Origin of the sequence: Streptomyces sp. NPDC014656 (assembly GCF_043084305.1) — a bacterium.
Lineage (GTDB): Bacteria > Actinomycetota > Actinomycetes > Streptomycetales > Streptomycetaceae > Streptomyces.
Map to the genome: position 1 here is coordinate 1 of NZ_JBIBZN010000018.1, position 53,957 is coordinate 53,957.

At 73.8% G+C, this 53,957-nt stretch carries 55 protein-coding genes and 1 tRNA gene (1 of these 56 running past the window's edge); 31 read left to right on the top strand and 25 right to left on the bottom strand.

Annotated elements, in window-relative coordinates:
• A partial coding sequence (locus tag ACF1ED_RS31405; protein ID WP_391766241.1) for a homocysteine S-methyltransferase family protein occupies positions 1-1,120 on the bottom strand: 1,120 nt, incomplete at its 3' end.
• 256 nt (positions 1,121-1,376) lie between these two features.
• On the opposite strand from ACF1ED_RS31405, the gene ACF1ED_RS31410 reads away from it, so the two are divergent.
• The 5 genes from ACF1ED_RS31410 to ACF1ED_RS31430 all read left to right on the top strand — a co-directional run bounded on the left by ACF1ED_RS31410 (position 1,377) and on the right by ACF1ED_RS31430 (position 7,617).
• Entirely contained in the window at positions 1,377-2,141 is a 765-nt protein-coding gene (locus ACF1ED_RS31410; protein ID WP_391766243.1) for an IclR family transcriptional regulator, read from the top strand.
• 278 nt (positions 2,142-2,419) lie between these two features.
• Positions 2,420-3,178 (top strand): MIP/aquaporin family protein, encoded by a 759-nt coding sequence (locus ACF1ED_RS31415; RefSeq protein ID WP_391766245.1) that lies wholly within the window; start codon positions 2,420-2,422, stop codon positions 3,176-3,178.
• 59 nt (positions 3,179-3,237) lie between these two features.
• Complete coding sequence (glpK, locus tag ACF1ED_RS31420; protein WP_391766247.1) at positions 3,238-4,764, top strand: glycerol kinase GlpK; 1,527 nt, start codon at positions 3,238-3,240, stop codon at positions 4,762-4,764.
• 16 nt (positions 4,765-4,780) lie between these two features.
• Positions 4,781-6,388 carry an FAD-dependent oxidoreductase gene (locus ACF1ED_RS31425; protein WP_391766248.1) on the top strand — a complete coding sequence of 536 codons (1,608 nt, stop codon included), beginning with the start codon at positions 4,781-4,783 and terminating at the stop codon, positions 6,386-6,388.
• A gap of 197 nt (positions 6,389-6,585) precedes the next feature.
• Positions 6,586-7,617 carry a PAC2 family protein gene (locus ACF1ED_RS31430; protein ID WP_391766250.1) on the top strand — a complete coding sequence of 344 codons (1,032 nt, stop codon included), beginning with the start codon at positions 6,586-6,588 and terminating at the stop codon, positions 7,615-7,617.
• 74 nt (positions 7,618-7,691) lie between these two features.
• Here ACF1ED_RS31430 and mshC read toward each other — a convergent pair whose 3' ends face one another.
• The 4 genes from mshC to ACF1ED_RS31450 form a co-directional block, all read right to left on the bottom strand.
• The gene (gene mshC / locus ACF1ED_RS31435; RefSeq protein WP_391766252.1) at positions 7,692-8,921 is read right to left on the bottom strand and encodes a cysteine--1-D-myo-inosityl 2-amino-2-deoxy-alpha-D-glucopyranoside ligase; all 1,230 of its coding nucleotides are present in this window, start codon (positions 8,919-8,921) and stop codon (positions 7,692-7,694) included.
• Between the two features lie 158 nt (positions 8,922-9,079).
• The gene (locus ACF1ED_RS31440; protein WP_391766254.1) at positions 9,080-9,886 is read right to left on the bottom strand and encodes an SCO1664 family protein; all 807 of its coding nucleotides are present in this window, start codon (positions 9,884-9,886) and stop codon (positions 9,080-9,082) included.
• Complete coding sequence (locus tag ACF1ED_RS31445; protein ID WP_391766256.1) at positions 9,883-10,473, bottom strand: DUF3090 domain-containing protein; 591 nt, start codon at positions 10,471-10,473, stop codon at positions 9,883-9,885. Before ACF1ED_RS31445 ends, ACF1ED_RS31440 begins: the two co-directional genes overlap by 4 nt.
• A gap of 67 nt (positions 10,474-10,540) precedes the next feature.
• Positions 10,541-11,230 (bottom strand): histidine phosphatase family protein, encoded by a 690-nt coding sequence (locus ACF1ED_RS31450; protein WP_391766258.1) that lies wholly within the window; start codon positions 11,228-11,230, stop codon positions 10,541-10,543.
• Between the two features lie 85 nt (positions 11,231-11,315).
• Between ACF1ED_RS31450 and corA the strand changes: the two genes are divergently transcribed.
• On the top strand, positions 11,316-12,308 hold the full coding sequence (gene corA, locus ACF1ED_RS31455; RefSeq protein WP_391766481.1) for a magnesium/cobalt transporter CorA: 993 nt from the start codon (positions 11,316-11,318) through the stop codon (positions 12,306-12,308).
• 21 nt (positions 12,309-12,329) lie between these two features.
• On the opposite strand, the gene ACF1ED_RS31460 is transcribed toward corA, so the two are convergent.
• On the bottom strand, positions 12,330-13,115 hold the full coding sequence (locus ACF1ED_RS31460) for a ferritin-like domain-containing protein (RefSeq protein WP_391766260.1): 786 nt from the start codon (positions 13,113-13,115) through the stop codon (positions 12,330-12,332).
• Between the two features lie 224 nt (positions 13,116-13,339).
• A complete protein-coding gene (locus ACF1ED_RS31465; RefSeq protein ID WP_391766262.1) occupies positions 13,340-14,389 on the bottom strand; it encodes an LLM class F420-dependent oxidoreductase in 1,050 nt (349 codons plus the stop codon).
• A gap of 154 nt (positions 14,390-14,543) precedes the next feature.
• On the opposite strand from ACF1ED_RS31465, the gene ACF1ED_RS31470 reads away from it, so the two are divergent.
• Together ACF1ED_RS31470 and ACF1ED_RS31475 are read left to right on the top strand one after the other, a co-directional pair.
• On the top strand, positions 14,544-15,521 hold the full coding sequence (locus tag ACF1ED_RS31470) for an aldo/keto reductase (protein WP_391766264.1): 978 nt from the start codon (positions 14,544-14,546) through the stop codon (positions 15,519-15,521).
• Complete coding sequence (locus ACF1ED_RS31475) at positions 15,518-17,725, top strand: helix-hairpin-helix domain-containing protein (protein WP_391766266.1); 2,208 nt, start codon at positions 15,518-15,520, stop codon at positions 17,723-17,725. Before ACF1ED_RS31470 ends, ACF1ED_RS31475 begins: the two co-directional genes overlap by 4 nt.
• Before the next feature lie 75 nt (positions 17,726-17,800).
• On the opposite strand, the gene ACF1ED_RS31480 is transcribed toward ACF1ED_RS31475, so the two are convergent.
• Positions 17,801-18,424 (bottom strand): hypothetical protein, encoded by a 624-nt coding sequence (locus ACF1ED_RS31480; RefSeq protein ID WP_391766268.1) that lies wholly within the window; start codon positions 18,422-18,424, stop codon positions 17,801-17,803.
• A gap of 47 nt (positions 18,425-18,471) precedes the next feature.
• Here ACF1ED_RS31480 and ACF1ED_RS31485 point away from each other — a divergent pair, with 47 nt between their 5' ends.
• The gene (locus tag ACF1ED_RS31485; protein ID WP_391766270.1) at positions 18,472-18,660 is read left to right on the top strand and encodes a DUF5703 family protein; all 189 of its coding nucleotides are present in this window, start codon (positions 18,472-18,474) and stop codon (positions 18,658-18,660) included.
• 58 nt (positions 18,661-18,718) lie between these two features.
• Here the strand turns inward: ACF1ED_RS31485 and ACF1ED_RS31490 are convergent, their stop codons facing one another.
• From ACF1ED_RS31490 to ACF1ED_RS31500, 3 genes are all read right to left on the bottom strand, one after another.
• Positions 18,719-19,639 (bottom strand): chaplin, encoded by a 921-nt coding sequence (locus tag ACF1ED_RS31490; protein ID WP_391766272.1) that lies wholly within the window; start codon positions 19,637-19,639, stop codon positions 18,719-18,721.
• 154 nt (positions 19,640-19,793) lie between these two features.
• Entirely contained in the window at positions 19,794-20,027 is a 234-nt protein-coding gene (chpH, locus tag ACF1ED_RS31495) for a chaplin ChpH (protein ID WP_015032475.1), read from the bottom strand.
• A 152-nt stretch (positions 20,028-20,179) separates the two neighbouring features.
• The gene (locus ACF1ED_RS31500) at positions 20,180-21,505 is read right to left on the bottom strand and encodes a M20/M25/M40 family metallo-hydrolase (protein ID WP_391766274.1); all 1,326 of its coding nucleotides are present in this window, start codon (positions 21,503-21,505) and stop codon (positions 20,180-20,182) included.
• A gap of 242 nt (positions 21,506-21,747) precedes the next feature.
• On the opposite strand from ACF1ED_RS31500, the gene ACF1ED_RS31505 reads away from it, so the two are divergent.
• Together ACF1ED_RS31505 and ACF1ED_RS31510 are read left to right on the top strand one after the other, a co-directional pair.
• Positions 21,748-21,835 (top strand) — tRNA-Leu (locus tag ACF1ED_RS31505).
• A gap of 66 nt (positions 21,836-21,901) precedes the next feature.
• Positions 21,902-22,837 (top strand): RluA family pseudouridine synthase, encoded by a 936-nt coding sequence (locus ACF1ED_RS31510; protein WP_391766276.1) that lies wholly within the window; start codon positions 21,902-21,904, stop codon positions 22,835-22,837.
• On the opposite strand, the gene ACF1ED_RS31515 is transcribed toward ACF1ED_RS31510, so the two are convergent.
• From ACF1ED_RS31515 to ACF1ED_RS31530, 4 genes are all read right to left on the bottom strand, one after another.
• Positions 22,821-23,450, bottom strand: coding sequence for an MBL fold metallo-hydrolase (locus tag ACF1ED_RS31515; protein WP_391766278.1), 630 nt, complete (start codon positions 23,448-23,450; stop codon positions 22,821-22,823). The two genes, ACF1ED_RS31510 and ACF1ED_RS31515, sit on opposite strands and share 17 nt — an antisense overlap.
• On the bottom strand, positions 23,450-24,535 hold the full coding sequence (locus tag ACF1ED_RS31520) for an S-(hydroxymethyl)mycothiol dehydrogenase (RefSeq protein ID WP_391766280.1): 1,086 nt from the start codon (positions 24,533-24,535) through the stop codon (positions 23,450-23,452). The genes ACF1ED_RS31515 and ACF1ED_RS31520 overlap by 1 nt, the downstream gene beginning before the upstream one ends.
• A 136-nt stretch (positions 24,536-24,671) precedes the next feature.
• On the bottom strand, positions 24,672-26,129 hold the full coding sequence (locus tag ACF1ED_RS31525; protein ID WP_391766282.1) for an amino acid permease: 1,458 nt from the start codon (positions 26,127-26,129) through the stop codon (positions 24,672-24,674).
• A gap of 206 nt (positions 26,130-26,335) precedes the next feature.
• Complete coding sequence (locus tag ACF1ED_RS31530; protein ID WP_391766284.1) at positions 26,336-27,037, bottom strand: FadR/GntR family transcriptional regulator; 702 nt, start codon at positions 27,035-27,037, stop codon at positions 26,336-26,338.
• Between the two features lie 218 nt (positions 27,038-27,255).
• Here ACF1ED_RS31530 and ACF1ED_RS31535 point away from each other — a divergent pair, with 218 nt between their 5' ends.
• Both ACF1ED_RS31535 and ACF1ED_RS31540 read left to right on the top strand, forming a co-directional pair.
• A complete protein-coding gene (locus ACF1ED_RS31535; RefSeq protein WP_391766286.1) occupies positions 27,256-27,798 on the top strand; it encodes a gluconokinase in 543 nt (180 codons plus the stop codon).
• A 78-nt stretch (positions 27,799-27,876) separates the two neighbouring features.
• A complete protein-coding gene (locus tag ACF1ED_RS31540) occupies positions 27,877-29,274 on the top strand; it encodes a gluconate:H+ symporter (protein ID WP_351852748.1) in 1,398 nt (465 codons plus the stop codon).
• 104 nt (positions 29,275-29,378) lie between these two features.
• Here ACF1ED_RS31540 and ACF1ED_RS31545 read toward each other — a convergent pair whose 3' ends face one another.
• Complete coding sequence (locus ACF1ED_RS31545) at positions 29,379-31,034, bottom strand: FAD-binding dehydrogenase (RefSeq protein ID WP_391766288.1); 1,656 nt, start codon at positions 31,032-31,034, stop codon at positions 29,379-29,381.
• Positions 31,035-31,128: 94 nt separating this feature from the next.
• Between ACF1ED_RS31545 and ACF1ED_RS31550 the strand changes: the two genes are divergently transcribed.
• The 5 genes from ACF1ED_RS31550 to ACF1ED_RS31570 all read left to right on the top strand — a co-directional run bounded on the left by ACF1ED_RS31550 (position 31,129) and on the right by ACF1ED_RS31570 (position 33,982).
• Entirely contained in the window at positions 31,129-31,758 is a 630-nt protein-coding gene (locus tag ACF1ED_RS31550; RefSeq protein ID WP_391766290.1) for a TetR/AcrR family transcriptional regulator, read from the top strand.
• 31 nt (positions 31,759-31,789) lie between these two features.
• On the top strand, positions 31,790-32,554 hold the full coding sequence (locus ACF1ED_RS31555; protein WP_391766292.1) for a glucose 1-dehydrogenase: 765 nt from the start codon (positions 31,790-31,792) through the stop codon (positions 32,552-32,554).
• A 31-nt stretch (positions 32,555-32,585) separates the two neighbouring features.
• Complete coding sequence (locus tag ACF1ED_RS31560; protein WP_391766294.1) at positions 32,586-33,113, top strand: NUDIX hydrolase; 528 nt, start codon at positions 32,586-32,588, stop codon at positions 33,111-33,113.
• Between the two features lie 117 nt (positions 33,114-33,230).
• Entirely contained in the window at positions 33,231-33,623 is a 393-nt protein-coding gene (locus ACF1ED_RS31565; protein WP_189955004.1) for a YidH family protein, read from the top strand.
• Entirely contained in the window at positions 33,623-33,982 is a 360-nt protein-coding gene (locus tag ACF1ED_RS31570; protein WP_391766296.1) for a DUF202 domain-containing protein, read from the top strand. The genes ACF1ED_RS31565 and ACF1ED_RS31570 overlap by 1 nt, the downstream gene beginning before the upstream one ends.
• A gap of 28 nt (positions 33,983-34,010) precedes the next feature.
• Here ACF1ED_RS31570 and ACF1ED_RS31575 read toward each other — a convergent pair whose 3' ends face one another.
• Positions 34,011-34,940, bottom strand: a complete 930-nt coding sequence (locus ACF1ED_RS31575) for an NADP-dependent oxidoreductase (protein WP_391766298.1) — start codon at positions 34,938-34,940, stop codon at positions 34,011-34,013.
• A gap of 286 nt (positions 34,941-35,226) precedes the next feature.
• Between ACF1ED_RS31575 and ACF1ED_RS31580 the strand changes: the two genes are divergently transcribed.
• The 3 genes from ACF1ED_RS31580 (at position 35,227) to ACF1ED_RS31590 (ending at position 38,506) form a co-directional block, all read left to right on the top strand.
• Positions 35,227-36,138: an MBL fold metallo-hydrolase gene (locus ACF1ED_RS31580; protein ID WP_391766300.1), complete on the top strand. Its 912-nt coding sequence runs from the start codon at positions 35,227-35,229 to the stop codon at positions 36,136-36,138.
• 121 nt (positions 36,139-36,259) lie between these two features.
• The gene (locus tag ACF1ED_RS31585; protein ID WP_391766302.1) at positions 36,260-37,285 is read left to right on the top strand and encodes a phosphotransferase family protein; all 1,026 of its coding nucleotides are present in this window, start codon (positions 36,260-36,262) and stop codon (positions 37,283-37,285) included.
• A 6-nt stretch (positions 37,286-37,291) separates the two neighbouring features.
• On the top strand, positions 37,292-38,506 hold the full coding sequence (locus tag ACF1ED_RS31590) for an acyl-CoA dehydrogenase family protein (protein ID WP_391766304.1): 1,215 nt from the start codon (positions 37,292-37,294) through the stop codon (positions 38,504-38,506).
• Positions 38,507-38,512: 6 nt separating this feature from the next.
• Here the strand turns inward: ACF1ED_RS31590 and ACF1ED_RS31595 are convergent, their stop codons facing one another.
• Positions 38,513-39,106, bottom strand: coding sequence for a TetR/AcrR family transcriptional regulator (locus ACF1ED_RS31595; RefSeq protein WP_391766306.1), 594 nt, complete (start codon positions 39,104-39,106; stop codon positions 38,513-38,515).
• A gap of 84 nt (positions 39,107-39,190) precedes the next feature.
• The gene (locus ACF1ED_RS31600) at positions 39,191-39,967 is read right to left on the bottom strand and encodes an SDR family oxidoreductase (protein ID WP_391766308.1); all 777 of its coding nucleotides are present in this window, start codon (positions 39,965-39,967) and stop codon (positions 39,191-39,193) included.
• A gap of 148 nt (positions 39,968-40,115) precedes the next feature.
• Between ACF1ED_RS31600 and ACF1ED_RS31605 the strand changes: the two genes are divergently transcribed.
• The 4 genes from ACF1ED_RS31605 to ACF1ED_RS31620 all read left to right on the top strand — a co-directional run bounded on the left by ACF1ED_RS31605 (position 40,116) and on the right by ACF1ED_RS31620 (position 44,320).
• Positions 40,116-41,393: an exo-beta-N-acetylmuramidase NamZ domain-containing protein gene (locus ACF1ED_RS31605; protein WP_391766310.1), complete on the top strand. Its 1,278-nt coding sequence runs from the start codon at positions 40,116-40,118 to the stop codon at positions 41,391-41,393.
• A gap of 152 nt (positions 41,394-41,545) precedes the next feature.
• Positions 41,546-42,754: a serine-threonine protein kinase gene (locus tag ACF1ED_RS31610; RefSeq protein WP_391766483.1), complete on the top strand. Its 1,209-nt coding sequence runs from the start codon at positions 41,546-41,548 to the stop codon at positions 42,752-42,754.
• A 129-nt stretch (positions 42,755-42,883) separates the two neighbouring features.
• Positions 42,884-43,495 carry a hypothetical protein gene (locus ACF1ED_RS31615; protein WP_391766312.1) on the top strand — a complete coding sequence of 204 codons (612 nt, stop codon included), beginning with the start codon at positions 42,884-42,886 and terminating at the stop codon, positions 43,493-43,495.
• A gap of 30 nt (positions 43,496-43,525) precedes the next feature.
• The gene (locus ACF1ED_RS31620) at positions 43,526-44,320 is read left to right on the top strand and encodes a 3-keto-5-aminohexanoate cleavage protein (protein ID WP_391766314.1); all 795 of its coding nucleotides are present in this window, start codon (positions 43,526-43,528) and stop codon (positions 44,318-44,320) included.
• Here the strand turns inward: ACF1ED_RS31620 and soxR are convergent.
• Positions 44,317-44,796 carry a redox-sensitive transcriptional activator SoxR gene (gene soxR, locus ACF1ED_RS31625; RefSeq protein WP_391766316.1) on the bottom strand — a complete coding sequence of 160 codons (480 nt, stop codon included), beginning with the start codon at positions 44,794-44,796 and terminating at the stop codon, positions 44,317-44,319. The two genes, ACF1ED_RS31620 and soxR, sit on opposite strands and share 4 nt — an antisense overlap.
• 106 nt (positions 44,797-44,902) lie before the next feature.
• Between soxR and ACF1ED_RS31630 the strand changes: the two genes are divergently transcribed.
• Positions 44,903-45,364 carry a MaoC family dehydratase gene (locus tag ACF1ED_RS31630; protein ID WP_391766318.1) on the top strand — a complete coding sequence of 154 codons (462 nt, stop codon included), beginning with the start codon at positions 44,903-44,905 and terminating at the stop codon, positions 45,362-45,364.
• Here the strand turns inward: ACF1ED_RS31630 and ACF1ED_RS31635 are convergent.
• From ACF1ED_RS31635 to ACF1ED_RS31645, 3 genes are all read right to left on the bottom strand, one after another.
• Complete coding sequence (locus tag ACF1ED_RS31635; protein ID WP_391766320.1) at positions 45,355-45,987, bottom strand: TetR/AcrR family transcriptional regulator; 633 nt, start codon at positions 45,985-45,987, stop codon at positions 45,355-45,357. The two genes, ACF1ED_RS31630 and ACF1ED_RS31635, sit on opposite strands and share 10 nt — an antisense overlap.
• 85 nt (positions 45,988-46,072) lie before the next feature.
• Positions 46,073-46,363 carry a YiaA/YiaB family inner membrane protein gene (locus tag ACF1ED_RS31640; protein ID WP_391766322.1) on the bottom strand — a complete coding sequence of 97 codons (291 nt, stop codon included), beginning with the start codon at positions 46,361-46,363 and terminating at the stop codon, positions 46,073-46,075.
• Positions 46,364-46,434: 71 nt separating this feature from the next.
• Positions 46,435-47,586 (bottom strand): acyl-CoA dehydrogenase family protein, encoded by a 1,152-nt coding sequence (locus tag ACF1ED_RS31645; protein WP_391766324.1) that lies wholly within the window; start codon positions 47,584-47,586, stop codon positions 46,435-46,437.
• Positions 47,587-47,657: 71 nt separating this feature from the next.
• On the opposite strand from ACF1ED_RS31645, the gene ACF1ED_RS31650 reads away from it, so the two are divergent.
• From ACF1ED_RS31650 to ACF1ED_RS31660, 3 genes are all read left to right on the top strand, one after another.
• Positions 47,658-48,320, top strand: a complete 663-nt coding sequence (locus ACF1ED_RS31650; protein ID WP_391766326.1) for a TetR/AcrR family transcriptional regulator — start codon at positions 47,658-47,660, stop codon at positions 48,318-48,320.
• Positions 48,321-48,338: 18 nt separating this feature from the next.
• On the top strand, positions 48,339-49,034 hold the full coding sequence (locus ACF1ED_RS31655; RefSeq protein ID WP_391766328.1) for an ArsR/SmtB family transcription factor: 696 nt from the start codon (positions 48,339-48,341) through the stop codon (positions 49,032-49,034).
• Between the two features lie 330 nt (positions 49,035-49,364).
• Entirely contained in the window at positions 49,365-50,312 is a 948-nt protein-coding gene (locus ACF1ED_RS31660) for a DMT family transporter (RefSeq protein WP_391766330.1), read from the top strand.
• Here the strand turns inward: ACF1ED_RS31660 and ACF1ED_RS31665 are convergent.
• Positions 50,262-51,029: a TetR/AcrR family transcriptional regulator gene (locus tag ACF1ED_RS31665; protein ID WP_391766332.1), complete on the bottom strand. Its 768-nt coding sequence runs from the start codon at positions 51,027-51,029 to the stop codon at positions 50,262-50,264. The two genes, ACF1ED_RS31660 and ACF1ED_RS31665, sit on opposite strands and share 51 nt — an antisense overlap.
• Positions 51,030-51,229: 200 nt before the next feature.
• Here ACF1ED_RS31665 and ACF1ED_RS31670 point away from each other — a divergent pair, with 200 nt between their 5' ends.
• Both ACF1ED_RS31670 and ACF1ED_RS31675 read left to right on the top strand, forming a co-directional pair.
• Positions 51,230-52,168 carry a DMT family transporter gene (locus tag ACF1ED_RS31670; RefSeq protein WP_391766334.1) on the top strand — a complete coding sequence of 313 codons (939 nt, stop codon included), beginning with the start codon at positions 51,230-51,232 and terminating at the stop codon, positions 52,166-52,168.
• Between the two features lie 40 nt (positions 52,169-52,208).
• Positions 52,209-52,916 (top strand): DsbA family protein, encoded by a 708-nt coding sequence (locus tag ACF1ED_RS31675; RefSeq protein ID WP_391766336.1) that lies wholly within the window; start codon positions 52,209-52,211, stop codon positions 52,914-52,916.
• 16 nt (positions 52,917-52,932) lie between these two features.
• On the opposite strand, the gene ACF1ED_RS31680 is transcribed toward ACF1ED_RS31675, so the two are convergent.
• Positions 52,933-53,957, bottom strand: partial view of a Zn-dependent alcohol dehydrogenase gene (locus tag ACF1ED_RS31680; RefSeq protein ID WP_391766338.1) — the 3' portion only. It continues 55 nt past the right edge of the window; 1,025 of the gene's 1,080 nt are visible here — the last part of the coding sequence; its start codon lies off the right edge, out of view — the gene reads right to left on this strand; its stop codon occupies positions 52,933-52,935.

A 53,957-nucleotide genomic window follows, 5' to 3' on the forward strand; every position in this document is an offset into this window, starting at 1 on the left:
GGCCCTCCAGCATGGCCTCGCGGAACTTCTTCGACCCGTTCGCGTTCGTCCGCTCGCCGATCGCCAGGTACGAGGTGTCCTGCCGGAACGGCACGGTCTGGTAGAGCGAGGCCGCGCCCGGCTCGGGGCGCGGGTCGCGCGGCGCGGGCGTGAGGTCGCGGACGCGCTCGACGACCTGGCGCAGGTGCTCCGGGGTCGTGCCGCAGCAGCCGCCGACGAGGGAGAGGCCGTACTCGCGGACGAAGCTCTCCTGGGCGTCGGCGAGCTCGGCCGGGGAGAGCGGGTAGTGGGCGCCGTCGGAGGTGAGGACGGGCAGGCCGGCGTTGGGCATCACCGACAGCGGGACGCGGGAGTGCCGGGCGAGGTAGCGGAGGTGCTCGCTCATCTCGGCGGGGCCGGTGGCGCAGTTGAGGCCGATCATGTCGATGCCGAGCGGCTCCAGGGCCGTCAGGGCGGCGCCGATCTCGGAGCCGAGGAGCATGGTGCCGGTGGTCTCGACGGTGACCGAGACGATGAGCGGCACGTCGGCGCCGAGGGCGTCGAGGGCCTTGCGGGCGCCGATGACGGACGCCTTGGTCTGGAGGAGGTCCTGGGTGGTCTCGACGATGAGCGCGTCGGCGCCGCCGGCGAGGAGGCCCTCGGCGTTCTGCTGGTAGGCGTCGCGCAGGACGGTGTACGGGGCGTGGCCGAGGGTCGGCAGCTTGGTGCCGGGGCCGATGGAGCCGAGGACCCAGCGGGGCCGGCCGTCGGCGGCGGTGAACTCGTCGGCGACCTCGCGGGCGACGCGGGCGCCGGCCTCGGACAGCTCCAGCACCCGGTGGGCGATGTCGTACTCGCCGAGGGCCGCGTGGTTGGCGCCGAAGGTGTTGGTCTCGACGCAGTCGACGCCGGCGGCGAAGTACTCGCGGTGGACCGAGGCGACGATGTCGGGCCGGGTGAGGCTGAGGATCTCGTTGCAGCCTTCGAGGTTCTGGAAGTCCTCCAGGCTGGGGTCCTGGGCCTGGAGCATGGTCCCCATGGCGCCGTCGGCGACGACGACGCGGCTGGCGAGTGCCTCGCGGAGGGCGGCGACGCGGCTCCGGCTGTCGGCGGGGACGGAAGGGGTCGGCAACGAGGCCATGAAGGGGCTCCCTGGGCTGCGACGGCTGTCGGCTTTGCACCCTGGGCACAGGGCGCACGGGCTCAGCGTAGCCGTGGTTCGGCCGGGGCGGACACGGTGTCCCACGTGGCGGACGGCATCCTGTGTGCGAGGACTCCCGGCGAGGCCCCTTCTTCGAGGACACTGTCAGGTGCGAGGCAAGGTCGGCATCGACCGATAGTGTTCAGCATTGTCGAACAGCGTGATCTGTACGGGACGTGAGGAGAAGGGCCGGGCGATGGCGAAGAACATCCAGTCGCTTGAACGGGCGGCGGCCATGCTGCGACTGCTCGCGGGCGGCGAGCGCCGGCTCGGCCTGTCCGACATCGCCTCCTCGCTGGGACTGGCCAAGGGCACCGCCCACGGCATCCTGCGCACCCTCCAGGCGGAGGGCTTCGTGGAGCAGGACGGGCCCTCGGGCCGCTACCAGCTGGGGGCGGAGCTGCTGCGGCTCGGCAACAGCTATCTGGACGTGCACGAGCTGCGCGCGCGGGCACTGGTGTGGACGGACGACCTGGCGCGGTCCAGCGGGGAGAGCGTGCACCTCGGGGTGCTGCACCAGCAGGGCGTGCTGATCGTGCACCACGTCTTCCGGCCGGACGACAGCCGCCAGGTGCTGGAGGTGGGGGCGATGCAGCCGTTGCACTCCACGGCGCTGGGCAAGGTCCTGTCGGCGTACGACCCGGTGGCGCACAGCGAGGTGCTGGAGGTGGAGCGGGAGCCCCTCACTCCGCGCACGGTCACCGGCCTGGCGGACTTCGAGTCGCTGCTCGACATGACCCGGGCGCGCGGCTGGGCGGCGGACGTGGAGGAGACCTGGGAGGGCGTGGCCTCGGTGGCGGCGCCCATCCACGACCGGCGCCGGATGCCGGTGGGCGCGGTGGCGGTCACCGGGGCGGTGGAGCGGCTCTGCCCGTCCGGCGAGCTGCGCCCGGAGCTGGTGGCGGCGGTGCGGGACTGCGCCCGGGCGGTCTCCCGGGACCTGGGGGCGGGCCGCTTCTGAGCCCGCGCCCGCGGAGCCGGTGAGCCGGTCCGTACGGAGAGCGAACCCGTCGGTAACGATCGCGTTATCGGCGGGTTTTTCGCTTCCCAGACCCTTGACGCGCTGTTAACCCCAGGGCAAAACTTCCGTTCATCGGTCGGCATTGTCGAACACCTACCGGCAATAAGCGCTAGAGTGTGGCAGTGCCAAGGGCCGTGGACGCCCTCACACGAGGGCGCGGACCACCGGGGCGAACCGGGGTTCGCCCATCCCCTGGACGAAGGACAAAGGAGTCGCGGGTGTCCAGCTCCGACATCTTCCTCGGCGAGACCATCGGTACCGCCGTACTCATTCTTCTCGGCGGCGGCGTCTGCGCCGCCGTGACGCTCAAGAGCTCCAAGGCCCGCGGCGCCGGCTGGCTCGCGATCACCTTCGGGTGGGGCTTCGCCGTCATGACGGCCGTCTACATGACCGCTTCCCTCTCCGGGGCGCATCTGAACCCCGCCGTCACGGTCGGCATCGCCGTCAAGGACGGCGCCTGGGGCGACGTGCCGGTCTACATCGCCGGCCAGCTGCTCGGCGCGATGATCGGCGCCGCCCTGGTCTGGGTCGCCTACTACGGCCAGTTCCGGGCCCACCTCACCGACCCGGAGACCGTCGGCGAGAAGCCGGTCGAGGGCCCCGGCCCCGTGCTCGGCATCTTCTCCACCGGCCCCGAGATCCGGAACACCTGGCAGAACCTCGCCACCGAGATCATCGGCACCGTCGTGCTCGTCCTCGCCGTGCTCACCCAGGGCCTCAACGACAGCGGCAAGGGCCTCGGCGTCCTCGGCGCCCTGATCACGGCCTTCGTCGTGGTCTCGATCGGCCTCTCGCTCGGCGGCCCGACCGGTTACGCGATCAACCCGGCGCGCGACCTCGGCCCCCGCATCGTGCACGCGCTGCTCCCCCTCCCCAACAAGGGCGGCTCCGACTGGGGCTACGCCTGGATCCCGGTCGCCGGTCCGCTGATCGGCGGAGCCCTCGCCGCGGGTATCTACAACCTCGCGTTCGCCTGAGACGTAGAACAGCACCAGAGCCCCGAGCCGTCCTTCCCAGACTTCCCCAGGAGCACACCGTGACCGACGCCCACACCGCCGGCCCCTTCATCGCCGCCATCGACCAGGGCACCACCTCCTCCCGCTGCATCGTCTTCGACAAGGACGGCCGGATCGTCTCGGTCGACCAGAAGGAGCACGAGCAGATCTTCCCGAAGCCGGGCTGGGTCGAGCACGACGCCACCGAGATCTGGACCAACGTCCAGGAGGTCGTGGCCGGGGCGATCGTCAAGGCCGGCATCACCGCCGCCGACGTCAAGGCCATCGGCATCACCAACCAGCGCGAGACCACGCTGATGTGGGACAAGAACACCGGCGAGCCCGTCCACAACGCGCTCGTCTGGCAGGACACCCGCACCGACGCCCTCTGCAAGGAGCTCGGCCGCAACGTCGGCCAGGACCGCTTCCGCCGCGAGACCGGCCTCCCGCTCGCCTCCTACTTCTCCGGCCCCAAGGTCCGCTGGCTGCTCGACAACGTCGAGGGCCTGCGCGAGCGCGCCGAGCGCGGCGACATCCTCTTCGGCACCATGGACTCCTGGGTCATCTGGAACCTCACCGGCGGCACCGAGGGCGGCGTCCACGTCACCGACGTCACCAACGCCTCCCGCACCCTCCTGATGAACCTGCACGAGATGGCCTGGGACGAGCGCATCCTCCAGTCCATCGACATCCCGGCCGCGGTCCTCCCCGAGATCCGCTCCTCCGCCGAGGTGTACGGCACCGTCAAGGGCGGCGTCCTCGACGGCGTCCCGGTCGCCTCCGCGCTCGGCGACCAGCAGGCCGCCCTGTTCGGCCAGACCTGTTTCGCCGAGGGCGAGGCCAAGTCGACGTACGGCACCGGCACCTTCATGCTGATGAACACCGGCGACAAGATCATCAACTCCTACAGCGGCCTGCTGACCACCGTCGGCTACCAGATCGGCGACGCCAAGCCGGTCTACGCCCTGGAGGGCTCCATCGCCGTCACCGGCTCGCTCGTCCAGTGGATGCGCGACCAGATGGGCCTGATCAAGTCCGCCGCCGAGATCGAGACCCTGGCCTCCTCCGTCGAGGACAACGGCGGCGCCTACTTCGTGCCCGCCTTCTCCGGCCTCTTCGCCCCGTACTGGCGCTCCGACGCCCGCGGTGTGATCGCCGGCCTCACCCGGTACGTCACCAAGGCGCACATCGCCCGTGCCGTCCTGGAGGCCACCGCCTGGCAGACCCGCGAGATCACCGACGCCATGACCAAGGACTCCGGCGTCGAGCTGACCGCGCTCAAGGTCGACGGCGGCATGACCTCCAACAACCTGCTGATGCAGACCCTCTCGGACTTCCTGGACGCCCCCGTGGTGCGCCCCATGGTCGCCGAGACCACCTGCCTCGGCGCCGCCTACGCCGCCGGTCTGGCCGTCGGCTTCTGGCCGGACACCGAGGCGCTGCGCGCCAACTGGCGCCGTGCCGCGGAGTGGACCCCGCGCATGGACGCCGACAAGCGCGACAGCGAGTACAAGAACTGGCTCAAGGCCGTGGAGCGCTCCATGGGCTGGCTCGAAGAAGAGAAGTGACGAGGAGTAGCACGAGATGACCACCCCGCAGACCGTTCCCGCCCTCGGAACGCACCCGGCCGCCGGCTCGCTTCCGACCCGTGCCGAGACCAGAGAGCAGCTTGCCAAGGCGACGTACGACCTCCTGGTGATCGGCGGCGGCATCCTGGGCATCTCCACCGCCTGGCACGCCGCGCAGTCCGGTCTGCGGGTGGCCCTGGTGGACGCCGGCGACTTCGCCGGCGCCACCTCCTCGGCCTCCTCCAAGCTCCTCCACGGCGGCCTGCGCTACCTGCAGACCGGCGCCGTGAAGCTCGTCGCCGAGAACCACTTCGAGCGGCGCGCCGTCTCCCGGCAGGTGGCCCCCCACCTGTCCAACCCGCTCACCTTCTACCTGCCCGTCTACAAGGGCGGCCCGCACGGCGCCGCCAAGCTGGGCGCCGGCGTCTTCGCGTACTCCGCGCTGTCCGCCTTCGGCGACGGCGTCGGCCACCTCCTCTCCCCCGCCAAGGCGGCGCAGGACGTGCCCGAGCTGCGCACCGACAACCTCAAGGCCGTCGCCGTCTACGGCGACGACCAGATGAACGACGCCCGCATGGCGCTCATGACGGTCCGCGCGGCCGTCGACGCCGGCGCCGTCGTCCTCAACCACGCCGAGGTCACCGGTCTCCGCTTCACCCGGGGCCGGGTCACCGGCGCCGAGCTCAGGGACCGCGTGTCCGGCGAGGAGTTCGGCGTCACCGCGCGGCTCGTCCTCAACGCCACCGGCCCCTGGGTCGACCACCTGCGCCGGATGGAGGACCCCAACGCGGCCCCCTCCATCCGCCTCTCCAAGGGCGCTCACCTGGTCCTCAAGCGGACCGCCCCGTGGAAGGCCGCGCTCGCCACCCCGATCGACAAGTACCGGATCACCTTCGCCCTCCCCTGGGAGGACATGCTCCTGCTCGGCACCACCGACGAGGAGTACGAGGGCGACCCGGGCGAGGTCGCGGTCACCGAGAAGGACACCGCCCAGATCCTGGACGAGGCCGCCTTCTCCATCCGCGACCAGCAGCTCGACCGCTCCCTCATCACCTACGCCTTCGCCGGCCTGCGGGTGCTCCCGGGCGGTCCCGGCGACACCTCCAAGGCCAAGCGCGAGACGGTCGTCACCGAGGGCCGCGGCGGGATGCTGTCGGTCGCCGGCGGCAAGTGGACCACCTTCCGCCACATCGGCCGCACCATCATGAAGAAGCTGGAGGCGCTGCCGGGCCACCCGCTGGGCGAGGACTACGAGTCGGTCTCCACGCTCCCCAAGCGGCTGCCGCTCCCGGGCATCGCCAACCCGAACGCGGTCGCCCACCGACTGCTCGTCGACGGCCCGGCCCCCGGCCCGCGGATGGCCGCCGACACCGCCAAGCACCTGGCCACGCACTACGGTTCGCTCTCCTTCGACATCGCCCGCATGGCGAACGAGAACCCCGAGCTGGCCCGCCGGATCCACCCGGACGCCCCGGAGATCTGGGCGCAGGTCGCCTACGCCCGCGACCACGAGTGGGCCGAGACGGCCGACGACGTGCTGCGCCGCCGCACCACCCTGACCATCCGCGGTCTCGCCACCGACGAGGTCCGCGCCGGGGTCGACGCGATGCTGCGCGCGAAGTAGGTCCCGCGAGCCGAGGGGCGGTCCACTCCGGGGAGGGTGTGGACCGCCCCTCTCGCGTGCCCGTGTGCGGGGCCCCGATCCTGGGTAGTCGATCAAGGCCGCACGGGTTTTCGGGCGCGCCCGAGGGCTGCGGACGGACGACCCGAAAGCCGTAAGGTTGGTCCGTACGACACGAACTTCGAAGAAGGAGGCGCTGGGTGATCGAGCTCGAGGGGGTACCCGAGCTGATCGACCCGGTCATGGTGGCCGCGTTCGAGGGCTGGAACGACGCCGGCGACGCCGCCTCCACCGCGGTCGCTCATCTGGACCGGGAATGGAAGGGCGAGGTCTTCGCGGCGCTCGACGCCGAGGACTACTACGACTTCCAGGTCAACCGTCCGACGGTGTTCCTGGAGAACGGCGTCCGGAAGATCACCTGGCCGACGACCCGGCTCTCCGTGGTCCGGATCGGCGGCGACAAGCCGCGCGACCTGGTCCTGGTCCGGGGCATCGAGCCGTCGATGCGCTGGCGCTCCTTCTGCAACGAGCTGCTGGGCTTCGCGCACGAACTGGGCGTGGAGATGGTGGTGATCCTCGGCGCGCTGCTCGGCGACACCCCGCACACCCGCCCGGTGCCGGTCAGCGGCGTCACCTCCGACCCGGACCTGGCGCGGACGATGGACCTGGAGGAGACCCGCTACGAGGGCCCGACGGGCATCGTCGGCATCCTCCAGGAGGCGTGCACCCACGCGGGCGTGCCGGCGGTGAGCCTGTGGGCGGCGGTGCCGCACTACGTGTCGCAGCCGCCGAACCCGAAGGCGACGCTGGCCCTGCTGAACCGGCTGGAGGACCTGATCGGGCTGCGGATCCCGCTGGGCGAGCTGCCCGAGGACGCCCGCGCCTGGCAGCTGGGGGTGGACCAGCTGGCGGCGGAGGACAGCGAGGTCGCCGAGTACGTGCAGACGCTGGAGGAGGCGCGGGACACCGCGGAGCTGCCGGAGGCCTCGGGCGAGGCGATCGCCCGCGAGTTCGAGCGGTATCTGCGGCGGCGCGACCCCGGCCAGGGGCCCGGCCCCGGCGGTCCGGGAGTGGCGACGGAGAGCGGGGACACCTCGTACCTGCGCGATCCGGGCAGCGGCCGGACCCGGCCGCCGAAGCCGGATCCGGAGCGGCAGGCGGACCCCGAGCCGCAGGCGGACCCGGAGCCGCCGGAGGCGGCCGGGGAGCCCGGAACGGACGACGAGGAGTAGGACTCCCTCGGGACGCATGGAAGGGAGGGGTGGCTCGGCCACCCCTCCCCTTCCGCGTGCGGTGCGGTCCGGCGCTAGAGGGCGACGCCGAGGAGCGCGTCGACCGTGCGGGAGACGAGGCCGGGGGCGGCCTCGTCGGTGCCGCCGTCCGCCTCCTGGCGGGCGGCCCAGCGGTCGACCGCGGCGAGCGCGGCCGGGGCGTCGAGGTCGTCGGCGAGCGCCTCGCGGACCTCCTCGACCAGGGCGTCGGCGGACGGGCCGTCGGGCCGGGAGACCGCGGCGCGCCAGCGGCCGAGGCGGGCGACGGCGTCGGCGAGGACCTGATCGGTCCACTCCCAGTCGGCGCGGTAGTGGTGGGCGAGGAGGGCGAGCCGGACGGCGGCCGGGTCGACGCCCTCGCGGCGGAGCGCGGAGACGAAGACCAGGTTGCCCTTGGACTTCGACATCTTCTCGCCGTGCAGGGCGACCATGCCGGCGTGCACGTACGCCTTGGCCATGGGGAACTCGCCGGTGAGCGCCTGCGCGTGCGAGGCGCCCATCTCGTGGTGCGGGAAGATCAGGTCGGAGCCGCCGCCCTGCACGTCGAAGCCCATGCCGAGGTGGTCGAGGGCGATGGCGACGCACTCGATGTGCCAGCCGGGGCGGCCGGGGCCGAGGCTGCCGCCGTCCCAGCTGGGCTCGCCCTCGCGGGCGGCCATCCACAGCATCGGGTCGAGCGGGTTCTTCTTGCCGGGGCGCTCGGGGTCCCCGCCGCGCTCGGCGGAGAGGTGCCGCATGAGTTCGGTGTCGTAGTGCGAGACCTCGCCGAAGTGCGGGTCGGCCTCGACGGAGAAGTAGACGTCGCCGTCGAGCTCGTAGGCGGCGCCGGAGTCCCGGAGCCGTTCGACCAGCGGGATGATGGAGGGTATCGACTCGACCGCGCCGACGTAGTGGCGCGGCGGCAGCATCCGCAGGGCGGTCATGTCCTCGCGGAAGAGGGAGGTCTCGCGCTCGGCGAGTTCGGTCCAGTCGATGTCGTCGCGGAGGGCGCGCTCCAGGAGCGGGTCGTCCACGTCCGTCACGTTCTGGACGTAGTGCACCTGCCGCTTGGTGTCGAGCCACACGCGCTGCACGAGGTCGAACGCGTTGTAGGTCGCCGCGTGACCCATGTGGGTCGCGTCGTAGGGCGTGATGCCGCAGACGTAGATACGGGCGACGGGGCCGGGGGCGAGGGTCACTCGTCCGCCGGTCGCGGTGTCGTGGATCCGGAGGTCGCGGCCCTTGCCGGGAAGGGCGGGGACCTCGGAAGCGGGCCAGGCATGCATGACCCGAGCGTAACCGGACAGCTCTTTCGGATACGAACCGGATCCGGAATCTTGTCCGATCGTGCGCTCTTGCGGGTGAGCGAGGTCTGTGTATACCCCCCAGGGGTCCGGCGGACTCCCCGGCCGGGCCGGCCGGTATGGCCGAAACCCTACGGTTCCTAGACCGGCGGCCAGGGGATCGCGGGCCACTGCCCGGACGGCTCCGGGTGGCGTCCGGACGCCAGCAGCGCCGCGACCCGCTCCCGTACGGCGGACACCTCGGCGGCCGTGAGCAGTTCCCCCAACCGGGTGGCGAGGGGCCCTCCGGGGGCCAGGGCGGGGGCGAGCCCTTCGAGGACCCCGGTGGCCTCGGCGGGCAGCTCCTGGCCCGCCCAGCCCCACAGCAGGGTGCGCAGCTTGTCCTCGACGTGGAAGGAGACGCCGTGGTCGATGCCGTAGAGCCGGCCGCCGGGGGCGGGGAGCAGGTGGCCGCCCTTGCGGTCGCCGTTGTTCATCACCGCGTCGAGGACGGCGAGCCGGCGCAGCCCGGGGGTGTCGGCGTGGACGAGGAGCGCGGTGCGCCCCTCCCCCACCTCGGCGGGACCGACGGCCCTCCAGCCCTCGGCCGCCTCCTCGTCCTCGGTGAGGGCGAGCAGCCGGGCCTCCGGGTCGGCCTCGATCCAGAGCTGGACCATGCCCTCGCCGTACGGGCCGTCCCGCAGCACCGTGGGCGGGACCAGGCCCCAGCCGGTGGCCTCGGAGAGCTCGTACGCGGCGACCTCGCGCTCGGCGAGGGTGCCGTCGGGGAAGTCCCACAGGGGGCGCTCCCCCGCGACCGGCTTGTAGACGCAGGCGGCCTCGCGGCCCTCGTGGGCGACCGTGCAGTAGAGCACCGCGTTGGACGCCTCACGGACCTGCCCCCGCACGGTCAGCTCACCGCGGGCGAGCAGCTCGGTGTCCGGCGGGAAGTCGGGGCTGCTGCTCATGCTCCGCGGCGGTATCCGTTCTGGCGGGGGCAGACGTGGCCTTCCGGGTCCAGCGGCAGGCTGCACAGCGGGCACGGCGGGCGGCCGGCGTTGACCACGTCCAGCGCCCGCTTGGCGAAGGCGCGGGCCTGGGCGCCGCTGAGGCGGACGCGGAGCATCGGCGGGCCGTTCTCCTCGTCCTGGAGCAGCCGCTCCTCGGCCGCGGCGAGGTCCTCCTCGGAGTCCGCGTCCAGTTCGACGAGGGCCTGGGCCTCGACGATCATGCGCTGTTCCTCGCCGTCCCAGGCGAGCGCCATGGTCCCGACCCGGAACTCCTCCTCGACGGGGGTGTCGAGGGGGGCGGTGTCGGCGATGTCGGCGGGGGCCACGGCCGGCACCGGGGCGTTGCCCCCGGTGCGGCGCAGCACCTCGTCGAGGAGCTCGTCGATCCGCTCGGCGAGTGCGGCGACCTGGGTCTTCTCCAGGGCGACGCTGGTGACCCGGCCGGCCGCGGACGCCTGGAGGAAGAACGTCCGGCGGCCAGGCAGCCCGACCGTGCCGGCCACGAAACGCTCCGGTGGGTCGTAGAGGAACACCTGACGGGACACTCTCCCGGCTCCCTTGACTGTCGACTGTCGTACGGCAACGGCGAGTCCACCCTACTGCGCGGAAGGATCACGGTGCGCCCGCGCCGCCCCCCACCTCGGCCGTCCCACTGCTGTCGGGGGTCTCACGGGGGGCCAGCGCGGCGAGGTCGCCGGTGTCGCCGAGGCGGACCAGGAAGGGGCGCAGCCGGGTGTAGCGGATCACGGTGAGCGAGCAGGGGTCGACGTGGACGCGCTGGAAGAGGTCGAGGTGGAGGCCGAGGGCGTCGGCGACCAGGGACTTGATGATGTCGCCGTGGGAGCACAGGGCGTAGACGGCGTCCTCGCCGTGCTCGGCGTCGACCCGGGCGTTCCAGTCGCGGACCGCCTCGACGGCCCGCGCCTGCATGGCGCGCATGGACTCGCCGCCGGGGAAGACGGCGGCGGAGGCGTGCGCCTGGACGACCTCCATCAGCGGTTCGTCGTTCAGTTCGCTGAGCTTGCGGCCCGACCAGTCGCCGTAGTCGCATTCGTTGACCCGGTCCTCGACGTGGAGCGGGAGGTCCGGGCGGGCGTCCAGGAGCGGCTGGAGGGTCTCGCGGCAGCGCTGGAGGGGGCTGGAGACGGCGGCGGCGAGCGGGATCCCGGCGAGCCGGGAGGGCAGGGCGGCGGCCTGGGCGGCCCCGCGCTCGTCGAGCGCCACCCCCGGCGTGCGCCCGGCGAGCAGTCCGGAGGTGTTGGCGGTGGAGCGTCCGTGCCGGACGAGGATCAGCGTGGCCATGTCGGCCAGCCTACGGCGCGGGCGCGGGTGTGGGACGGTCCGCGGCGGGTAGGCGGGCGTGCGGAACCGGTACCGGGAAGGGAGAATACGGCGCGTGATCGTCGACTCCGCCCTCTACCGCGACGGCCGCAGGACCGACTGCGGCGGCGACCTCTCGCGCGCCCTGGCCGAGGCACGGGCCTCCGGTCACGCCTTCCTCTGGGTGGGGCTCCACGAGCCGACGGAGGCCGAGTTCGACCACGTGGCCTCGGAGTTCGCGCTGCACCCGCTGGCGGTCGAGGACGCCCTGAAGGCCCACCAGCGGCCCAAGCTGGAGATCTACGACGACTCCCTCTTCGTGGTGCTGAAACCGGTGGACTACGAACCGGAGAGCGACCGGGTCTCCTCCGGCGAGCTGATGCTGTTCCTGGGCGACTCCTTCGTGGTGACCGTCCGGCACGGCGAGGGGGCGCCCCTGGCGGCCGTGCGCAAGCGGCTGGAGACGCAGCCGGAGGTGCTGCGGCACGGGCCGACGTCGGTGCTCTACGCGGTGAGCGACGCGGTGGTCGACCACTACCTGGACGTGGCGGGCGAGCTCCAGGTGGACCTGGAGGAGCTGGAGGCCGACGTCTTCGCGCCGGGCGGGACCGGGACGGCGAACACGGCGGAGCGGATCTACACGGCGAAGCGGCAGGTGCTGGAGTTCCGGCGGGCGACGGGTCCCCTCGCGGCGCCGATGGCCCGGCTGACGGCGGGCACGGTGCCGTTCGTGAACACGGAGTCGCAGCCCTTCTTCCGCGACGTCAACGACCACCTGCTGCGCGCCAACGAGCAGGTGGAGGGGCTGGACCGGCTGCTGTCGGACGTGCTGTCGGCGCACCTGGCGCAGATGGGGGTGCGGCAGAACGACGACATGCGGAAGATCTCGGCCTGGGCGGCGATGGCCGCGGTGCCCACGATGGTGGCGGGGATCTACGGCATGAACTTCGACCACATGCCGGAGCTGCACTGGGTGTGGTCGTACCCGGCGGTGATCCTGCTGATGGCGGGGGCCGTGACGGGCCTGCACCGCCTGTTCAAGCGGCGCGGCTGGCTCTGAACCGGCCGCGCCGGGGCCCGGTCAGAAGGCCGGGGCGGGGACGGCCGGGCCGCCGAGCGCGTCGAGCCGGTCGGGCATCCGCAGGCTGATCATCTTGTGCCAGCCGGCGGCCCGCTCGTAGGCGTACATGCCGTGGATGCCCGCGGCGAGCACCGCTCCCTTGGCCTTCGGCCACTTCAGGATGCGGCCCATGTGGCCCATGACGGCGAGGCTGACGTCCCGGTAGACCTGGATCTCGGTGAGCGCCGACTCGCGCAGGGTGGTCTGGATGAGGCGGCCGTGGCCGGCCCGGGCGAGCCGGAGCAGTTCCTCGTGGCAGTACGCGAGGTGGTTGGCCTCGTCGTTGTCGATCATGTGGATGGCCTTGCCCAGCTCCGGGTGGTCGCCGAAGTTCGTGACGAGCATGTCCATCTGGTCGGCCGCGCGCTGCTCGGTGACCCGGCTGTGCGCGAGGTAGACGACGACGTCCCGCTCGGTCAGCGGTTCCTCGCCGCGGAGCTTCTCGTGGGCGAGGCCGATGCCGCGCCGTTCGAGGAGCATCGTGTAGTCGGTCTCGGGCGGGACGGGGACGGGTTCGAGGCCGCGCTTGCGCAGCAGCGCGTTGAAGATGCGCCCGTGCTTGTCCTCGTCGGCGCCGTGACGGGTGATCTTGGGGGCGAGCTCCCGCATGCCGGGGGCGACGAGGGCGGCGATCCGGGCGTTCTCCCAGCCGCCCTGCGACTCGCCGCTGGCGGCGATCGAGCAGAAGAGCCGGAAGGCCTCGTCGTCGTCGATGATTTCCTGGAACAGGCTCTTGGCCGTGAGCATCGCTGCCACCTCCATGCGGACGTCCGCACTCCGCGCGTCCGGGGAGACCGAGTCAAACGCCGTCCGGGACGGCGGGCAACAGGAGGGCTCGGCGGCATCGGCCGAAAGAGTGAGGGGCGGGGCCGTAACCGGGAGGCGCGGTGTCGCGTTGAAGGGCATGACGGCCGTGGCGGGGAAGACCCCCGAGCCCCCACCACGGCCGCAGGCTTTCCCCGCCGCTCCCGTTACGCCAGGCCGGCCCGCTCCATGGCCTCGACGCCCGCGCGCAGGGCGGCGAGACGCTCGTCGAGGGTGAAGCCGGCGGGGGCCAGGGTCAGCGTGGTGACACCGGCCTCCGCGTACGCGGTCATGCGGTCGGCGATCCGGTCGACGGTGCCGAGCAGGGCGGTCCGGTCGATCAGGGAGTGGGGCACGGCGGCCGCGGCGCCCGTCTTGTCGCCGGCCAGGTACTTGTCCTGGATCTCGGCGGCCTCCTTCTCGTAGCCCATGCGCCGGGCGAGCTGGTTGTAGAAGTTCTGCTTGCGGCTGCCCATGCCGCCCACGTAGAGGGCGGTGTACGGACGGAAGACGTCGGCGAGCGCGTCGACGTCCTCGCCGAGGGCGAGCGGCAGCGTCGGACAGACGTCGAAGCCCTCCATGGTCAGACCGGCCTTCTCGCGGCCCGCCCGCAGGGGACGCAGGGCGGTCTCCTCCAGGTGCTCGGCCGAGGGGAAGATCAGCAGGGCGCCGTCGGCGATCTCGCCGGTCTGCTCCAGGTTCTTCGGGCCGATCGCGGCGATGTACAGCGGGATGTGCTCGCGCTGCGGGTGGACGGTCAGCTTGATCGGCTTGCCGGGCCCGCCGGGCAGCGGCAGCGTCCAGTGCTCGCCCTCGTGGGTCAGGCGCTCGCGGGACATCGCCTTGCGGACGATCTCCACGTACTCGCGGGTGCGGGCGAGGGGTTTGTCGAACTTCACGCCGTACCAGCCCTCGGAGACCTGCGGGCCGGAGACGCCGAGGCCGAGGCGGAACCGGCCGCCGGAGAGGGAGTCCAGGGTGGCGGCGGTCATCGCCGTCATGGCGGGCTGACGGGCCGGGATCTGCATGATCGCCGAGCCGACGTCGATCCGCTCCGTCTTCGCGGCGACCCAGGAGAGCACGGTCGGGGCGTCCGAGCCGTACGCCTCCGCCGCCCAGCAGACGTCGTAGCCGAGCCGGTCGGCCTCCTGGGCGACGGCCAGGTTGTCGCCGTCCATGCCGGCGCCCCAGTAGCCGAGGTTGATGCCGAGCCGCATTTACACGCACCCCTTACCCATCGGTAACGTCTCTCGGTCCGGACTCTAGCGCGCCCTCCCCGAATCCGTCAGGAGCCGGACGCCACGCCCGTCGTCCACAGGTTCTGTCCACAGGGTCTCTCCGCGTGCTGCCCCGGCCAGTAATGTCGCGGCCATGGAGCAGAGGCATCTCGGACGTACCGGCCTGCGCGTCTCGCGCATCGGGCTCGGCACGCTCACCTGGGGGCGGGACACCGACGAGCACGACGCCGCGGAGCAGCTGAAGGCGTTCTGGGAGGCGGGCGGCACCCTCGTGGACACCGCGGACGTGTACGGCGGCGGCGAGGCGGAGTACCTGCTCGGGCGGCTCATGGAGCGGCTGGTGCCCCGGCGCGACCTGATCCTGTCCACCAAGGCGGGCAGCGTCCCCGACCCGGACCGGCGCACCGACGGCTCCCGGGGCCACCTGCTCGCCGCCCTCGACGCCTCCCTGGCCCGGCTCGGCACCGACCACGTGGACCTGTGGCAGCTGCACGCCTACGACCCGTACACCCCGCTGGAGGAGTCCCTCCAGGCCCTGGACATCGCGGTGCGCAGCGGCCGGGCGCGGTACGCGGGCGTGGCGAACTTCTGCGGCTGGCAGCTCGCCAAGGCGGGCACCTGGCAGCTGGCCGGCGACCGCACCCGGCTCGCCGGGGCACAGCTGGAGTACTCGCTGCTCCAGCGGGGCGTCGAGCGGGAGGTGCTGCCCGCCGCGGTCGACCTCGGCATAGGTCTGCTGCCGTCCTCCCCGCTGGGCCGCGGGGTGCTCACCGGCAAGTACCGGAGCGGCACCCCCACCGACTCCCGGGGCGCCTCGGAGGCGCTGGCGCCGTTCGTGGAGCCCTACCTGGACGAGGCCGCGAGCCGGATCGTGGAGGCGGTCAGCACCGCCGCCGACGGGCTCGCCACCAGTCCGCTGCACGTGGCGCTCGCCTGGGTCAGGGACCGGCCGGGCGTCGCCGCCCCGATCGTCGGCGCGCGGACGGCCCGCCAGCTCACGGCCGCCCTGTCGGTGGAGGGCCTTAGTCTTCCTGACGAGATCTGCCGGGCTTTGGACGATGTGTCCGCGCCCGTGCACCGCTATCCGGATCACGACTGGAGCACCTTGTGACCGAGCCTTCCGGGGAGACCGCGCCCGAGGCACCCGAGGACGTGGACCAGGCCGACGTGGAACAGGACGACGCGGACCGCGAGGACGCGGCACCGTCCGCCGAAGCCGCCGAGGCCACCGGGTCCGTCGAGACCTCGGAGCCCGACGAGTCCTCCGAAGCCGCCGCGCCCTCCGAGTCTCCCGAGGCCGCCGAAGCAGCCGAAGCAGCCGACTCGTCGAAGGAGGCGGCGCCGGAGCTGAGCGAGGCGCAGGCGGAGCTGGCGGCGCAGCGGGAGCTGCGGGCCAGGATCGAGGCGCGGAAGGCCGAGAAGTCCGGGCCCGTGGCGAGCGGGAGCAAGCTGAGCGGCACCGCGGCCGACCTGCTCGCCGCCGTGCGCGCCGTCGAGGGCGGCTCCGCCTCCGGCGGCTCCTTCTACGCCCCGGCGCCCGAGCCGCCGCGCGCCCCCCGGCCGCCCGAGGCCCCCGTCCGTCCGGCCGCCCCCGCGGCGCCACCCGCGCCCACGGCCGGCGCGCTGGCCGGGGTCCGCGAGGTGCTGGCCCGGGGCGGCGCGCCCGAGGCGCTGGCCGGGCAGGTCGCCGCCGCGCTCGGCGAGCAGGCCGCCGAGGCCCTGACCGGGGACCCGTGGCAGCTGCTGGCCGTCGCCGGGGTGCGGCCGGAGCAGGCCGACGGCTTCGCACGGGCGCTGCTCGGCGGCGCCTGCGGGCCGGACGACCCGCGCCGTACCGTCGCCCTGACCGTGTGGCTGCTGGACCGGGCCGCCCTCCAGGGCCACACCGCGCTCACGCTCGACGAGGTGGCCGCCGGGCTCGCCCGGCACGGGGTCCCCGACCCGGAGAAGGCCGTGGAGACGGCCGTCTCCGAGGGCGCCGTCCTGCTCTTCCAGGAGGAGGCCGAGGAGACCGAGCCGGAGGACGCCGAGGAGGGCGAGCCGTCCGGGACCCTCGCCGGGAGCGACGAGGGCCCGGCGGAGCCCCCGCTCCTCGGGCTCGACCGGTACGCGCTGGCCGAGGAGAGCCTCGCGGACGGGCTGGCCCGGCTGGTGCGCACCGTCACCGTCGAGGAGTGGGACGGCGGCGAGCTGGAGCGGGCCGTCGGCGGTCACGGCCTGGTGCTGCACACCGGCGGCGAGGCCGCCCGCGCCGAGCCGCTGGCGCTGGCCGCCGCCGCGCGGGAGCGCGGCCTGCGCGTCCTGGTCACCGTGCACGACACCGGGCGGGTGGGCGACGAGGAGCGGGCCGCCGGTACGACGGTGCCGCTCGCCGCGCTGCTCTCCGGGGCGGCCGGACCCGGCCGGGACGAGGAAGGCGGTCTCGCCCTGGACCTGCTGGTGGTGCTCGACGCGCCGCAGCTGGACGTGGAGACGGGCGCGATGCTCGTCGAGGCGCTCCCGGACGGCTGCCGGCTGGTCCTCAGCGGCGACCCGGAGGTCCTCGGGTCGGCCGGTCCCGGCGCGGTGTTCGCCGACGCGCTCGCGGCCCGCGTCTGCCCCCGGGTGGCCTCCCGCCGCCCGGACCCGGGCCCGCTGGGCGAGCTGGTCTCCGGCATCGGCGTCGGTGAGCTGAACCAGGTCGAGGCCCCCGGCAAGGAGGTCGTGATCGTCCCCGTGCGGGACGCCGGCGAGGCCGTGCACCGCACGGTCCAGCTGGTCGCCGACTCGGTGCCGCGCGCCTTCGGCCTCTCCCCCGAGCAGACCCGGGTGATCACGGTCGGCCACGGCGGCTCGGCCGGGACCCGCGCGCTCAACACCGCCCTGAAGCAGCGGCTGAACCCGGGCCCGGGCCGCTTCGGCGGCTACGACCCGGGCGACCGGGTGGCGTACGCGCCGGCGCCCGGCCGGACGGTGACGGGCACGGTCCTCGGGGCCGACGCCGAGGGCCTGCGGCTGGACACCGGGGACGGCGAGCTCGTCGTGCCGAAGGAGCGGGTGGAGTCGGCGCTGCGGCACGGCTGGGCGCTGACCGCGCACCAGGCGGCCGGCGGCCGGTGGCCCGCGGTGGTCGTGGTGCTGCCGGGCGACGCGGCGCCGGGGCTGAGCAGGCCCTGGGTCTACACGGCCTTCGGCCGGGCCGAGCGCCACCTGTCGGTCGTCCACGGCGTGGACCAGGCGCTGCCCCGGTCGGTCGCCGAGGTCCTCGCCCCGGCGCGCACGACCCGCCTCCGGCCGCTCCTGATCGGCCTCCTCGCCGCTCCCGACGAGGAGTGACGGCGGGCTCCGGCACGCCGGAGGGCCGGGACGTCAGCGTGATGTCCCGGCCCTCCGGCGTCCTCCCCGGACGTGTCAGCGGTCGGCGGCCATCTCACCGGCCTCCTCGTCGTCGAAGACGGAGCTGATGTCGAAGCGGCAGAGGATCCGCTCCGGGTCGGCCTGCTCGAAGGGCGCGGCCAGCCACTCCCCCGGCTCCGGAAGCTCTCCCGCGGCGGTGACCCAGAGCGTGGAGTCGCCCTCCTCCAGACCGAACTCCTTGTGCCGGGAGGCGATCTCGTCGGGCTCGTACTCCCCGAAGAGGACCCCGAGCGCGGCGGCGGTGGAGCGGGGGCCGTCCTCGTCGTGGTCCAGGTCGGCGACGCGCCGGGCCTGGGCCGCCAGCCGGCGCGGCTCGGCCACGGCGTAGTCGCGGCGGATCAGCACGCTGAGGGCGTGCGGTTCGTCAGGTCCGGCGTAGGGGGGCAGGCCGTCGTCGGCCCCGGGGATCTCGAAGGGGGTCACCTCGTCGTAGCGGTCGTAGAGGAGTTCGTCATAGGTCTCGGCGGCGGCCGCGAGGGCGTTGAACGCCTCGTACACCGCGGTGTCGTCGTCCCCCGTGCGGCGTTCGACCGCCGCGAGGTGACGGTCCAGTGCGGTCTTGACCGCCTCGGCGGCGGCACGTACCTCGGCAGCGGTCGGCTGCGCAGCATCAGACATGGGACAGACGCTATCCGTACCAGGCCGGTGCCCGCACAATAGATGCGATGCCGGAATACGAATTTGTCGACGTGTACGTGCCGCGTGGGCTCTCCCGCAAGGAGACCGCGCGGCTTCTGACCGACCATGCCGAGTACGGACACTGGGAGTTGGACCGACTCACCCTGCGCCTCGACGGGAGCCGCAGAGTACGCCTGAAGCGGCGGATCATCCGCCAGGTCCGCGCGACCTGGTGACGGACGCGGAAGGGGCCCCGCACGGCGCGGGGCCCCTTCGCGTTCCGGCCGGCGCGGCTCAGGCGCCGCGGCGCGAGCGGCGGTAGACCAGCGAGCCGGCGAGGAGCATCCCCGCGGCGGCCGGCACGATCACGCCGAGCGGCGCGGACGACCCGGTCTCGGCGAGCTCGTCCGGGGAGGCCGGCGGCGGCGTGAGCTGCGGGCCGGGGTGGTTCGAGCCACCGTCCGAGCCGGGCGGCACACCGGGAGTGCCGGGCGTGCCCGGGGTCCCGGGAGTGCCGGGCGTGCCCGGGGTCCCGGGAGTGCCGGGCGTGCCCGGGGTCCCGGGAGTGCCGGGCGTACCCGGCGTCCCGGGGGTTCCCGGCGTGCCAGGGGTCCCGGGCGTTCCAGGGGTCCCGGGCGTTCCAGGGGTCCCCGGAGTTCCGGGAGTCCCCGGCGTCCCAGGCGTTCCGGGGGTGCCCGGCGGGGTCTCCTCGCCGTAGCCGCCCGGCTCCTCGCCGTAGCCGCCCGGCTCCTCGCCGTAACCGCCGGGCTCCTCCTCGCCGTAGCCGCCGTCGGAGGGTTGGCCGTTGGCGCAGTCGTTGCCCGTCGCGGGGTTGCCGAGGCCGATGCCCGTGACGCTGTTGCCGCAGACGTTCACCGGGACGTCGACCGGCACCACCACGGTGTTGCCGGAGGCCACGCCCGGGGAGTCGCTCGCGTGCGCGCCGCCGGCCGCGCCGGGGCGGGACTGCGCGGGGATGTTGGCGCAGGAGTTGCCCATCGCCGGGTTGAGCACCCCGACGACGTCGACCGTGTTGCCGCAGGCGTTGACCGGGGCGTGGACGGGGACCTGCACGGTGTTCCCGGAGGCGACCCCGGGCGAGTTCGTGGCCGAGCCGCTCGCACCGGAATTCGCCTGCGCGATGCCGCCGCCGAGCGCGAGGACGCCTCCGGCCGCCGCGACGGTGATGATGCTCTTGCGCGTGACCTGTCGCATAGCTTGCTTACCTGCCTTCTCGGCAATTCGCCTGATCGGCGTGGGATGAGGGCCACCGGGCCCGTGCCCGGGGCGGAATCGCCACCGGCCCCGGAGTGCATGGCACGCACTCCGGGGCCGGACGGCTCACGCCCTCAAGGGGCGGGGCACAACGTCAGGCGTTGACGCAGGTGTTGCCGAAGGCGGGGTTCAGCAGGCCGATCACGGAGACCGTGTTGCCGCAGACGTTCACGGGAACGTGAACCGGGACCTGCACGACGTTGCCCGAGAGGACACCGGGGGAACCGATGGCCGCACCCTGGGCACCCGCGTCGGCGACGGCCATGCCCGCGCCCGCGAGAACGAGACCGCCAGTGGCAGCCGCAGCAGCGACGACCTTCTTGATCATTATTCCTCCTAGTTGACAAGTGCGGCCCCAGCCGCGGACCGCAACACCTGTAACGAGGGGGAAGGGAGGGGGCTACGAGCCCCCGGGGTCATTCACTCTTTCCGGTCACGACCAAACGCCCTGCCGAATTCCGGGCCCGGGCGCCCCCTCGGTCAGCAGGCGTCGAGGAAGCGGTCCAGGACGCGCACGCCGAACTTCAGGCCGTCGACCGGGACGCGCTCGTCGACGCCGTGGAACATGCCGGCGAAGTCCAGCTCCGGCGGCAGCTGGAGCGGGGCGAAGCCGAAGCAGCGGATGCCGAGGTCGTCGAAGGACTTGGCGTCGGTGCCGCCGGAGAGCATGTACGGGACCGCGCGGGCGATCGGGTCCTCGGCGCGCAGGGCGAGCTGCATGGCGTCCACCAGGGCGCCGTCGAAGCTGGTCTCCAGGGCCTTGTCGCCGTGCACGTCCTCGCGCTTGACCTTGGGGCCGAGGATCCGGTCGAGGTCGGCGAGGAACTCCTGCTCGTAGCCGGGCAGGAAGCGGCCGTCGACGTGGGCGGTGGCCTGGCCGGGGATGACGTTCACCTTGTAGCCGGCGCCGAGCATGGTGGGGGCGGCGGAGTTGCGCAGGGTGGCGCCGACCATCTTGGCGATGCCCCCCAGCTTGGCCAGGGTGCCGTCCATGTCCTCGGGGTCGAGCGGGGTGCCGAGCGCGTCGGACAGCTCGTCGAGGAAGCTGCGGACGGTCTTGGTGACGCGGACCGGCCACTGGTGGCGGCCGAGCCGGCCGACGGCCTCGCACAGCTCGGTGATGGCGTTGTCGTCGTTGGTCATGGAGCCGTGTCCGGCCGTGCCCTCGACGGTGAGCCGCATCCAGTGCATGCCCTTCTGGGCCGTCTCGACCAGGTAGAGGCGCAGGTTCTCGTTCACGGTGAAGGAGAAGCCGCCGACCTCGCCGATCGCCTCGGTGACGCCGTCGAAGAGGTCCCGGTGCCTGTCGACCAGGTGGCGGGCGCCGTAGGTGCCGCCGGCCTCCTCGTCGGCGAGGAAGGCGAGGACGACGTCGCGCGGGGGCTTGCGGCCGCTGCGCAGCCGGTCGCGGACGACCGCGAGGGTCATCGCGTCCATGTCCTTCATGTCGACGGCGCCGCGGCCCCAGACGCAGCCGTCGGCGACCTCGCCGGAGAAGGGGTGGTGGGTCCAGTCGGCGGCGTCGGCCGGGACCACGTCGGTGTGGCCGTGGATGAGCAGCGCCGGGCGGGAGGGGTCCTCGCCCTCGATGCGGGCCACCGTGGAGGCCCGCCCCCGGTGGGACTCGATGATCTTCGGTTCGAGGCCGACCTCGGCGAGCTTCTCGGCGACGTACTCGGCCGCGGCGCGCTCCCCGGGGCCGGAGTGGTCGCCGTAGTTGCTGGTGTCGATGCGGATGAGGTCCCGGCAGAGGTCGACGACCTCGTCCTCGCCCGAGACGGTCCGGCCGGTGTTCGACTCGCTCACGCTGCTTCCTCCCACGACGTGCCCCACGTGCTTGCTTGTGATCGCACCCATCCTCCCGCGCCCCCGCCCCGGCGGCGCAAGGGCGTCCACCGGCCGACACGCCGCCGACACATGCCGAGACGGGACGCTCCGGGGGACCGAGGGGCCAGGTGGGGCGGGCGGGGAGGTGGTGATCGGCCACTCCGAATGTTTGCTATGGTTTTCCTCGTCGGAACGGCCCAGGGCCGCGAGACACACACCCTGTCCGGGTGGCGGAATGGCAGACGCGCTAGCTTGAGGTGCTAGTGCCCTTTATCGGGCGTGGGGGTTCAAGTCCCCCCTCGGACACCAGTGGAAGTCCCGGTCGAGTCCTCTCGGCCGGGACTTCGGCGTATGCGGACGAAGTGAGGCGGAGCCGTGCGGAGGAAGAGGGTGCCGGCCGCGCCGCTGCCGCAGCGGGACGGGATCGACGCCGTACGGATCCGGCTGCCGGAGAACCCGGAGGGTGCCTGGCCGACCGTGGGGGCGTATCTGCTCGGGCGGTACGGGGCGGCGGTCGGGGCCGAGCGGATCGGCGCGATGCTGGAGGCGGGGCGCTTCGTGGGGGCCGACGGGCGGGCGGCGGCGGGACCGGAGCCGTACGAGCCGGGGCGGTGGCTGTGGTTCCACCGGGACCTGCCGGCCGAGGAGCGGGTTCCGTTCGAGATCGGCGTGGTGTACCGGGACGAGCGGATCCTGGTGGCGGACAAGCCGCACTTCCTCGCGACGACCCCGCGCGGACGGCACGTGACGCAGACGGCGGTGGCGCGGCTGCGGGCGGAGCTGGGACTGCCGGCGCTCCAGCCGGCGCACCGGCTGGACCGGCTGACGGCGGGCCTGGTGCTGTTCGTGGTACGGCCGGAGGACCGGGGGGCGTACCAGCTGCTGTTCAAGGAGCGGCGGGTGCGCAAGGAGTACGAGGCGGTGGCGGCGTACGACCCCGGGGTGGCGCTGCCGGTGACGGTGCGGAGCCGGATCGAGAAGGAGCGGGGGGTGCTGGCCGCCCGGGAGGTGCCGGGCGAGCCCAACGCGGTGAGCCGGATCGAGCTGGTGGAGCGGCTGGGCGGGTACGGGCGGTACCGGCTGCTGCCGGAGACCGGGAGGACGCACCAGCTGCGGGTGCACATGAACGCGCTGGGGCTGCCGATCCTGGACGATCCGCTCTATCCGGTGGTGCGTGAGGACGGGCCGGAGGACCACCGGCGGCCACTGCGGCTGCTGGCGCGGTCGCTGGAGTTCACCGACCCGTTCACGGGCGGCGAGAGGCGGTTCGTCAGCCGCCTCTCGCTCGGTCCGCTCAGTGGCCCCGGTTGATCCACTCCTCCAGGTGCGGGGCCTCCGCGCCGATGGTGGTGGAGTCGCCGTGGCCGGTGCGGACCACCGTCTCCGGCGGGAGGGTCAGGAGCTTCTCCCGGATCGAGTCGACGATCGTGGGGAAGTCCGAGAAGGACCGGCCGGTGGCTCCGGGGCCGCCCTGGAAGAGGGTGTCGCCGGTGAAGACGGTGCCCAGGTCGGGGGCGTACAGACAGACCGCTCCGGGGGCGTGACCGGGGGTGTGGAGGACCCTCAGGTCGGTGCCGGCGATGGTGAGGACCTGTCCGTCGGCGAGTTCGCCGTCGGGGGTGTGGTCGGGGTGGGTGAGCTTCCACAGCGGCTGGTCGGCGGGGTGGAGCAGGACGCGGGCGCCGGTGGCGGCGGCGAGCGCGGGGGCGGCGCCGACGTGGTCGTCGTGGGCGTGGGTGCAGACGATGGCGCGCAGGGCGCGGCCGTCGAGGGCTTCGAGGACGGCGTCGGCGTCGTGGGCGGCGTCGATGACGATCGCCTCGGTGTCGTCGCCGACGATCCAGACGTTGTTGTCGACGTCCCAGGTGCCGCCGTCGAGGCTGAAGGTGCCGGAGGTGACCAGGTGGTCCACGCGGGCGGTCATCACAGCACCACCACCGAGCGCAGCACGTCGCCCCCGTGCATGCGGGCGAAGGCCTTCTCGACCTCGTCGAGGCCGATGGTCTCGGTGACGAAGGCGCCGAGGTCGATGCGGCCCTGGAGGTGCAGGTCGATGAGCATCGGGAAGTCGCGGGACGGCAGGCAGTCGCCGTACCAGGAGGACTTCAGGGAGCCGCCGCGGCCGAAGACGTCGAGGAGGGGGAGTTCGAGCTTCATCTCGGGGGTGGGGACGCCGACGAGGACGACGGTGCCGGCGAGGTCGCGGGCGTAGAAGGCCTGCCGGTACGTCTCGGGGCGGCCGACGGCCTCGATGACGACGTCGGCGCCGAAGCCGCCGGTGAGCTCCCGGATCGCCTCGACGGGGTCGGTGGCGCGGGAGTCGACGGTGTCGGTGGCTCCCATCTCCTTGGCCTTGGCCAGTTTCCGCTCGTCGACGTCGACGGCGATGATCTTCGAGGCTCCGGCGAGGCGGGAGCCGACGATCGCGGCGTCGCCGACGCCTCCGCAGCCGATGACGGCGACGGTGTCGCCCCGGGAGACGTTCCCGGTGTTGATCGCGGCGCCGATGCCGGCCATCACGCCGCAGCCGAGGAGGCCGGCGATCTCGGGGGCGACGGCCGGGTCGACCTTGGTGCACTGCCCGGCGGCGACCAGGGTCTTCTCGGCGAAGGCGCCGATGCCGAGGGCCGGGGACAGCTCCGTGCCGTCGAGCAGGGTCATCCGCTGCTTCGCGTTGTGGGTGTCGAAGCAGTACCAGGGGCGGCCCCGGCGGCAGGCGCGGCACTGGCCGCAGACGGCCCGCCAGTTGAGGATCACGTAGTCTCCGGGGGCGACGTCGGTGACGCCCTCGCCGACCGACTCGACGGTGCCGGCGGCCTCGTGGCCGAGCAGGAAGGGGAAGTCGTCGTTGATCCCGCCCTGCTTGTAGTGCAGGTCGGTGTGGCAGACGCCGCACGCCTGGATCCGTACGACGGCCTCGCCGGGGCCCGGATCGGGGACGACGATGGTCTCGATCCGCACCGGCTCGTCCCGGCCGGGGGCGATGACCCCCCGCACGTGCTGTGGCATCGCTGACTTCCCTTCGGCCTGGAGGATCTTGTGAAACTCCTGGGTACCACTATCTCCTGATAAAAGGCGAGACCCCCGCAGGCCGTGCCCGCGGGGGTCCGCCGCTCCCGTGGGGGGAGTCGGGGGGAAGGGGGGCTCAGTCCGGCTTCGCGGCGGTCCGGCGGACCCGGCCGCGGACCAGGAACCAGCCGCCCACGAGGGCCGCGGCGATCAGCGGCAGGCAGTTGACCGTGGTGCGGCTGATGCCGCCGTCCATCCACATGAGGACGAGGACGGAGCCGAGGAAGACCAGGGTCACGATCTGGGTGTACGGGGCCCAGGGCAGCCGGTAGGCGGGTCGGGCGAGCACGCCCCGCTCGGCGCGGCGGACGAAGAGCAGCGAGCAGACCATGATCATGGCCCAGGTGCCGATGATGCCGATGGAGGCGAAGTTGAGGACCAGTTCGAAGGCGTCCTCGGGCATCTTGGCGTTGAGGACGACGCCGACGACGCCGAAGCCCGCGGTGAGCAGGATGCCGCCGTAGGGCACGCCGCCCTTGTTCATGACGCCGGTGAACTTCGGCGCGGAGCCGGCCAGCGACATGGAGCGCAGGATGCGGCCGGTGGAGTACAGGCCGGAGTTGAGGCTGGAGAGGGCGGCGGTGAGGACGACGAGGTTCATCACGCCGGCGGCGCCGGGGACGCCCAGCTTGTCGAAGACGGTGACGAAGGGGCTCTGGTCGCCGGAGTAGGCGGTGTACGGGAGGATCAGCGCGAGCAGGACGACCGAGCCGACGTAGAAGAGGCCGACGCGCCACATGATCGAGTTGATCGCCTTCGGCATGATCTTCTCGGGGTTCTCGGTCTCGCCGGCGGCGACGCCGCAGAGCTCGACCGAGGCGTAGGCGAAGACGACGCCCTGGATGAGCAGGAGCATCGGCATCATGCCGTTGGGGAAGACGCCGCCGTTGTCGGTGATGTTGGCCAGGCCCGGGGTGGAGCCGCCGACGTCGTGGGAGGTCACGATGAGGAAGATGCCGACGAGCATGAAGGCGACGAGCGCGGCCACCTTGATGATCGCGAACCAGAACTCCATCTCGCCGAAGTACTTCACCGAGATGAGGTTGGCGGCGAGGACGACCGCGAGGGCGACCAGGGCGAGGATCCACTGCGGGACGTCGCTGAACATCGACCAGAAGTGGGCGTAGGTGGCCGCGGCGGTGATGTCGGCGACGGCGGTGGTCGACCAGTTGAGGAAGTAGAGCCAGCCGGCCGTGTAGGCGCCCTTCTCGCCCATGAACTCACGGGCGTAGGAGACGAAGGCGCCGGAGGACGGGCGGTAGAGCACCAGCTCGCCGAGGGCCCTGACCACGAAGAAGGCGAAGACGCCGCAGACCGCGTACGCGATGAAGAGCGAGGGGCCGGCGCTGGCCATCCGGCCGCCGGCGCCGAGGAAGAGCCCGGTGCCGATCGCGCCGCCGATGGCGATCATGTTGATGTGCCGGGACTTGAGGTCCTTGCGGTATCCGGCGTCGCCGGCGTCGACGTGGGGGGAGGCGGCCGGGTCCGCCGGGACGGCGGACAGCGGCTCGGCCGCGATGACGCGGTCACTCATGGAGTTGTCGCCTTCGTGAGGGGGTGGGGGCTGTGCGGTACCCGGCCGCGCCCCGGGGTCCCTTCGTGGGGGTCGCCCCTGCACGGCCAGCCGACATCCTCACGGCAAGGCACGCTCACTGACTGTGAGCGAATTCACTGAACGCCCGGATTTGAGCTAGTTCAGAGGTTACGCAGCGCTGTACGGCGTACGACGGGCAGGCACCGTCACGGCGCCAGCACGTCCAGCTCCCTGAGCGCGCCGACGGCGATCTCCCGGGTCAGCGCCTCGGCGCGGACGGCGTCCCGCTCGCGGACGGCCTCGGCGACCTGGACGTGCAGGGTGACGGCCGCCGGGTCGGGGTCCTCGAACATCACGTGGTGGTGGGTGCGGCCGGTGAGGACCTCGGCGACGACGTCCCCGAGGCGGGCGAACATCTCGTTCCCGGAGGCGTCGAGGACGATCCGGTGGAAGGCGACGTCGTGGACGAGGTACGCCTCCAGCTGCCGGCCGCGCGAGGTGGCGACCATGCCGAGCGCCTGCTCGGTGAGCTCGCGGCACTGGGCCGGGGTGGCGTGCAGGGCGGCGAGGCCGGCGGCGACGGGTTCGACGGCGGAGCGCAGCACGGTGAGGGAGCGGAGCTGGCGGGGGCGGTCGGCGCCGGCCAGCCGCCAGCGGATGACCTGGGGGTCGTACACGTTCCAGCTCTCGGTGGGCAGGACCGTGACGCCGACCCGGCGGCGGGACTCCACCAGGTGCATCGACTCCAGGACGCGGACGACCTCGCGGACGACGGTGCGGGAGACGTCGAAGCCCTGGGCGAGCTCGTCGGTGCGCAGGACCGTGCCGGGCGGGTGCTCCCCCGCGGTGATGGCGAGGCCCAGGGTGGCGAGCACGTGCGAGTGGAGCCCCTGGGCCGATGTCGTCATGGTGCTCAGCCTATGCGGCACCGGGCTGGCGATCACACCGGAACGCGGGCGGAGGAAGCGGGCCGCAGCGGGCCCGGAGGGGTGCGGCGGAGGCTCGACGGAGGCTCGACGGGAATTAAAAGTATGACTTTTATGTCACAGGCTCTTGAATACGTCGTACTCAATGGGTTTCATGAGCGCGACGGATCGATGTCGAAGAAGACAGCGAGGCACCCCCCATGAGCTCCACCCCCCACTCCGCCGCTCCCCCGGTCGTCGTCGTCATGGGCGTCGCGGGGACCGGCAAGACCACGATCGGCCCGCTGGTCGCCGACGCCCTCGGCCTGCGCTACGCGGAGGGCGACGACTTCCACCCGGCCGCCAACGTGGCCAAGATGTCGGCCGGCGTGCCGCTGGACGACGCCGACCGGGAGCCGTGGCTCGACGCCATCGGCGCCTGGGCGCACGAGCGGGCCGGGCTCGGCGGGGTGGTCAGCAGCTCCGCGCTGAAGCGGATCTACCGGGACCGGCTGCGCGCGGCTGCCCCCGGGATCGTCTTCCTCCACCTGACCGGGGACCGGGAGCTCATCGAGGGCCGGATGGCGGCGCGCAAGGGGCACTTCATGCCCACCGCGCTGCTCGACTCCCAGTTCGCCACCCTCCAGCCGCTGGAGGAGGACGAGGCCGGCGTCGCCGTCGACGTGTCGGGCACCCCGGAGGAGATCGCCGCCCGGGCGGTGGCCGCCCTGCGCGCCTTCTCCCGGCCCGTGCCCCTCTTCTGACCTCCCCGTCCCCTTCTCTTCCCCGCGCCCTTTCCCCGCTCTTCCTGCCTCCCCCCTTCAACCCCCAAGGGACCCACCGTGACCAGTCTCAGCGTCGAGATGCTGGCAGCGGACGCCGCCGAACCGATCACCTCGGCGGGCAACGCACAGCTGGGCATCGCCGTGCTCGCCGGCATCGCCGTCATCGTCCTGCTCATCACCAAGTTCAAGCTGCACGCGTTCCTGGCGCTGACCATCGGCTCGCTCGCGCTCGGCGCGTTCGCCGGGGCGCCGCTCGCGGACACCATCAAGTCGTTCAGCACCGGGCTCGGCAACACCGTGGCCGGCGTGGGCGTGCTGATCGCGCTCGGCGCGATCCTCGGCAAGCTGCTCGCCGACTCGGGCGGCGCCGACCAGATCGTCGACACGATCCTGGCGAAGGCGAGCCGGCGCTCCATGCCGTGGGCGATGGTCCTGATCGCCTCGGTGATCGGCCTGCCGCTCTTCTTCGAGGTCGGCATCGTGCTGCTGATCCCGGTGGTCCTGATGGTCGCCAAGCGCGGCAACTACTCCCTGATGCGGATCGGCATCCCGGCCCTCGCCGGCCTGTCCGTGATGCACGGGCTCATCCCGCCGCACCCCGGCCCGCTCGTCGCGATCGACGCCGTCGGCGCCAACCTGGGCGTCACCCTCGCCCTCGGCCTGGTCGTCGCGATCCCGACCGTGATCATCGCGGGCCCGCTCTTCTCCCGGTACGCGGCCCGCTGGGTGGACATCCAGGCGCCCGAGCACATGATCCCGACGCGCCCCTCGGAGGACCTGGAGAAGCGCCCCGGCTTCGGCGTGACCGTCGCCACGGTGCTGCTGCCGGTGGTCCTGATGCTGGTGAAGGCGCTCGTCGACATCGTGGTCGACGACCCGGAGAACGGGGTGCAGAAGGTCACCGACGTCATCGGCTCGCCGCTGATCGCGCTGCTCGCCGCCGTCATAGTCGCGCTGTTCACGCTGGGTCGTGCGGCCGGCTTCTCCAAGGAGCGGCTGTCCTCGACGGTCGAGAAGTCCCTGGCCCCGATCGCGGGCGTGCTGCTGATCGTCGGCGCGGGCGGCGGCTTCAAGCAGACCCTGATCGACATCGGCGTCGGCCAGATGATCCTGGAGTTCTCCGAGAACTGGTCGATCCCGGCCCTGCTCCTGGCCTGGCTGATCGCGGTCGCCATCCGGCTCGCGACGGGCTCCGCCACGGTCGCGACCATCTCGGCCGCCGGCCTGGTGGCCCCGCTGGCGGCGGGCATGTCGACCGGCGAGACGGCGCTCCTGGTGCTGGCGATCGGTGCCGGCTCGCTCTTCTTCAGCCACGTCAACGACGCCGGTTTCTGGCTGGTGAAGGAGTACTTCGGCATGAACGTCGGCCAGACGGTCAAGACCTGGTCGGTGATGGAGACCATCATCTCGGTGGTGGCCCTGGTGTTCGTGCTGCTGCTGTCGCTGCTGGTGTAGCGAGGGCGGCGGCGCGAAGGGCCCCGGACCCCCACGTGGGGGTCCGGGGCCCTCGCCGTGCTCGGCCCCGAGCCCCGGCGCCTCGTCCGGCGGTTCGCCCGGGCCTACGCCGTCGCCGCGGCCGCCGCGCGGCCCGCCGCCCGGCCGGAGAAGACGCAGCCGCCGAGGAAGGTGCCTTCGAGGGAGCGGTAGCCGTGGACGCCGCCGCCGCCGAAGCCGGCCGCCTCGCCCGCCGCGTACAGGCCGGGGAGGGGTTCGCCGGTGTCGGTGAGGACCCGGGAGGAGAGGTCGGTCTGGAGGCCGCCGAGGGACTTGCGGGTGAGGATGTTGAGGCGGACGGCGATCAGCGGGCCGGCCTTGGGGTCCAGGACGCGGTGCGGGGCGGCGGTGCGGATGAGGCGGTCGCCCAGGTAGCTGCGGGCGCCGCGGATCGCGGTGATCTGGAGGTCCTTGGTGAAGGGGTTGGCGATCTCGCGGTCGCGGGCGGTGAGTTCGCGGCGGAGCGCGGCCTCGTCGATGAGGTCCCGGCCGGTGACCCGGTTCATGCCGCGGACGAGGGCGGACAGGTCGTGCTCGACGACGAAGTCGACGCCCTTGTCCATGAAGGCCTGGACCGGTCCGGGGACGTCGGCGCGGGCGCGGCCCAGGACGTCGCGGACGGACTTGCCGGTGAGGTCGGGGTTCTGCTCGGAGCCGGAGAGGGCGAACTCCTTGCCGATGATCCGCTTGTCGAGGACGAACCAGGTGTGGTCGTGGCCGGTCCGCATGATGTGTTCGAGCGTCCCGAGGGTGTCGAAGCCGGGGAAGAGCGGGACCGGGAGCCGTTTGCCGGTGGCGTCGAGCCAGAGGGACGAGGGGCCGGGCAGGATGCGGATGCCGTGCTTCGCCCAGATCGGGTTCCAGTTCTCGATGCCCTCGGTGTAGTGCCACATCCGGTCGCGGTTGACCTGCCGGGCGCCGGCCTTCTCCGCGATGCCGAGCATCAGGCCGTCGACGTGGGCGGGGACGCCGGAGAGCAGCTTCTCGGGCGGGGTGCCGAGGCGGGCGGGCCACTGGGCGCGGACCAGGTCGTGGTTGCCGCCGATGCCGCCGGTGGTGACGATCACCGCCTGCGCCCTCAGTTCGAAGGAGCCGGTGGCGGTACGGCTGCTGGCGGTGCCGCGCTCGGCGTCGGAGGGTTCCAGGATCTCGCCGGAGACCGTGTCGAGCGCGCCTCCGGTGCGGCCGAGCGAGGTGACGCGGTGGCGGAAGCGGAAGGTGACGAGGCCGCGGGCGACGCCCTCGCGGACCTTCGCCTCGAAGGGGGCGACGAGGCCGGGGCCCGTACCCCAGGTGATGTGGAAGCGGGGGACGGAGTTGCCGTGTCCGGTGGCGTCGTAGCCGCCGCGCTCGGCCCAGCCGACGACGGGGAAGAAGCGGACCCCGCGCGCGTGGAGCCAGGAGCGCTTCTCGCCCGCGGCGAAGTCGACGTACGCCTCCGCCCAGCGGCGGGCCCAGTCGTCCTCGGGGCGGTCGAAGCCGGCGGTGCCCATCCAGTCCTGGAGGGCGAGGGCGTGGCTGTCCTTGACGCGCAGCCGGCGCTGTTCGGGCGAGTCGACGAGGAAGAGCCCGCCGAAGGACCAGTGGGCCTGGCCGCCCAGGGACTGTTCGGGCTCCTGGTCCAGGAGGATCACGGACCGGCCGGCGTCGACCAGCTCGGCGGTGGCGACGAGACCGGCGAGGCCGGCCCCGATCACGATCACATCGGCGTCGTAGGACATGGACCGCATCTTGGATACACGAATGTATCGAGTCAACCGTTCGCGCCCGGAGAACTCCTTTCCGTTTTCTAATGTCGAGCATTAATATGAACGCATGGCAAGGACGTCGGGACCCGAGACCCGGGACAAACTGATCCGCGCGGCCGAGGAGCTGTTCGCCTCTCAGGGGGTCCACGGCGCACAGCTGCGGGACGTCACCCGGCTCGCCGGGCAGGCCAACCCGTCTGCCGTGCAGTACCACTTCGGCTCCCGCGCCGGACTCCTCGACGCGGTCATGGCCGGCCGGCTGGAGCGGACCGAGCGGGTGCTCGTCTCCGTGCCGCACCCGGCCGACGCCGGCGTGCGCGAGCTGCTCACCGCGCTCGTCACGGCCGAGTCCAGCGAACTGGCCACCGAGCGCGGCCGGCGCTGCCTGCGGATCTCCGCGCAGCTCAGCCACGAGAGCGGCGTCCGCTCCCGCACCCCGCACCCCACCCTCGCCGGCACCGCCTACTGGTCGCTGATCGAGCGCCTCGCCGACCGCCTGGCCGCCGACGGGCTGCCCGAGCCGCTGCTCCTGGAGCGCCTCGACCTGGCCCTCACGGTCGTCGGCGCGGCGCTCGCCGACCGGGCCCGGCAGTACCTCGACGGGACGGAGCCGCTCACCGACGAGCCCCTCTTCCTCGCCGACCTCGTCGAGACCACCACCGCGCTCCTCCGGGCCGCACCGCCCCGGAGGACCTGAACCACCGCGCACCACCCCGAAAGGACCTCCCATGAACGACCTCACCGGCAAGACCGTCCTCATCACCGGCGGCGCCCGCGGCCTGGGCGCCGAGGCGGCCCGCCAGGCCGTCGCCGCCGGGGCGAGCGTGGTCGTCACCGACGTCCTCGACGAGGACGGCGAGGCGACCGCCGCGAGCCTCGGCGAGCGCGCCCGCTTCTTCCACCACGACGTCACCTCCGAGGAGGAGTGGGCGGCGGCCGTCGCGTACGCCGTCGCCGAGTTCGGCGGTCTGCACGGCCTGGTGAACAACGCCGGCATCTCCACCGGCGCGCTCCTGGAGACCGAGAGCGTCGAGCACTTCCGCAAGGTCCTCGACGTCAACCTCACCGGCGTCTTCATCGGCATGAAGGCCGCGGTCCCGGCGATGCGGGAGGCCGGCGGCGGCTCCGTCGTCAACGTCTCCTCCGCGGCCGGCCTGATGGGCCTCGCCCTCACCGCCGGCTACGGCGCCTCCAAGTGGGGCGTCCGCGGTCTCACCAAGATCGGCGCGGTGGAGCTCGGCACCTCGAAGATCCGCGTCAACTCGGTCCACCCGGGCATGACCTACACCCCGATGACCGCCTCGGTCGGCATCCAGCGCGGCGAGGGCATGTACCCGAACACGCCGATGGGCCGGGTCGGCGAGGCCGACGAGATCGCCGGCGCGGTCGTCTTCCTGCTCTCGGACGCCGCCTCGTACGTGACGGGCGCCGAGCTCGCCGTGGACGGCGGCTGGACCACGGGCCCGACGGTCAAGTACGTCATGGGGCAGTGAACCCTCCCGGTCCGGCTGGTTGGATGGGCGCATGAGCGCCTCCGAGGAAGTACTCGACGTCGTCGACGAACAGGACCGGGTGGTCGGACGGGCCCCGCGCGGTGAGGTGTACGCGCGGGGCCTGATCCACCGCTGCACCTTCGTCCGGGTGCGGGACGCCGAGGGCCGGCTCTTCGTCCACCGCAGGACCCCGGGCAAGCTGGTCTTCCCCTCGATGTACGACCTGTTCGTCGGCGGGGTCGTCGGCGCCGGCGAGTCCTACGACGACGCGGCGCTGCGCGAGGCCGAGGAGGAGCTGGGCGTCTTCGGACTGCCGCGCCCCGAGTTCCTGTTCAAGTTCCTGTACGACTCCGGCGGCGTGGCCGGCAAGTGGTGGTCGTCCGTGTACGAGGTCCGCTGCGAGCTGCCGGTGCGGCCGCAGGCCGAGGAGGTGGCCTGGCACGCCTTCCTGACCGAGGACGAACTCCGCGAGCGGCTGCCCGGCGCCCCCGGGGCTTGGGAGTGGGTGCCGGACGGCCTCGCGGCGTACGAGCGGCTGGAGGCGGAGCGGGGGCGGTAGGCGCGAGGCGGTGGACGCGGGGGCGGTGGACGCGGGGCTCGCCCGGCGGGGCGCGGGGCCCGGGGCCCGGGGGCGGGCCGTCGGCGGGGCGGTGGGGCGGGCCGTTAGGGTGCCGGGGTGAGCCGATTCGTACAGAGCCTGCGGCTGTGGTTCGCGCCGCGGCGGATCCGGGACGAGGGCGAGACCCCCGACTACCGCTTCTCCCTCGCCAACGAGCGGACCTTCCTCGCCTGGATCCGGACGGCACTCGCGCTCATCGGCGGAGGTTTCGCCGTCGACCAGTTCCTGCCGGACCTGCGCTGGGCGGTCCGGGTCGGGCTCGCGCTCGCGCTGCTCGCCGCCGGCGTGCTGTGCGCGCTGCGCGCGGTGAACCACTGGATCCGCTGCGAGCGGGCCATGCGCCGCGGCGAGGACCTCCCCGTCTCCCGCTTCCCGGCCGTGCTGAGCCTCACCGTGGCCGTGGTCGCGGTCGCGATGGTGGTGCTCGTGGTCTTCGGCCGGGCCGGGTAGTGGGCGGTACGGCGGCCGGCGACGAGGCCCGGGGAGGCGGTACGGCGGCCGGCGGCGAGGCCCGCGATCCGGGGCTCCAGCCCGAGCGGACGCGGCTCGCCTGGCGCCGGACGACGCTGTCGTGCACGGTCGTGGCGGTGCTCGGGATCAAGCTGGCCCTGATGGACGGCGCCACCGCCGCCGGGCTGACCGGACTGGCCCTCTCCGCGCTGGTGTGGATCGGCTTCCTCGCCGTCGCGCACCGGCGGATCCGCACCCTGGACGCCGCCCGGCCGCGGGTCCTCTCGGTGCGGGCCGCGCTGCTGGCCGCCGGGTGCACGGTGGCCCTGGCGGTGTGCGGGGCGGCGCTGATCTGGTGAGGCCGGGGACCGGAGGCCGCTCCGGGGGCTACGGAACGGTGACGACGACCTTGCCCTGGAGGCCGCCCGCCGCGTTGGCGCGCTGCGCGTCGGCGGCGTGCTCCAGCGGGAAGGTCTTCGCCACCCGGACGTCCAGGACCCCCTCGTCGGCGAGGTCGGCGAGGGCGGCCAGGTCGGCGGCGTCCGGACGGACCCAGTAGTAGCGGCCGCCGAGCGCCAGGACCTCGCCGTCGGCGACTGAGGCGATCCGGCCGCCGGCCGCCAGCAGCTCGGCCGCGTGCGGGAGGAAGGGGCCGCCGAGGGTGTCCAGGACCGCGTCCACGCCGTCCGGGGCGAGCTCCCGGACCTGGCCGGCGAAGGTCCGCTCGTCGAAGAGGACCGGTTCGCCGCCGAGCTCCTCGACGCGCTCCCGGCCCGACTCGCGGACGGCGCCCAGGACCCGGCAACCGAGGTGCCGGGCGATCTGCACGGCCATCGAGCCGACCCCGCCGGCCGCGGCGAGCACCAGGACCGTCTCCCCCTTCCGCACCGAGAGCGCGGTGTGCAGGGCCTGGTAGGCGGTGAGCCCGGCCAGGGGCAGCGCGGCGGCCTCCTCGAAGGAGCAGCTCCGGGGCTTGCGGGCGAGGGTGCGGACGGGGGCGGCGACGTACTCGGCGAAGGTGCCGTGCGCGAGGACGTCCTCCCGGACGTACCCCATGACCTCGTCGCCCTCCGCCCACTCGGTGACGGAGACGCCGGGGCGGACGACGACGCCGGAGACGTCCCAGCCGGGGACGACGGGGAAGACCGCGTCGATCATGCCGTCGAGGTAGCCGGCCTGGGCCTTCCAGTCGACCGGGTTGACCGCCGCGGCCCGCACCCTGACCAGGACCTCGTCGGGCCCCACCTTCGGGTCGGGCAGCTCGCCGTACTCCAGGACCTCGGGGCCGCCGTAGTGGCGGTAGCTGATCGCCTTCATGGCTCCGACCCTCGGCGGGGTCCGGGCCCTCCGCAAGCCGGGCGGGGCGGGCGGGGGGCGACCGGCGGGGGCGGGAGGGGTCCGGCGGAAGGCGGGGGCGACCGGCGGAAGGCGGGGCGACCGGCGGAAGGCGGGAGGAGGACGGGCGGCGGCAGGAGGGGACGGGCGGGAGCAGGAGGGGACGGGCGGCGGGCGGTCCTCGGGAAGCGGGCCCCGGACGGGCCCGCTGATGGCAGGCTTCCCCTGATCCGCCGATCTTGTCGGCCCGTCCTCCCGGGGGAGCCCTGTGCCTGTCACCGACCCGTACGTGGTCACGCTCGCGCCGCACGTCCACGCCTACGTCCAGCCCGACGGCGGCTGGTGCCTGAACAACGCCGGCTTCCTCGGCGACCCGGGCGAGTCGCTGCTCGTCGACACCACCGCCACCGAGCGGCGCGCCCTGCTGCTGCGGGAGGCGGTGCTCGCCGCGGGGCTGCCGCTGCCCCGCACCGTCGTGAACACCCATCACCACGGGGACCACACCTACGGCAACGGCGTGTTCCGGCCGGAGGCGCGGATCGTCGGCCACGAGAACTGCCGGTCCGAGCAGCTCGACGCCGGGCACCAGCTGCACCTGCTGTGGCCGCGGACCGACTTCGGGCGGATCGAGATCACACCGCCCGACGTCACCTACCGCGACCGGATGACGGTGTACGCGGGCGGGATCGAGGTGCGGCTGCTGCACCCGGGGCCCGCGCACACCACCGGCGACTCGATCGCCCACCTGCCGGAACAGGGCGTGGTCTTCACCGGGGACCTGGTCTTCCAGGGCGGGACCCCGTTCCTGCCGATGGGCTCGCTGTCCGGCTCGCTGCGCGCGCTCGGCCTGCTGCGGTCGCTGGACGCGGAGCGGGTGGTGCCGGGGCACGGGCCGGTGACGGACCCGAGCGCCTACGACGCCACCGAGCGCTATCTGCGGTGGGTGGCGGAGCTGGCCGCCGAGGGGCACGCGAAGGGGGATCCGCCGCTGGAGACGGCCCGCCGGGCGGACCCGGGCGAGTTCGGCGCGTGGCGGGAGAGCGAGCGGCTGGTGGCGAACCTGCACCGGGCCTACGCCGAACTGGACGGGCTCCCGGAGGGGCATCCGCTCGACCCGGTGGCGGTCTTCGGCGACATGGCGGCGATGAACGGCGGGGTGCCGGTGGCCTGCCACGCGTGAGGGCGGAGGGGCCCGGGGCGGATCCCGGGCCCCTCCGGCGTTTCGGGGAGCCCCCTGGACGACATACCGACTGGTCGGTCATCATGAACGCCGACCGCCCGACCCACCGGAGGTACGCCCGATGAGCCACGCCGCCCCACCACCCGGCCTCGACCCCGAGCGCCTGCGCCACCACCTGGACCGCGAGCGGCCGGGCCTGGTCGCCGGACCCCTCGAAGCCCGGCTGATCGAGGGCGGCCGCTCCAACCTCACGTACGTCGTCACCGACGGCACCGGCCGCTGGGTGGTGCGCCGCCCGCCGCTCGGCCACGTGCTGGCCACCGCGCACGACATGAAGCGGGAGCACCGGGTCATCAGCGCGCTCGGCGGGACCGCGGTGCCGGTGCCGGGCACGGTGCTGCTCTGCGAGGACGAGGAGGTGCTCGGCGCGCCCTTCTACGTCATGGAGTTCGTCGAGGGGACCCCGTACCGCTCCGCCTCCCAGCTCGCCCCGCTGGGCCCGGAGCGCACCCGCGCCGCCGTCCTCGGCCTCGTCGACACCCTGGTCGACCTGCACGCGGTGGATCCGGAGGCCGTGGGACTCGGCGACTTCGGCCGGCCGGAGGGCTTCCTCGACCGGCAGCTGCGCCGCTGGGGCAAGCAGCTCGCCGCCTCCCGGGGCCGTGAGCTGCCCGGCATCGAGGAGCTGCACGCGGCCCTCGGCCGCGCGCTGCCCGGCTCCCCCGCGCCGACCGTGGTGCACGGCGACTACCGGCTCGACAACGCGCTCGTCGGCGCGGACGACCGGATCAAGGCGGTGCTCGACTGGGAGATGTCCACGCTCGGCGACCCGCTGACCGACCTGGGCCTGCTCGTCATGTACAGCACCCCGCTCGACCTGCCCGGCTCGCCGATCTCGACGACCGCCGCCGCCGCGGGCCACCCCACCGCCGCCGAGCTGGTCGAGCGGTACGCCGACCGCTCCGGCCGGGACGTCTCCGCCCTCTCCTGGTACACGGCCTTCGCGTGGTTCAAGCTCGCCGTGATCCTGGAGGGCATCCACTACCGCTACACCCTCGGGCAGACCGTCGGCGCCGGCTTCGACCGGATCGGCGAGCTCGTCCCCGTCTTCATCGAGCACGGCCTGACCACCCTTCAGGAGGGCTGAACCGCCATGGACTTCTCCTACGACGCCCGCACCGAGGAGCTGCGCGCCCGGCTGCTCGCCTTCATGGACGAGCACGTGTACCCCGCCGAGGCCGTCGCCGAGGAACAGCGCGCCGCGCTCGCCTCCCCCTGGGACGAGCCGCCGGTGGTGGCGGAGCTCAAGGCCGAGGCCAAGCGGCAGGGCCTGTGGAACCTCTTCCTCCCGGACGAGGAGTACGGGGCCGGGCTGACCAACCTCCAGTACGCCCCGCTCGCCGAGATCACCGGCCGCAGCCCGCAGCTCGCGCCGACCGCCCTGAACTGCGCGGCCCCGGACACCGGGAACATGGAGCTGCTCGCCCAGTTCGCCGACGAGGCGCAGAAGAAGCAGTGGCTGGAGCCGCTGCTGGCGGGCGAGATCCGGTCCGCCTTCGCGATGACCGAGCCCGAGGTGGCCTCCTCCGACGCGACCAACATCGAGACCCGGATCCGGCGGGACGGCGACTCGTACGTGATCGACGGGCGCAAGTGGTACATCTCCGGGGCGATGAACCCCGACTGCAAGGTCTTCATCGTGATGGGCAAGACCGACCCGGACGGGACGGACCCCCGCCGCCAGCAGTCGATGATCCTCGTGCCGCGCGACACGCCGGGCGTCGAGGTGCGCCGGGCGATGCGGGTGTACGGCTACGAGGACCACTACCACGGCGGTCACGCCGAGGTGGTCTTCGAGGACGTGCGGGTCCCGGCGGCGAACCTGATCGGCGAGGAGGGCGGCGGCTTCGCCATCGCCCAGGCGCGGCTCGGCCCGGGCCGCATCCACCACTGCATGCGGCTGATCGGCATGGCCGAGCGGGCGGTGGAGCTGACCTGCCGGCGGGCCGTGACCCGTACCGCCTTCGGCAAGGCCCTCGCCCAGCAGGGCGTGGTGCAGAACTGGATCGCGGACGCGCGGGTGACGATCGAGCAGCTGCGGCTGCTCGTCCTCAAGACGGCCTGGCTGATGGACACCGTCGGCAACAAGGGCGCCCACACCGAGATCCAGGCCATCAAGATCGCCACCCCGCGCGCGGTGGTGGACATCGTCGACAGGGCGGTGCAGGCGCACGGCGCCGGCGGCGTCTCGCAGGACTTCCCGCTCGCCGAGCTGTGGGCGGCGGCGCGGACCCTGCGGCTCGCGGACGGCCCCGACGAGGTGCACCAGCGCTCGCTGGCCCGCCGGGAGCTGAAGAAGTACCTGTAGGGCCCGTTACGGGCGCAGCGCCCGCAGCAGGAGGTCGGCCAGGTGGTCGGCGACCTGCTGCGGGGCGAGCGGGCCGTCCGGGCGGTACCACGTGGACAGGTGGTGCACGGAGCCGAAGTGGTAGTCCACGACGAGGTCGGCGGGCGTGGCGGAGGAGAAGACGCCCGCCCGCTGGCCTTCCTCCACGAGGGCGCGGAAGCGCTCGTGGTAGCGCCGGCGCTCGGCGCGGACCTGCTTGTTCTTCTCCGGGCTCAGGTGGTGCATGGAGCGGAAGAAGATCGAGGCGTCGTCGAGGTTCTCGATGGTGGTGACCACGACGTCGGCGGCGGCGGAGCGCAGCCGCTCGTCGACCGGCGCGTCGGAGTCCGCGAAGTCGTCGAGCCGCTCCTGCTGGAGGCGGAGCACGCGCGCGTACACCTCCTGGAGGAGGTCCTCCTTGGAGCCGAAGTAGTGGTAGAGCGCGCCCTTGGTGACGCCCGCCGCCTCGACGATCTCCTGGACGGAGGTGCGGTCGTAGCCCCGCTCGGCGAAGAGCCGGGTGGCGGCGGCGAGGAGCCTCTGGGGGACGGGCGTGGCGTCTCCGTCCGTCGTCCTGGCCATGCTCCGCCGCCTTCCGGTTCGCCGCCCCGTCCCTGATGGCCGGGGCCTGTCGTCGGTAGATCTTCCCATCCGTCGCCGGGTGCGCTACCGCGCGCCCGCCTCCCAGTGCCGCTGGAGCTTGTTCATGCCGCCGATCCAGCGCTCGGGGTCCTCCGCGCGGTGGCGGTAGAAGTCGGCGACCTCCGGGTGCGGGAGGACCAGGAAGCGGTCCTCCGCGATGGCGTCGAGGAGGGCGTCGGCGACGGCGTCGGGCTCGATCGCGGTGGGGACGAGGACGAGGTCGCCGGCCGAGCCGGTGGCGTCGAGCATGTCGGTGCGGACGCCCTGCGGGCAGATGGAGTGCACCTTGAGGCCGCGGTGGCGGTAGGTGAGGGAGAGCCACTCGGCGAAGGCGTGGGCGCCGTGCTTGGAGACGCTGTACGGCGCCGCGCCGATCATGGTGAGCAGGCCGGCGGCGGAGACGGTGGAGACGAAGCGGCCGGCGCCGCGCTCCAGCCAGTCGGGGAGCAGGGCGCGGGCCGCGCGGACGTGGGCCATGACGTTGACGTCCCAGGCGGCGGCCCAGACGGCCTCGTCGGCGAAGGCGTCGCCCGCGGAGGCGAGTCCGGCGTTGGCGCACCAGATGTCGACGGTGCCGCCGAGGGCGTCGCGGGCCTCGTCGACGATCGCGGAGGCGTCGCCGGGGACGGCGAGGGCGCCGATCTCGCCGGCGACGGCCTCGGCCCGGACCGGGTCGAGGTCGTTGACGACGACGCGGGCGCCTTCGGCGGCGAAGCGCCGGGCGAGGGCGGCGCCGATGCCGCCGCCCGCTCCGGTGACGACGACGGCCGCGCCCCGGACCTCGTGCGTGCCCGCGTTCATGGACCCCTCCAGATGGTTCGGCTCTCGTTCCGGTGACACCGGGCAGACTAACCGGTCGGTATGGAGGGGGGAAGGCCCGGAGAAGCGGCCCGACCGCTTCCGCACGCCTCGTTCCCCCGGAGGGCCGGGAGCGCTAACCTGCGTGCCCATGTCACGCATGAGGCGGATGAAGCTGCTGTCGCGTCGGAACCTGCTGGCGGCCGGAGGGGCGCTGACCGCCGGAGGGGCGCTCGCCGCGACGGCCTCCCCGGCCGCGGCCGTCCCCGGGCGGGCGCACGCGCGCGTACGGACCGGATTCGAGCGGCTGGCGGCCGACGGGTACGCCCTCCTGGCCGGCGAGCGGGTCGGCGTGGTCACCAACCCGACCGGGATCACCCCCGACGCCCGGCACCTGGTGGACGTCATGCACGCCGACGAACGGGTCCGCCTGGTGGCGGTCTTCGGCCCCGAGCACGGCTTCCGGGGCACCGCGCAGGCGGGCGGTTCGGAGGGCAGGCACGACGACCCGGCGACCGGACTGCCGGTGTACGACACGTACCTGAAGAGCGGCCGGGCACTGGCCGACGTCTTCACCGCCTCCGGCGTCGACACCGTCGTCTTCGACGTCCAGGACGCCGGCGCCCGCTTCTACACCTACATCTGGACCCTCTACGACTGCATGGTGGCGGCGGAGCTGGCCGGGAAGCACTTCGTGGTCCTGGACCGGCCGAACCCGGTGAGCGGCCGGGCGGCCCTCGGCCCCGTCCTGGACCGGGCCTTCGCCACCTTCGTCGGCCGCGAACCGATCGCGCAGGCGCACGGGATGACGGTGGCCGAGCTGGCGCTGCTCTTCAACGCCGAGTTCCTGGCCCGGCCGGTGGAGCTGGAGACGGTGCGGATGACCGGCTGGCGGCGCGCGGACTTCTTCGGCGCCACGGGGCTGCCCTGGGTGCCGCCGAGCCCGAACATGCCGACCCCGGAGACCGCGCTGGTCTACTCCGGCACCTGCCTCTTCGAGGGCACCAACCTCTCCGAGGGCCGGGGCACCACCCGCCCCTTCGAACTCCTCGGCGCGGAGGGCGTCGACCGCCGCTGGGCGGAGGCGGCGAACGCCCTCGGCCTGCCCGGAGTCCACTTCCGCGAGGCGTACTTCGCCCCGGTCTTCTCCAAGTTCCAGGGCCGCACGGTCGGCGGCGTCCAGCTCCACGTCCACGACCGCGAGGCCTTCGACCCGGTGCGCACCGGGATCGGCCTCCTGGTGACCGCCCGCCGCTCCTGGTCCGGCTTCGCCTGGCGGCCGGACCACTGGATCGACAAGCTGACCGGCTCCACCCGCGTCCGCACCCTGATCGACGCGGGCGCGGACACCGACGAGGTCGTCGGCGCGTGGGAACCGGACCTGGCGGCCTTCCGCGCGGTGCGGCGGGAGCACCTGCTGTACCGGTGAGGGGGGTCGCCCCCGAGGGGCGGACGGCCGCGGCGTCCGGACCGCCCGGCGAGGTCTGAGCGCGGCCGGATTCGGGCATGCTGCCCGGGGGTTGCGGGGCACGGGCCCCTGGGCGCTTCCTCGACGCGGAGGGCGGGCGGGTCGTGAGCGGGATGAGTGTGGATCCGTACCGGGAGATCGTCCTCGACAAGGACGGGGACGGTCCGGCGGGACAGGCGGCCGAGCTGGTCGCGCTGGCGCGGCGGGGGGTGACGGACCTGGTGGTGTTCGCGCACGGCTGGAACAACTCCCCGTCCGGCGCCACCCTGCTGTACGCGGACTTCTTCGCTCCGTTCCCGGGGCTGCTGGCCCCGGGGGTGGAGGCGGGGTACGCGGGGGTGGTCTGGCCCTCGATGATGTTCACGGACGAGCCGGTGCCGGACTTCCGGGCGCTGGTGACGACGCTGCCGGAGAAGGAGCGGACGATCGTCCGGCTCACCGAACTGCTGGCCCTGGCGCCACCCGAGGAGGCGGCGTTCGCGGAGTTCGGGGCGCTGCTGCGGGAGCTGGCGGACGGGGGCGGCGAGGGGTTCGCCGCGGCCGGCGAACCGCCGGAGTTCCTGGCGGCGGATCCCCTGGAGACCTGCGCCCTGTTCACCGCGGCCCTGGAGGGGACCGCGCCCGGCGCGGCGTTCGGGGACGGCCTCGGGGACGGGCTCGGGCGGCTGTGGAAGGGCGGCCGGGAGGCCCTGCGGCAGGCCGCGTACCACGTCATGAAGCGGCGGGCGGGGCACGTGGGCGAGCGGGGGCTCGGGCCGCTGCTCGCGGAGGTGGCGCGGGCAGCGCCGGGGCTGCGGGTGCACCTGGTGGGGCACGGCACGGGCGCCCGGCTCGTGGCGTACGCGCTGCGCGGGCTGCCGGGGGCGCTGCGGCCGGTCCGTTCGATGACGCTGCTCCAGGGGGCCTTCTCGCACTACGCGTTCGCGGCCCGGCTGCCGCACGACCCGGGCGGGTCGGGGGCGCTGAGGGACATGCAGCTGCGGGTGCGGGGGCCGGTGGTGGCCTGTCACTCGCGGCACGACACCGCGCTCGGGGTGATGTATCCGCTGGCCTCCCGGACGGCCGGGGACTCGGCGTCCCCGGCGGAGCCGCCGGGGTGGCGGGCGGCCCGGGACCCCCGGTGGGGGGCGATCGGATGGGACGGCGTCCAGGGCGTGCCGGGGGCGGCGCGGCGGACGCTGGCGACGGTGCTGCGGGACGGGGTTCCGGCCTCGGGCTGCGTGAGCGTGGACGTGGCGGACGCGGTCCGCTCGCACGGCGACGTGCGGCGGCCCGAGCTGGCGCGGGTGGTGGTCTCGGCGGCCCGGATCGGGCGGCGCTGACCCGCCGCCGGGGTGGCGAGTTCCCGCCAGGTAGGTGGCCGTTCCGCGTCCGGGCGGAACACGGCGGCGCCGTCGTTCGTCCCTCTGGTACCGCGGATGCGCGAACGACCAGCACGGAGGTGGCGGGCGATGGCCGGTTTCCGGAGTCTCGCGAGACAGGTGCGCGATCAGCGCTGCGACACGGCGTTGCGCAGGTACGCGCTGCGCAAGTGCCTGGAGCGGTTCGCTCCCTATGGGCACCGGGCGACCTGGGACCACCTGTGCCACCGGCACGGGTTCGGCCCGGACGACCGGGAGCTCGATCCGGCGCGGCTGGTGGCCGCCCTGGAGGAGCTGGAGGAGGCGCGGGCGGTCTGGCTCGCGTACGAGGAGGGGTTCGCCGCCCGGCGCCGGCGGGAGAAGCACGGCGGGCTGCGCGCGCTGGGGGCGCTCGACGACTGGCACCGGGACGTGTGGGGCGGCAACGGCGTGGTGCGGTGCGGCGATCCGGCCGTCCACCCGACCGACCCGCTGCCCCAGGTGGTGCGGCGGCTGGTGACGGCGCTGGAGCACGGCCCCGGCGAGGCGTGCCCGGGGTGCGCGGGCACGCGGATCGCGTGGACCGGCGGCGCCGGGGACGGGGACTGGTACGGCCCGGTGTGCGCGGACTGCGGGGTCGAGGTGCCCCGGGCGGTCCTCACCCCGGGGGCCCTGGCCCGGGCCCGGGGCGTCCGCGCCCGCCCGCTGGTCCCTGCGGCGTGAGCCGGGATCCGTGCGGTCTCCCCGCCGCCCGTGCGGTGTGACGTGGACGGGGCGGCGCGGCTGCTCCAGGCGGCGCTGAACGGCGCCCGGGGGCCCGAGGGGCCGGCGGTGGTGCCGCGTGATCCGGCGGGGCTCGCCGGGGCCGCGGCGGACGCGGTGGCGGCGGGGGCGCGCGAGGTGCGGATCCGGCCCCGGACGCCCTGCGGCGCGGTCTCGCTGTCGCCCCGGGTGGTGGGGCCCGCGCTGACGGCGGTGCGGGACGCCGTCCGCGTACCGGTGGCGGTGCCGGTGGACGCGCGGGCCGAGCCCGATCCGGCGCGGCGGGTGGAACGGATCCGGTCCTGGGAGGCGCTTCCGGACCTGGCGTGGGTGGCCTGGCACGAGCCGGGCGCCGAGGAGACGGCGGCGGCACTGCTGGCGCGCGGGGTGGCCGTGGAGGCGGGGCTGCGGGCCGGGACGGCGGGCCCGGCCCTCTTCGCCCGCTCGCCGGCGGCAACCCGGGTGCGGCGGATCGCGGCACAGGCGCCGGACGGGCGGGCCGGGCCGTGGGTCCTGGCCCTGGCGGCCGCGCACGGCGCGGTTCCCGTCCTGCTCCACGGGACCGGGGCGGCGGCCTGGCCGGTGCTGCGGCTGGCCCGGCGGCTCGGTCTGGACGGCCGGATCGGCCTGGAGGACACCCTGGCGCTGCCGGACGGCACCCGCGCCCGCTCCACGGCGGAGCAGGTGCGGGCGGCGCTGTCGGAGCCCGGCGAGGAGTCCGCTCAGGGGTCCCCTCGGAGACCCGCTCAGGACTCCGCTCAGGAGCCCCCTCCGGATGCCTCTTAGGATTCCTCGTTCTCGGTCTCGCGGCGCAGCGGCAGCAGCCGGGAACCCGCCATCCGCTCGCCGAAGACGTCGTCGGGGTTGGAGAGGACGCAGGTCTCCAGGGAGAGGCAGCCGCAGCCGATGCAGTCCGTCAGGTGGTCGCGGAGCCGGCCGAGCTGCTTGATGCGGTCGTCGAGCTCGGTCCGCCAGGTGGCGGAGAGGCGGGACCAGTCCTCGCGGGTCGGGGTGCGCTCCTCGGGGAGTTCGGAGAGGGCGTCGCGGATGGTGGCGAGGGGGATGCCGACGCGCTGCGCGGCGCGGATGAAGGCGACCCGGCGCAGCGCGTCGCGCCCGTAGCGGCGCTGGTTGCCGGCGGTGCGGCGGCTGCCGATGAGCCCCTTGGCCTCGTAGAAGTGGAGGGCGGAGACGGCGGCGCCGCTGCGGGCGGCGAGCTGGCCGACGGTGAGCTCGTGGATCTTCTCGGGAATCTGCGGCACCCCTCGAACCCTACTGGTCCGTTGACACCGCGCCCCCCACCCCACATGCTGAGCAAGCGCTTAGACACAAACCGTTTGGTATGTCGTACGAGAAGGGACCAGGGAGATGGCCGAGCCGAGGATCTTCACCTCCGCCGAGGAGCTGCGCGCGGGGGTCGGCGAGCAGCTGGGGCACAGCGACTGGCTGGAGGTCGACCAGAAGCGGATCGACCTCTTCGCCGAGGCCACCGGTGACCACCAGTGGATCCACGTCGACCCCGAGCGCGCCGCCTCCGGCCCCTTCGGCACGACGATCGCGCACGGCTATCTGACCCTCTCCCTGCTGCCGCTGTTCGTGCCGCAGGTGCTGCGGGTCGAGGGCATGAGGATGGGCCTCAACTACGGCACGGAGAAGGTGCGCTTCCCCGCCCCGGTGCCGGTCGGCTCGCGGCTGCGCGCCACGGCGGTGCTGACGAAGGTCGAGGAGGCGGGCGGCGGCGTGCAGGTCACCGCGAAGGTGACCGTGGAGCGCGAGGGCGGCGACAAGCCGGTGTGCGTCGCCGAGTCGGTCTCGCGCTACTACTTCTGAGCCCGGTGGCCCACCATGCGGAGCACGAGGTCGGCGTAGAGCGCGCCGACCTCGTCGGGCGTCCGGCGGCCCTCCGGGTTGAACCAGCGGGCGACGTCGATGCAGAGCGAGAGCACGGCGACGGTGGTGCCGGCCACGTCCGCCTGGTCGAACTCGCCGGCCGCCACGCCCTCCTCGATGATCCGGCGCACGCTCGCGTCGGTCTCCCGGCGCAGCTCCACGATCTCGGTGCGGTGCTCGGGGCCGAGCGCGTCCAGCTCGTACTGCACGACCCGGGCCGTGGTGTGGTGCTCCGCGTGCCAGCGGACGAAGGAGCGCACGGCGTCGGCGAGCCGCTCGGCGGGGGCGCCGTCACGGGTCTCGGCGGCCCGGAGGATCTCCAGGGCCTTGTCGTGGCCGATGCGGCTGATCCGGTGGAGCAGCTCTTCCTTGGTCTTGTAGTGGATGTAGAGCGCCGCCGGGCTCATGCCGGCGCGGCCGGCGATGTCCCGGGTGGTCGTGGCGTGGTAGCCGCGTTCGGCGAAGGCCTCGACGGCCGCGACCAGCAGCCTCCGGGCGGCCTCGGGCGTGACCTCGCCCCAGGGCACGTCCTCGCCGCCGGGCGTCTGCTCCGCCGCGCTCATCCCACACTCCTCCTCGGACCGGTCAGGACGAACACCATACAACGAAGCTGAGCAAGCGCTTAGAGCCTTCGGGGGCCGGGGCCGCTCAGAGCTTCTGCTGGAAGGGGTCGTGCTCGGCGAGGAGCTTCTCCAGACGGGCCTGGTCCACCCGGCTGACGATCCGGTCCGTCTCCTGCCGGTCGCGGACCACCTTGGCGAGGGTGAAGGCGGAGGTGGTGAGGTAGAGGACGGAGACCGCGAGGAAGGCGCGGACCCAGGCGCTCGCCTCCAGCTGGTAGATCCCGATGCCGACGGCGGCGATGGCGACCGCGAAGGAGATGACGGCCTGCGCGTGGTACGCGTTCGTGTTCTGCTGCTTGACCTGTGACTCGCTCATGGGCACAGCATCGGGCGGATGTGGCGCCCGCCACATCCGCCCGGATACTCAGACCCCCTGGGGCGCGGCACTCAGAAGGCGGAGACCCCGGTGAGCGCCCGGCCGATGATGAGCTTCTGGATCTGGCTGGTGCCCTCGTAGAGGGTCATCACGCGGGCGTCGCGCAGCAGCTTGCCCACGGGGTACTCGTCGATGTAGCCGTAGCCGCCGAAGACCTGGAGGGCGTTGTTGGCGCAGCGGACGGCGGCCTCGGAGGCGTACAGCTTGGCCTTGGAGGCGGCGGTGGCGAAGTCCTCGCCCCGGTCGATCAGGTCGGCGACCCGCCAGGTCAGCAGCCGGGCCGCGTCCACGTCCACGGCGATGTCGCTGAGGAGTTCCTGCACCAGCTGGTACGAGGCGATGGGCTTGCCGAACTGCTCGCGCTCCCCCGCGTAGCGCACGGCGGCGTCGAGCGCCGCCTGGGCGATGCCGACGCAGCCGGCGGCGACCGACATCCGGCCCTTGGCCAGGGCGGACATGGCGACGGCGAAGCCCTTCCCCTCGGGGCCGAGCATCGCGGAGGCCGGGACGCGCACCCCCTCCAGGGCGAGTTCGGCGGTGGCCTGGCCGCGCAGACCGAGCTTGCCGTGGACGGGGCGGCGGGTGAGGCCGGGGGCGTCGGCGGGGACCAGGAAGGCGGAGACGCCCTTGTGCCCGGGGGTCTCGTTCGTCCGCGCGAAGAGCAGGACGACATCGGCCCAGGTGCCGTTGGTGATGAACATCTTGGCGCCGTCGATGACGTAGTCGTCGCCGTCGCGCACGGCCCGGGTGCTCAGGTTCCCCGCGTCGGAGCCGGTGCCGGGCTCGGTGAGGCCGAAGCAGCCGACCGCGTCGCCGGAGGCGAGCCGGGGCAGCCAGGCCCGCTTCTGCTCCTCGGTGCCCCAGGACGCGACGGTCTTGGCGACCAGGCCGAGGGAGACGGAGACGATGCCGCGCACGGAGGAGTCCCCGCGCCCCAGTTCCTCGGTGACGAGGCAGTACGCGAGGTGGTCGCCGCCCGAACCGCCGTACTCCTCGGGGATGGTGAGTCCGAGGAAGCCCACGGCACCGAGCTTCTTCACGATGCCCCGGTCCACCTCCTCCGCCCGGTCCCACGCGACCACGTGCGGGGCGACCTCCCGGGCGACGAAGTCCTCGGCGAGCCGGCGTACGTCCCGCTGCTCCTCGCTCAGCGCCAGATCCACGGTGCCACCTCTCTCGCCCGTCACTTTAATTACCGCTGCTAGTTTTATTGGTGCGGCCTACTATGTGCGCCATGGCCCGACCGCGCAAGCCCCTGCTCAGCCGAGACCGCATCGTCGAGACGGCGGGCGCCCTCGTCGACGCGGAGGGCCTGGCCGCCCTCTCGACCCGGCGGCTCGCGGCCGAGCTCGGGGTGAGCGGGCCCTCGCTCTACAACCACTTCCGCACCAAGGACGAGATCCTGGACGCGGTCGCCGACGCGGTCAGCGCCAAGATCGACCTGTCGATGTTCGAGCCGGACGACCCCCGCGACTGGCGCACCGCCCTGTACGACTGGGCGCTCTCCTACCGGGCCGCCCTCGCCGACCACCCGCAGATCGTCCCCCTCCTCGCCCAGGGCCCCGGCCGCCGCCCGGCGGGGCTCAAGGTCGCCGACGCGGTCTTCGGCGCGATGGTCCGGGCCGGCTGGCCGCCCGCCCAGGCCACCCACATCGGCGCCCTGATGCGGTACTTCGTCACCGGCTCCGCCCTCGGCTCCTTCGCGCGCGGCTTCGTCGACGACGAGACGGCCTACGACCCCGCCGACTACCCCCACCTCGGCCAGGCGCACCGCCTCGCGGAACACCGCGAGAAGGTCGACGAGGGCGCCTTCGCCACCGGCCTGCGGGCCCTGCTCGACGGCCTGGGGGCGCAGTACGAGAAGGACGCGCACGTTTCGGGCCGCGCCGAAGCCTGAGCGGGGGATGCTGGAGCCATGGGAGCCAGTGAACTCGCCGCCTTCGCGGCACTCTTCGCGGAGGAGAGCCGGGCCGCCATGGTGCTCGCCCTGCTCGACGGACGGGCCTGGACGGCCGGGGAGCTGGCCCGGCACGCGCGCGTGGCGCCGTCCACCGCCACCGAGCACCTGGGGAAGCTGGTCGCGGGCGGCGTCCTCACCGAGGAGCGGCAGGGCCGGCACCGGTACGTACGGCTGGCCGGGCCCGGGATCGCGCAGCTCGTGGAGGAGCTGACCGCCCGCGCCGGTCCGGGCGCGGACGAGGCCCCCCGGTCGCTGGCCGCCGTGAACGCCGGGCGGGCGATGGCCCGGGGCCGCACCTGTTACGACCACCTCGCCGGCCGGCTCGGGATCGCCGTCACGGACGCGCTGACCGCACGCGGACTGCTGCGCCAGGACACCGGCTTCGCGCTCACGGACCGGGGCCTGGCGTGGTTCGCGGACCTCGGCGTCCCCCTCGTCCCGAAGGGACGGCGGCCGCTCGCGCGCGGCTGCCTGGACTGGACCGAGCGCCGCCCGCACCTCGCGGGGATCGCGGGTGCCGCGCTCTGCGCGCACGCGCTGGACAGCGGCTGGTGCGTGCGGATCGGTTCCGAGCGGGCGGTGAAGGTCACCCCGGCCGGAGAGCGGGCCCTGAACCGCGAACTCGGGATCGAGGCGGACGCGGTGCGGTGAGGGGGCGGGGGGACGGGGTGGGGGGTGTGGGTGGGGCGGGGGCGCGGGGTGCGGCGGTGCGGCGGTGCGGGGTGTGGGTGCGGGGGGGGGTGGGTGCGGTGGTGCGGGGGGGGTGGGTGCGGTGGTGCGGGGGGGCGGTGCGGGGGTGGCGGCGCGGCTGCGGCGGTGGGGGCGCGGCGGGCACGGTGGCGGTAGCGCGGGCGGGGCGGCCGGGGCGCGGCGGTGCGGCAGGCACGGCGGTGCGGCGGTGCGGCAGTGCGGCAGTGCGGCGGTGCGGGCGGGGGCGATATTGCGGTGTGGACCGAAGGGTGGGCGTCCTACCGTCGGTGCATGCCGAAATCCGTCTCCTCCGCCCGGCTCGCGCTCGTCGCCGCCGGGGTCACCGTCGTCCTGTGGGCGTCCGCCTTCGTCTCCATCCGCAGCGCCGGGGCCGCGTACTCCCCCGGCGCGCTCGCCCTCGGGCGACTCCTCGCCGGGGCCCTGGTCCTCGGGGCCGTCCTCCTGATCCGGCGCGAGGGGCTGCCGCCCCGGGCCGCCTGGCCGGGGATCCTCGTCTCCGGACTGCTCTGGTTCGGGGTGTACATGGTGGTGCTGAACTGGGGCGAGCAGGAGGTCGACGCCGGTACGGCCGCGATGCTCGTCAACATCGGGCCGATCCTGATCGCCCTGCTCGGCGCCCGCTTCCTGGGCGAGAGCCTGCCGCCGCGATTGCTGGCCGGCATGGCGGTGTCCTTCGCGGGCGCGGTCGCCGTCGGCCTGTCGATGTCCGGGAAGGACGGCCACGCCTCGGTGCTGGGTGTGGCCCTCTGCCTGCTGGCGGCGGTGGCGTACGCGGGCGGGGTGGTGGCGCAGAAGCCCGCGCTGGCGCACGCGAGCGCGCTCCAGGTGACCACCTTCGGCTGCGCGATCGGCGCCGCCGCCTGCCTCCCCTTCGCCGGGCAGCTGGTCACGGAGGCGGCCCGGGCGCCCCTGTCGGCGACCGCGAACATGGTCTACCTCGGGGTCTTCCCGACCGCGCTCGCCTTCACGACCTGGGCGTACGCGCTGGCGCGGACGACCGCCGGACGGATGGGCGCGACCACCTACGCGGTGCCCGCCCTGGTGGTGCTGATGGCCTGGGCGCTGCTCGGCGAGCTGCCCGGCGCGCTGACGCTGGTGGGCGGCGCGCTGTGCCTGGCGGGGGTGGCGGTGTCCCGGTCCCGGCCGCGCACGGCCGCGCGCCCGGCGTCAGGGACGGACGCCGGTCTGGAGGAGGCCGCGGGCGAACGCCGCCAGTGAGGCGCCGATCCGCTCGACGGGGAGCCCGAGTTCGCGCCGCTGGAAGGCGAACAGCTCGGGCGCGAGCGGGGCGAGCGCGGTGTCGACGAGGGCGTCGGGGTCCTCGGCGCCGTGGGCGACGAGCAGGGTCCTGACGTGGACCCGCCAGAATCCGTACGCGCCGGTGCGGAAGCGCTCGGGGCCGGTCTCGGCGCCGAGCGCCAGCGGCAGGTGCTTCTCCAGGAGGTCGAGCATCGCGAGGTAGAACGCGGCGAGCCGCTCCCCCGCGGGCGCTCCGGGACCCAGCGGCGGGGGGCCGTACACGAGCTGGCCCTGGAGCAGGCGCTCGTGCTCGTCGAGCAGCGCGACCGCGACCGAGGACGGGTCGGGGAAGCTCCGGTAGAGGGTGGCGCGGCCGACTCCGGCGGCCTTGGCGATGCGGTCCATGGTGACCGTCCGGGGGTTTCCCTCGGCGAAGAGCCGTTCGGCCGCGGCGAGGATCTGGGCCCGGTTGCGCTCGGCGTCGGCGCGGCGGCGCGGGGTGGCGGCCGGGCGGGCGTCCGGGACCAGGAGGTCGCCCCCGGTCAGGGGGTCGCCGTCCGGCCCGAGCGCGCCGGCCAGGAAACGCTCGGCGGGGGAACCCTGCGCGGCGGGAGGGCGGTTCGCCGGAGGGTGGGCCGCCTGGTTCGTCGTCCGCGGCGGCTCCGCCCCGGGACCGCGCCGCTCGTGATCGCTCATGCGCCGAGCCTACTTCTCTTTCACCCAAACGGACACCTTGTCCGCTTGCATGCCCGCATGGCATTCTAAGTGGACACGACGTCCGCTTGTGGCGTCGGTTGCCCTGCCCTGCCCAGTGCAGCCCCGGCCCGGCCTGTCCTGGCCCGTCCCGTCCTGTCCTGTCCCGTCCTGCTCGGACGCTCCGCGAGGGAGACCGCTTCATGCACACCGCGCTGCTCGTCACCGCCCTGCTCGTCGGCTGCCTCCTCGCCGTCCAGGCATCGGCCAACCTCCAGCTCAACTCCGCCGTCGGCACCCCGTACGGCGCCTCGACGCTCCAGCTCGGCGTCGCCACGGCCCTGTTGACCGCCCTCGCGCTCGCCGCCGGAACCCTCGGCGCGCTCGGGAGACTGCCGGACGTGCCGCCCTGGCAGCTACTCGGCGGACTGGCCAGTCCGCTCTACATCACCAGCGGCATCCTGCTGTTCCCCCGGCTCGGCGCCCTGGCCGGCGTGGGGCTCTTCGTCACCGGCCAGATGTTCGCCTCGCTCGCCCTTGACCTCTTCGGTCTGCTCGGCCTGGAGCGGCAGGGCCTCAGCGTCGGGATCGTGCTCGGCGCCGCCGCCGTCCTCGCCGGCATCGTCGTGATCATCCGCGGCGGGCGCGGCGCGGCCCCCGCGGGCGCTCCCGGCCTCCCGTCGCCCGCCCGGACGGGCTGGCTCGCCCTCGGGATCGTCGCAGGCGGGGCGCTGCCGGTGCAGGGCGCCGTCAACGCCCGGCTGCGGGAGCGGCTCGACGCGCCGCTCGCCGTCGCCGTCCTCAGCTTCGCCGTCGCGACCGTCACCATCGCCGTCGTCCTGCTGGTGCTCCGGGCCACCCGGCGCACCCCGGCACCGCGCGTCGCCCCGCTGAAGAAGATGCCGTGGTGGGGCTGGCTGGGCGGCGCCTGTGCCGCCGCGTACGTCACCGGCACGTTCCTGCTCATACCCGCGATCGGCGCGGCCGTGACCGTCGCGCTGACGGTGACGGGTCAGCAGCTGACCTCGGCGCTCATCGACCACCGGGGGCTGTTCCGGCTGCCCCGGCGCCCGCTCACCCGGCCGCGCGCCCTCGGTCTCGCCCTGCTGCTCGCCGGTTCGCTCACCATCCAGCTGGCCTGAACGCCCCCGGCCCCGGTCATCCCCAGGAAAGGACACCACCATGACCGTCACCACGACCGCGCCCGCCGCCGTCGACACCCCGCCGCCCGGCGTCGTCGTCGTCCACTCCGACCTCTGGTGCTCCTTCGCGCACCTCGCCGTCCACCGGCTGCACGCCACCCGGGCCAGGCTCGGCCTGGAGGACCGGGTCTCCTTCGACCTGCGCGCCTTCCCGCTGGAGCTGCTCAACGACGCGCCGAGCCCGCGCCCCGGCACGGACAGCGAGGTGGCCCGGATGGCGTCACTGGAGCCGGACGCGGGCTGGCAGCTGTGGCAGGCCAAGGACTGGCTCTACCCGTCCACGACGCTGCCCGCGCTGGAAGCGGTGCTCGCCGCCAAGGAGCAGTCCCTGCGCGCCTCGGAACTCCTCGACCTCGGGCTGCGCCGGGCCTTCTGGGCCGAGTCGCGGTGCGTGAGCAACCGCCGGGTGATCCTGGACGTGGCGGAGGAGACCGGCGTGGTGGACGCCGCCGCCCTGGAGGAGGCCCTGGACGACGGCCGGGCCCGGCGCGCCCTCGCCGAGCAGACGGCCCTCTCCCGGACGGACGCGATCCGGTGCAGCCCGCACCTGTTCCTGCCGGACGGCACCGACGTGGCCAACCCGGGCGTGGAGGTGGGCTGGGAGGGCGCCTACGGCGTCGGCTGGCCGGTGGTGCACGGCGACGACCCGGGGGTGTACGAGTCCCTCCTGCTGCGGGCCGCCGCCTGAACCGTGGCCGCCGGGGTCAGAAGAGGACGAGGGCGCGGCCGCCCTTGCCCGCGAGCATGGCGTCGAAGGCGCCGGGGATGCCGTCCAGGGTGATCCGCTCCGTGACGAGCGCGCCCAGGTCGAAGCGGCCTTCCCGGATGTGCGCGGCGATGACCGGCAGGTCGGCGGCCGGGTCCGAGTTGCCGTAGACGCAGCCGGCGAGGGTGCGGCCCCAGTGGAAGATCTCCAGCGCGTTGAAGGAGACCTGCTGGTCCTTGCCCCCGATGCCGACGACGGTGGTGCGGCCGCCGCGCCGGGTGGACTCCCAGGCGGTCCGGATGGTGACGGCGCGCCCCACGCACTCGACGGCCACGTCGACGCCGTGCCCGCCGGTCAGCTTCCGGATCTCCCGGGCGGTGGTCTCCGAGGCCACGACGTACTCGGTGGCCCCGGCGGCCCGGGCCAGCTCCTCCTTCTCCGGGGAGACGTCCACGGCGACGATCGTGGACGCCCCGGCGATCCGGGCGGCCTGGAGGGTGGCGAGGCCGACGCCGCCGACGCCGAAGACGGCGACGGTCTCGCCCTGGCGGACCCGGGCCGCGTGGTGCACGGCGCCCCAGCCGGTGAGGACGGCGCAGCCGAGCAGGGCGGCGTCGGTGAGCGGTACGCCCTCCGGGACGGGCAGGACGCAGTTCGCGGCGACGACCGTCTCCTCGGCGAAGGCGGCCACGTTGAGGCCCGGGTGCAGCTCGCGGCCGTCGGCGGCGCGGGCGTGCACGTTCGCCGCGCCGTTCAGGGCGTTGACGCAGAGCCAGACCTCGCCGAGCGAGCAGGGGTGACAGGCGCCGCAGGAAGGGGCCCAGTTGAGGACCACGCCGTCGCCGGGGGCGACATGGGTGACGCCCTCGCCGACGGAGACGACGGTGCCGGCGCCCTCGTGGCCGAGGACGGCCGGGACGGGGACGCGCATGGTGCCGTTGGACAGGGACAGGTCGGAGTGGCAGACGCCGGCCGCGGCGAGCCGGATCCGGACCTGGCCGGGGCCGGGCTCGGGCAGCTCGA

Excerpts from the sequence above, each read along its gene's own strand:
- ACF1ED_RS31470 (WP_391766264.1), top strand. The coding sequence starts at position 14,544 with ATGGAGCAGAGGCATCTCGGACGTACCGGCCTGCGCGTCTCGCGCATC.
- ACF1ED_RS31410 (WP_391766243.1), top strand. The coding sequence starts at position 1,377 with ATGGCGAAGAACATCCAGTCGCTTGAACGGGCGGCGGCCATGCTGCGA.
- ACF1ED_RS31450 (WP_391766258.1), bottom strand. The coding sequence starts at position 11,230 with ATGGCCACGCTGATCCTCGTCCGGCACGGACGCTCCACCGCCAACACC.
- ACF1ED_RS31605 (WP_391766310.1), top strand. The coding sequence starts at position 40,116 with ATGTCACGCATGAGGCGGATGAAGCTGCTGTCGCGTCGGAACCTGCTG.
- ACF1ED_RS31520 (WP_391766280.1), bottom strand. The coding sequence starts at position 24,535 with ATGCCACAGCACGTGCGGGGGGTCATCGCCCCCGGCCGGGACGAGCCG.
- ACF1ED_RS31460 (WP_391766260.1), bottom strand. The coding sequence starts at position 13,115 with ATGCTCACGGCCAAGAGCCTGTTCCAGGAAATCATCGACGACGACGAG.
- ACF1ED_RS31545 (WP_391766288.1), bottom strand. The coding sequence starts at position 31,034 with ATGTCCTACGACGCCGATGTGATCGTGATCGGGGCCGGCCTCGCCGGT.
- ACF1ED_RS31585 (WP_391766302.1), top strand. The coding sequence starts at position 36,260 with ATGAGCCACGCCGCCCCACCACCCGGCCTCGACCCCGAGCGCCTGCGC.
- ACF1ED_RS31655 (WP_391766328.1), top strand. The coding sequence starts at position 48,339 with ATGGGAGCCAGTGAACTCGCCGCCTTCGCGGCACTCTTCGCGGAGGAG.
- ACF1ED_RS31630 (WP_391766318.1), top strand. The coding sequence starts at position 44,903 with ATGGCCGAGCCGAGGATCTTCACCTCCGCCGAGGAGCTGCGCGCGGGG.
- ACF1ED_RS31575 (WP_391766298.1), bottom strand. The coding sequence starts at position 34,940 with ATGAAGGCGATCAGCTACCGCCACTACGGCGGCCCCGAGGTCCTGGAG.
- ACF1ED_RS31515 (WP_391766278.1), bottom strand. The coding sequence starts at position 23,450 with ATGACCGCCCGCGTGGACCACCTGGTCACCTCCGGCACCTTCAGCCTC.
- ACF1ED_RS31600 (WP_391766308.1), bottom strand. The coding sequence starts at position 39,967 with ATGAACGCGGGCACGCACGAGGTCCGGGGCGCGGCCGTCGTCGTCACC.
- ACF1ED_RS31560 (WP_391766294.1), top strand. The coding sequence starts at position 32,586 with ATGAGCGCCTCCGAGGAAGTACTCGACGTCGTCGACGAACAGGACCGG.
- ACF1ED_RS31530 (WP_391766284.1), bottom strand. The coding sequence starts at position 27,037 with ATGACGACATCGGCCCAGGGGCTCCACTCGCACGTGCTCGCCACCCTG.
- chpH (WP_015032475.1), bottom strand. The coding sequence starts at position 20,027 with ATGATCAAGAAGGTCGTCGCTGCTGCGGCTGCCACTGGCGGTCTCGTT.
- ACF1ED_RS31665 (WP_391766332.1), bottom strand. The coding sequence starts at position 51,029 with ATGAGCGATCACGAGCGGCGCGGTCCCGGGGCGGAGCCGCCGCGGACG.
- ACF1ED_RS31555 (WP_391766292.1), top strand. The coding sequence starts at position 31,790 with ATGAACGACCTCACCGGCAAGACCGTCCTCATCACCGGCGGCGCCCGC.
- ACF1ED_RS31635 (WP_391766320.1), bottom strand. The coding sequence starts at position 45,987 with ATGAGCGCGGCGGAGCAGACGCCCGGCGGCGAGGACGTGCCCTGGGGC.
- ACF1ED_RS31465 (WP_391766262.1), bottom strand. The coding sequence starts at position 14,389 with ATGCGGCTCGGCATCAACCTCGGCTACTGGGGCGCCGGCATGGACGGC.
- ACF1ED_RS31615 (WP_391766312.1), top strand. The coding sequence starts at position 42,884 with ATGGCCGGTTTCCGGAGTCTCGCGAGACAGGTGCGCGATCAGCGCTGC.
- ACF1ED_RS31610 (WP_391766483.1), top strand. The coding sequence starts at position 41,546 with ATGAGTGTGGATCCGTACCGGGAGATCGTCCTCGACAAGGACGGGGAC.
- ACF1ED_RS31425 (WP_391766248.1), top strand. The coding sequence starts at position 4,781 with ATGACCACCCCGCAGACCGTTCCCGCCCTCGGAACGCACCCGGCCGCC.
- ACF1ED_RS31660 (WP_391766330.1), top strand. The coding sequence starts at position 49,365 with ATGCCGAAATCCGTCTCCTCCGCCCGGCTCGCGCTCGTCGCCGCCGGG.
- ACF1ED_RS31440 (WP_391766254.1), bottom strand. The coding sequence starts at position 9,886 with ATGAGCAGCAGCCCCGACTTCCCGCCGGACACCGAGCTGCTCGCCCGC.
- ACF1ED_RS31550 (WP_391766290.1), top strand. The coding sequence starts at position 31,129 with ATGGCAAGGACGTCGGGACCCGAGACCCGGGACAAACTGATCCGCGCG.
- ACF1ED_RS31590 (WP_391766304.1), top strand. The coding sequence starts at position 37,292 with ATGGACTTCTCCTACGACGCCCGCACCGAGGAGCTGCGCGCCCGGCTG.
- ACF1ED_RS31670 (WP_391766334.1), top strand. The coding sequence starts at position 51,230 with ATGCACACCGCGCTGCTCGTCACCGCCCTGCTCGTCGGCTGCCTCCTC.
- mshC (WP_391766252.1), bottom strand. The coding sequence starts at position 8,921 with ATGCATGCCTGGCCCGCTTCCGAGGTCCCCGCCCTTCCCGGCAAGGGC.
- ACF1ED_RS31595 (WP_391766306.1), bottom strand. The coding sequence starts at position 39,106 with ATGGCCAGGACGACGGACGGAGACGCCACGCCCGTCCCCCAGAGGCTC.
- ACF1ED_RS31485 (WP_391766270.1), top strand. The coding sequence starts at position 18,472 with ATGCCGGAATACGAATTTGTCGACGTGTACGTGCCGCGTGGGCTCTCC.
- ACF1ED_RS31525 (WP_391766282.1), bottom strand. The coding sequence starts at position 26,129 with ATGAGTGACCGCGTCATCGCGGCCGAGCCGCTGTCCGCCGTCCCGGCG.
- ACF1ED_RS31675 (WP_391766336.1), top strand. The coding sequence starts at position 52,209 with ATGACCGTCACCACGACCGCGCCCGCCGCCGTCGACACCCCGCCGCCC.
- ACF1ED_RS31640 (WP_391766322.1), bottom strand. The coding sequence starts at position 46,363 with ATGAGCGAGTCACAGGTCAAGCAGCAGAACACGAACGCGTACCACGCG.
- ACF1ED_RS31480 (WP_391766268.1), bottom strand. The coding sequence starts at position 18,424 with ATGTCTGATGCTGCGCAGCCGACCGCTGCCGAGGTACGTGCCGCCGCC.
- ACF1ED_RS31535 (WP_391766286.1), top strand. The coding sequence starts at position 27,256 with ATGAGCTCCACCCCCCACTCCGCCGCTCCCCCGGTCGTCGTCGTCATG.
- ACF1ED_RS31490 (WP_391766272.1), bottom strand. The coding sequence starts at position 19,639 with ATGCGACAGGTCACGCGCAAGAGCATCATCACCGTCGCGGCGGCCGGA.
- ACF1ED_RS31650 (WP_391766326.1), top strand. The coding sequence starts at position 47,658 with ATGGCCCGACCGCGCAAGCCCCTGCTCAGCCGAGACCGCATCGTCGAG.